At 44.4% G+C, this 57,671-nt stretch carries 44 protein-coding genes (2 of these 44 only partly in view); 25 read left to right on the top strand and 19 right to left on the bottom strand.

The features are described 5' to 3' along the window. Both ABDW02_RS17480 and ABDW02_RS17475 read right to left on the bottom strand, forming a co-directional pair. A protein-coding gene (locus tag ABDW02_RS17480; RefSeq protein ID WP_343636854.1) for a PorP/SprF family type IX secretion system membrane protein crosses the window boundary here: on the bottom strand, positions 1-1,289 show its 5' portion. Its footprint begins 130 nt before the window's first position; only the first 1,289 of its 1,419 coding nucleotides appear in the window; its start codon is at positions 1,287-1,289; the stop codon falls past the left edge of the window. Beyond that, positions 1,282-3,384 (bottom strand): gliding motility-associated C-terminal domain-containing protein, encoded by a 2,103-nt coding sequence (locus ABDW02_RS17475; protein WP_343636852.1) that lies wholly within the window; start codon positions 3,382-3,384, stop codon positions 1,282-1,284. Before ABDW02_RS17475 ends, ABDW02_RS17480 begins: the two co-directional genes overlap by 8 nt. A gap of 400 nt (positions 3,385-3,784) precedes the next feature. On the opposite strand from ABDW02_RS17475, the gene ABDW02_RS17470 reads away from it, so the two are divergent. Continuing rightward, positions 3,785-4,390, top strand: coding sequence for a rhodanese-like domain-containing protein (locus ABDW02_RS17470; protein ID WP_343636850.1), 606 nt, complete (start codon positions 3,785-3,787; stop codon positions 4,388-4,390). A 95-nt stretch (positions 4,391-4,485) separates the two neighbouring features. Here ABDW02_RS17470 and ABDW02_RS17465 read toward each other — a convergent pair whose 3' ends face one another. The 4 genes from ABDW02_RS17465 to ABDW02_RS17450 all read right to left on the bottom strand — a co-directional run bounded on the left by ABDW02_RS17465 (position 4,486) and on the right by ABDW02_RS17450 (position 9,834). Then, positions 4,486-5,049 (bottom strand): hypothetical protein, encoded by a 564-nt coding sequence (locus tag ABDW02_RS17465; protein WP_343636848.1) that lies wholly within the window; start codon positions 5,047-5,049, stop codon positions 4,486-4,488. A gap of 122 nt (positions 5,050-5,171) precedes the next feature. Continuing rightward, positions 5,172-6,521, bottom strand: a complete 1,350-nt coding sequence (ffh, locus tag ABDW02_RS17460) for a signal recognition particle protein (protein WP_343636846.1) — start codon at positions 6,519-6,521, stop codon at positions 5,172-5,174. A gap of 212 nt (positions 6,522-6,733) precedes the next feature. Beyond that, a complete protein-coding gene (locus ABDW02_RS17455) occupies positions 6,734-7,831 on the bottom strand; it encodes a hypothetical protein (protein WP_343636844.1) in 1,098 nt (365 codons plus the stop codon). A 71-nt stretch (positions 7,832-7,902) separates the two neighbouring features. Next, a complete protein-coding gene (locus tag ABDW02_RS17450) occupies positions 7,903-9,834 on the bottom strand; it encodes an amino acid permease (RefSeq protein WP_343636842.1) in 1,932 nt (643 codons plus the stop codon). A 158-nt stretch (positions 9,835-9,992) separates the two neighbouring features. On the opposite strand from ABDW02_RS17450, the gene ABDW02_RS17445 reads away from it, so the two are divergent. The 5 genes from ABDW02_RS17445 to ABDW02_RS17425 all read left to right on the top strand — a co-directional run bounded on the left by ABDW02_RS17445 (position 9,993) and on the right by ABDW02_RS17425 (position 22,692). Next, positions 9,993-12,197, top strand: coding sequence for a M48 family metallopeptidase (locus ABDW02_RS17445; protein ID WP_343636840.1), 2,205 nt, complete (start codon positions 9,993-9,995; stop codon positions 12,195-12,197). A 6-nt stretch (positions 12,198-12,203) separates the two neighbouring features. Continuing rightward, a complete protein-coding gene (locus tag ABDW02_RS17440) occupies positions 12,204-13,097 on the top strand; it encodes a hypothetical protein (protein WP_343636838.1) in 894 nt (297 codons plus the stop codon). Between the two features lie 218 nt (positions 13,098-13,315). Beyond that, a complete protein-coding gene (locus tag ABDW02_RS17435) occupies positions 13,316-14,344 on the top strand; it encodes a T9SS type A sorting domain-containing protein (protein WP_343636836.1) in 1,029 nt (342 codons plus the stop codon). A 338-nt stretch (positions 14,345-14,682) separates the two neighbouring features. Further along, on the top strand, positions 14,683-21,639 hold the full coding sequence (locus tag ABDW02_RS17430) for a PKD domain-containing protein (protein WP_343636834.1): 6,957 nt from the start codon (positions 14,683-14,685) through the stop codon (positions 21,637-21,639). 3 nt (positions 21,640-21,642) lie between these two features. Next, on the top strand, positions 21,643-22,692 hold the full coding sequence (locus tag ABDW02_RS17425) for a PorP/SprF family type IX secretion system membrane protein (protein ID WP_343636832.1): 1,050 nt from the start codon (positions 21,643-21,645) through the stop codon (positions 22,690-22,692). Between the two features lie 80 nt (positions 22,693-22,772). On the opposite strand, the gene ABDW02_RS17420 is transcribed toward ABDW02_RS17425, so the two are convergent. From ABDW02_RS17420 to ABDW02_RS17390, 7 genes are all read right to left on the bottom strand, one after another. Further along, positions 22,773-23,426: a response regulator transcription factor gene (locus ABDW02_RS17420; protein WP_343636830.1), complete on the bottom strand. Its 654-nt coding sequence runs from the start codon at positions 23,424-23,426 to the stop codon at positions 22,773-22,775. Between the two features lie 36 nt (positions 23,427-23,462). After that, complete coding sequence (locus ABDW02_RS17415; protein ID WP_343636828.1) at positions 23,463-25,361, bottom strand: sensor histidine kinase; 1,899 nt, start codon at positions 25,359-25,361, stop codon at positions 23,463-23,465. A 10-nt stretch (positions 25,362-25,371) separates the two neighbouring features. After that, a complete protein-coding gene (locus ABDW02_RS17410) occupies positions 25,372-27,501 on the bottom strand; it encodes a hypothetical protein (RefSeq protein ID WP_343636826.1) in 2,130 nt (709 codons plus the stop codon). Positions 27,502-27,560: 59 nt separating this feature from the next. Further along, positions 27,561-28,274 (bottom strand): RNA pseudouridine synthase, encoded by a 714-nt coding sequence (locus ABDW02_RS17405; RefSeq protein ID WP_343636824.1) that lies wholly within the window; start codon positions 28,272-28,274, stop codon positions 27,561-27,563. A gap of 3 nt (positions 28,275-28,277) precedes the next feature. After that, positions 28,278-29,093: a 3-methyl-2-oxobutanoate hydroxymethyltransferase gene (gene panB, locus ABDW02_RS17400; RefSeq protein ID WP_343636822.1), complete on the bottom strand. Its 816-nt coding sequence runs from the start codon at positions 29,091-29,093 to the stop codon at positions 28,278-28,280. 271 nt (positions 29,094-29,364) lie between these two features. Then, complete coding sequence (locus tag ABDW02_RS17395) at positions 29,365-29,676, bottom strand: DUF721 domain-containing protein (RefSeq protein WP_343636820.1); 312 nt, start codon at positions 29,674-29,676, stop codon at positions 29,365-29,367. Continuing rightward, entirely contained in the window at positions 29,673-30,767 is a 1,095-nt protein-coding gene (locus ABDW02_RS17390; protein ID WP_343636818.1) for a DNA replication/repair protein RecF, read from the bottom strand. The genes ABDW02_RS17395 and ABDW02_RS17390 overlap by 4 nt, the downstream gene beginning before the upstream one ends. 137 nt (positions 30,768-30,904) lie before the next feature. Between ABDW02_RS17390 and ABDW02_RS17385 the strand changes: the two genes are divergently transcribed. The 15 genes from ABDW02_RS17385 (at position 30,905) to ABDW02_RS17315 (ending at position 46,169) form a co-directional block, all read left to right on the top strand. Continuing rightward, positions 30,905-31,393 carry a nuclear transport factor 2 family protein gene (locus ABDW02_RS17385; RefSeq protein ID WP_343636817.1) on the top strand — a complete coding sequence of 163 codons (489 nt, stop codon included), beginning with the start codon at positions 30,905-30,907 and terminating at the stop codon, positions 31,391-31,393. A gap of 30 nt (positions 31,394-31,423) precedes the next feature. Next, positions 31,424-31,882, top strand: coding sequence for an SRPBCC domain-containing protein (locus ABDW02_RS17380; protein WP_343636815.1), 459 nt, complete (start codon positions 31,424-31,426; stop codon positions 31,880-31,882). Positions 31,883-31,977: 95 nt separating this feature from the next. Next, positions 31,978-32,622 (top strand): DUF4304 domain-containing protein, encoded by a 645-nt coding sequence (locus ABDW02_RS17375; RefSeq protein WP_343636813.1) that lies wholly within the window; start codon positions 31,978-31,980, stop codon positions 32,620-32,622. Positions 32,623-32,629: 7 nt separating this feature from the next. Next, positions 32,630-33,259: a hypothetical protein gene (locus ABDW02_RS17370; RefSeq protein ID WP_343636811.1), complete on the top strand. Its 630-nt coding sequence runs from the start codon at positions 32,630-32,632 to the stop codon at positions 33,257-33,259. A 26-nt stretch (positions 33,260-33,285) separates the two neighbouring features. After that, positions 33,286-33,849 (top strand): HD domain-containing protein, encoded by a 564-nt coding sequence (locus ABDW02_RS17365; RefSeq protein ID WP_343636809.1) that lies wholly within the window; start codon positions 33,286-33,288, stop codon positions 33,847-33,849. A gap of 62 nt (positions 33,850-33,911) precedes the next feature. After that, on the top strand, positions 33,912-34,376 hold the full coding sequence (locus ABDW02_RS17360; RefSeq protein WP_343636807.1) for a hypothetical protein: 465 nt from the start codon (positions 33,912-33,914) through the stop codon (positions 34,374-34,376). Between the two features lie 80 nt (positions 34,377-34,456). Beyond that, positions 34,457-35,584 (top strand): hypothetical protein, encoded by a 1,128-nt coding sequence (locus ABDW02_RS17355; protein ID WP_343636805.1) that lies wholly within the window; start codon positions 34,457-34,459, stop codon positions 35,582-35,584. A 170-nt stretch (positions 35,585-35,754) separates the two neighbouring features. Continuing rightward, positions 35,755-36,264, top strand: a complete 510-nt coding sequence (locus ABDW02_RS17350; protein ID WP_343636804.1) for a YdeI/OmpD-associated family protein — start codon at positions 35,755-35,757, stop codon at positions 36,262-36,264. A 45-nt stretch (positions 36,265-36,309) separates the two neighbouring features. Then, the gene (locus tag ABDW02_RS17345) at positions 36,310-37,449 is read left to right on the top strand and encodes a cysteine desulfurase family protein (RefSeq protein ID WP_343636802.1); all 1,140 of its coding nucleotides are present in this window, start codon (positions 36,310-36,312) and stop codon (positions 37,447-37,449) included. A gap of 51 nt (positions 37,450-37,500) precedes the next feature. Continuing rightward, the gene (locus tag ABDW02_RS17340; RefSeq protein WP_343636800.1) at positions 37,501-38,787 is read left to right on the top strand and encodes a serine hydrolase; all 1,287 of its coding nucleotides are present in this window, start codon (positions 37,501-37,503) and stop codon (positions 38,785-38,787) included. A 55-nt stretch (positions 38,788-38,842) separates the two neighbouring features. Beyond that, positions 38,843-39,952 (top strand): glycosyltransferase family 4 protein, encoded by a 1,110-nt coding sequence (locus ABDW02_RS17335; protein ID WP_343636798.1) that lies wholly within the window; start codon positions 38,843-38,845, stop codon positions 39,950-39,952. A gap of 94 nt (positions 39,953-40,046) precedes the next feature. Then, the gene (locus ABDW02_RS17330; protein ID WP_343636796.1) at positions 40,047-40,490 is read left to right on the top strand and encodes a hypothetical protein; all 444 of its coding nucleotides are present in this window, start codon (positions 40,047-40,049) and stop codon (positions 40,488-40,490) included. A 159-nt stretch (positions 40,491-40,649) separates the two neighbouring features. After that, on the top strand, positions 40,650-43,622 hold the full coding sequence (locus tag ABDW02_RS17325; protein WP_343636794.1) for a TonB-dependent receptor: 2,973 nt from the start codon (positions 40,650-40,652) through the stop codon (positions 43,620-43,622). 220 nt (positions 43,623-43,842) lie between these two features. Next, on the top strand, positions 43,843-45,459 hold the full coding sequence (locus ABDW02_RS17320; RefSeq protein ID WP_343636792.1) for a T9SS type A sorting domain-containing protein: 1,617 nt from the start codon (positions 43,843-43,845) through the stop codon (positions 45,457-45,459). Between the two features lie 173 nt (positions 45,460-45,632). Further along, complete coding sequence (locus ABDW02_RS17315; protein WP_343636790.1) at positions 45,633-46,169, top strand: NAD(P)H-dependent oxidoreductase; 537 nt, start codon at positions 45,633-45,635, stop codon at positions 46,167-46,169. On the opposite strand, the gene bshB1 is transcribed toward ABDW02_RS17315, so the two are convergent. The 5 genes from bshB1 to ABDW02_RS17290 form a co-directional block, all read right to left on the bottom strand. Beyond that, entirely contained in the window at positions 46,152-46,871 is a 720-nt protein-coding gene (gene bshB1, locus ABDW02_RS17310) for a bacillithiol biosynthesis deacetylase BshB1 (RefSeq protein WP_343636787.1), read from the bottom strand. The genes ABDW02_RS17315 and bshB1 overlap by 18 nt on opposite strands. After that, positions 46,858-47,331: a glutathione peroxidase gene (locus ABDW02_RS17305; protein WP_343636785.1), complete on the bottom strand. Its 474-nt coding sequence runs from the start codon at positions 47,329-47,331 to the stop codon at positions 46,858-46,860. Before ABDW02_RS17305 ends, bshB1 begins: the two co-directional genes overlap by 14 nt. Continuing rightward, positions 47,328-50,558 (bottom strand): cytochrome c biogenesis protein CcsA, encoded by a 3,231-nt coding sequence (ccsA, locus tag ABDW02_RS17300; protein WP_343636783.1) that lies wholly within the window; start codon positions 50,556-50,558, stop codon positions 47,328-47,330. The genes ABDW02_RS17305 and ccsA overlap by 4 nt, the downstream gene beginning before the upstream one ends. 327 nt (positions 50,559-50,885) lie before the next feature. Beyond that, positions 50,886-51,641 carry a C4-type zinc ribbon domain-containing protein gene (locus ABDW02_RS17295; protein ID WP_343636781.1) on the bottom strand — a complete coding sequence of 252 codons (756 nt, stop codon included), beginning with the start codon at positions 51,639-51,641 and terminating at the stop codon, positions 50,886-50,888. 3 nt (positions 51,642-51,644) lie between these two features. Continuing rightward, positions 51,645-52,739: a Nif3-like dinuclear metal center hexameric protein gene (locus ABDW02_RS17290; protein WP_343636779.1), complete on the bottom strand. Its 1,095-nt coding sequence runs from the start codon at positions 52,737-52,739 to the stop codon at positions 51,645-51,647. A gap of 106 nt (positions 52,740-52,845) precedes the next feature. Between ABDW02_RS17290 and ABDW02_RS17285 the strand changes: the two genes are divergently transcribed. Further along, entirely contained in the window at positions 52,846-53,262 is a 417-nt protein-coding gene (locus tag ABDW02_RS17285) for a hypothetical protein (RefSeq protein ID WP_343636777.1), read from the top strand. Between the two features lie 5 nt (positions 53,263-53,267). Here the strand turns inward: ABDW02_RS17285 and ABDW02_RS17280 are convergent, their stop codons facing one another. Next, positions 53,268-54,251 (bottom strand): glycosyltransferase family A protein, encoded by a 984-nt coding sequence (locus tag ABDW02_RS17280; protein WP_343636775.1) that lies wholly within the window; start codon positions 54,249-54,251, stop codon positions 53,268-53,270. 83 nt (positions 54,252-54,334) lie between these two features. Between ABDW02_RS17280 and lpxK the strand changes: the two genes are divergently transcribed. The 3 genes from lpxK to ABDW02_RS17265 all read left to right on the top strand — a co-directional run. Beyond that, positions 54,335-55,375, top strand: coding sequence for a tetraacyldisaccharide 4'-kinase (gene lpxK, locus ABDW02_RS17275; RefSeq protein ID WP_343636773.1), 1,041 nt, complete (start codon positions 54,335-54,337; stop codon positions 55,373-55,375). Then, positions 55,347-56,159 (top strand): purine-nucleoside phosphorylase, encoded by an 813-nt coding sequence (locus ABDW02_RS17270; protein WP_343636858.1) that lies wholly within the window; start codon positions 55,347-55,349, stop codon positions 56,157-56,159. Before lpxK ends, ABDW02_RS17270 begins: the two co-directional genes overlap by 29 nt. A gap of 203 nt (positions 56,160-56,362) precedes the next feature. Beyond that, positions 56,363-57,671, top strand: partial view of a DUF2157 domain-containing protein gene (locus ABDW02_RS17265; RefSeq protein WP_343636770.1) — the 5' portion only. 551 nt of this gene lie beyond the right edge of the window; only the first 1,309 of its 1,860 coding nucleotides appear in the window; it begins with the start codon at positions 56,363-56,365; the stop codon falls past the right edge of the window.

Genomic DNA, 57,671 nt, shown 5'->3' with positions numbered 1-57,671 from the left:
TTAATCACCAAATAGGATCCCGGGTATTCGCTCAGGTTTTTCGAAAGCATGAGATCCGCATTTTGCCTGTTCGAGAAAACTCCCGTAATCACGTAAAATCCATCCGGAGACTGGCTTTTATCCAGATTCACGAAACTATATCCTTTTGCTACCGGGATTACTTCCGGGGTGGTAACCCTTGGTTTCACAGTATCAACAGGAACAGGTTTTTCAACTTTAGCTAAATTTGCCAGGGAGTCTTTTTCTCTTTGTAAACGGTCTTTTTCAGCACGCTCTTCCAACAAACGTTTCAATTGAGCTTCCAGTTCATCTTTGAGTTTCTGAACAGAATCACGCTGTTTTGCCGCCAAATCATCCGGTACGCGAACTTCTTTCTCCACAATCTGAATTTCTTTCTCTCTTTTTCCTTTGAAAGAGAATCCTAAGAAAATCTCATGGTTCATTCCGGTATTGTACGTCTTCATGGAACCGATCAGCAATTCATAGCTATATCCTACTCTCAGGAAATCAAACACGCGAACACCTGCGTTGAACTGCACCGCATAATCGGATTTATAAGTAGCCGACGCCCAAACCATGTTGTTATAAAGCGCCATGGCAGTCACATCGTATTGAAGCGGAATATTCGGCATATATCTTAAAACAGCATTCGGGCGGATAATGAATTTTTCATTCACGTGAAAATCATACTCCAGGGACATCATGTAATGTCTTTCCAACTGGTAATATCCCCTGCTCTTTTCGCGGGCATACTTCACCTTTCCTCCGATAATCTGCGGAACTGAAATTCCGATTCTCAAATCTTTCCAATTATACAACAACCCCACGTTCATATCGAACGTCGGAGCTGTGGGTCTCAATCCGGTTAAATACGGATCATTGATATCCTGTGCATTGATCTGGTTGTAATCTATGCGATTATCCAAAACTCCGGCTGAAACACCAAACCGGATGTTGTGAGCCTCGTTGATCTTCAATTTGTAACTGTAATTCAAACTGGACATTAATTGCTGCTGAATTCCCTGGTTCTGGTGAGCAACGATTAATCCCAATCCCATATTCCCTTTTGCGATAGGACCGTCAACTGTCAGGTAGTTATTTACGGCGGTAGAACCAAAAGACGAATAACGCTGGTTCCGCACGAAACTAGCATTTACATAATCGCTTGCTCCTGTTGAAGCAGGATTATAGACAAACGGATTTATCAGGTAATGATTGTAGAAAGGAACTTGTTGCCCATATAGACTTCCTCCCCACACACAAAGACACAATAATAGTATTTTATTCATTTCCTAATAATGTAAGCGTTCCTTTAAATTCTTCCTCTGTTCCTCCCTTCTGAACAACATAGTAATACGTTCCGTTGGGCAATTTAGACCCTTTGTAATTACCATTCCAGTCATTCTTGTAATCCTCATTTTCATAAAGAACTTTCCCGTACTGATTAAACACCTTCACAGATGTCATAGGGAAAAATTCAACCCCGGTAATATTCCAGGTATCGTTGACATTATCGTTATTCATGGTAATGACATTGCGGATATTGAACTGGATCGGGTCCATTACTGTAATCAATACCGTATCTCCTCCGACACATCCGTTTCCATCAATTACGTAGTAAGCATAAGTTGTTGTGACAGATGGTGTTGCAACCGGGTTCGTACTGGTTGAATCAGAAAGTGTGGATCCCGGCATCCAGATACCGGTAATTCCGCCTGAGCCATTCAGAGTAACAGATTCTCCCAAATAGATCGAAGTATCAACTCCCGCATTGGCAATAGGCAATGGCAGCATGACAATCATAACCGCATTGGAAACAGCAGGCGGACAAACACCATTCAGTGCTGTTACCTGGAATTGCACATTTTCAGTAATCGGGAATGTGTTATAATCAATGGTATCCGAATCCGAGATGGTTTGCCAGGTTACCCCGTTGTCTGTAGAATACTCCCAAAATAAAGAGTCTGCTACCGAACCAACCACATGCAAATCTTCCGATCCGAACTCACAAATGGTTCCGCTTTGATTTAAAACACCTACAACCGGAGCATTGTCTAATTTAATGATCGCAGTATCGGTATAATAGTCGGGGCAAAAACCTCCGTCCAATTGTGCGCGGTAAAGCGTAGTCACACTTTGACCGGTATAATCGTATGATGTATTCGCACTATTTGCAATCGGTGTCCAGGTTGTTCCGCCATCGGTTGAAAAATCCCAGTTCAAAACAGGGGTCGTCATACCTGTCATATTTAAGATTCCTACTACCGAAGAAGCACAAACCGTATCTGAAGGCCCTATACTCGGCTGACCCGGTAATGGCTGCACATAAATAATTGCCGTATCTGAAATCACATCCGGACATTGACCACCTTCTGTAATTACCCGGTAAAAAGTCGTTTGGGTGATATTGGTATACCCCAAACTGGTAGGCGTAGTTCCTGTACCGGTCCAGGTTGCCCCGTTATCTATGGAATATTCCCAGTTCAATATTGTTCCGAAAGAACCGGTAGCAGTAACGAAACCTGTTGCATTGGTAATACACAATGAATCACTTCCGGTTAATAGTGTTTGCGGATAAACCGGATCCACATAAATCATTGCCGTATCCGAATAAGCATCCGCACAAATTGCTCCGTCTACCAGCACCCGGTAAATAGTTGTATTGGTCAGTCCGGTATAATTGTAGGTTGTAGAAGCGCTCGCCACCGTTGTCCAGGTACCTCCTCCGTTTGTGGAATATTCCCATTGGATAGGAGGCTGATTATTTCCTGAAAGTGTCAGTACGCCGGTTGCCATGTTCTCACACAAAGAATCTGCCCCCGCTATGGTTCCCGGAATTGCCGGAACCTGAACCGATACCGTGGCATAACCGGAAGTTGCATCCGGACAGTAACCACCGTCGATCACAACATGATATTGCGTATTCTGAGTAACATTTACATAAGCGTAAGACGGACTGGTTGTTCCTGTCAGAGGATTCCAAGTAGCCCCGGCATCCGTAGACGATTCCCAGTTTATAATTGTTCCGTAAGACCAGCCCGAAAGAGAGAGTGTCCCCGCGTTAGCTCCCTGGCAAACCGTGATATCTGAAGTAACGGTTCCCGGCACAACCGGGCAGTCGTTCTGAACAGTCCAAACCAGGGTATCGTTCAAATGATTGACGTCTCCCGGCCTCGAAACCCATACTTTCAGGATGTGTGCACCACAAGCGGACAAATCGGCTTTTTGGGAAAAACTGAAGTTCCAGGAAGCACCGGCTGTTAAATTAGACGATAGCGGTTGATTGATAATCGTACCTCCGTCAACCCGGTAATAAACCTGGATCGTATTGGATGGCATGATCACACCGGAATTATTATTTACCAAAACGGTAACTGTCTCCATGTTCGACAAGGCGCAACCTGAGTTTGGCGAAAAATGATTTTGTAACCAAACATCCTGCGCTCTTGTTATAGGAGAAAATGTGGTAAGTAAAATCAACAAAAATAGGTATCGGAGAAGCATAGAGTATACGTGTTGATAAGCTATCGAATATGAATTTTCTAACATTTACTAGATCGAAATTAACAGTTTTTTACATCTATTCCAAATGGGCATTGCTTACATTTACGCAGTAATGGGTGATTTGGTTTCCAAATGACGGATATTATCCAACAAAACCCCTGTTTAAATGTACATTGCAGACCTTTGACGATCAATGAGATATCTTAAATATTTAACAAAGCAACTTGCTTTATCCGTTTTCTTAACATTTTCATTTTACTCTTTTACGCAAAAAGAAACATTGGCTCCTAAAACCTTTTGGGATTCGATCCAAAACAAGCAAAACCAATTGCTGGATGTCCGCACTCCGGGCGAATATGGCCAGGGACATATTGCAGGTGCATTCCAGGCCGATTGGAACAATTTCGAGCAATTCAAAGAACGTACGGCTTCACTGGATAAGCACAAACCGCTTTATGTCTATTGCCTGGCAGGATCCAGAAGTGCCGCTGCTCAGAAATGGCTGAAGAAAGAAGGGTTTGAAACGGTTATTAACCTGCAGGGCGGAATGAATGCCTGGAACCTGGAAGAGCTTCCGGTTGAAGGAAAAAAGGAAGTCAAACTAATCACTTTCCAGGAGTTTGCAGCCTCACTTCCGAAAGACAAAACAGTGCTTGTGGATGTTGGTGCAGAATGGTGTCCGCCTTGTAAAAAAATGAGCCCCGTAGTTTCTGAAATTGCTAAAGAATATGAGGTGATTTATGTAGACGGAGGTTCTCAGACACAGTTGGCCAGGGATTTGAAGGCGGATTCGTTTCCAACGTTTATTGCTTTTAAAAACGGAGAAGAAGTGAAACGGATCAGTGGAGCTTGTTCGGAAGAAGCTCTCCGGAAAATACTGGAGTGAATCCTGGAAAATAATCTTATCAAGATATCGCCATATCATGATATCATGATTTCACGAATATGTAACACAGTGATGCTCGTTTGAGAAACCGGCCACTACCTACTCAATATTTCAATCGCCTCTTCCCTGTCCTTCCATAGTTCTTCCAAAGTCAATTGAAAAGACGGATTTCTCGTGAGCCAGCCCTGCAAATAGTGTTTGTGGATCATGATTTTCCAATCGGTCACCTGGTTCGGATCGATGCGCTGTTCGCGAACAATTTTCGGAGCAATGCGCTCCAAACCATTGGATGTATCTGTATAATCGAAACGCTCTCCCTGGAAACGCAGGTAGCAATGACATTCGGGAATATTCGAATAGCTTTTACCGGTGAAAAAAACGTTTAATTTCGCATGTGTTTCTTCATTCATCAGGAAAATACCGGCAATGAGTTCTACTTCCGGGTGTCCGTTTTCCAAAGCCAAAGAGGCCAGTAATGCATGTTTGGAGGAACAGGTTCCTTTTCCTTCCGAAAGCACCAGACCGAAATCTTCGCGGTTTGCATTCCTGCCGTATGGAAGTTGGGCAACAAACTCACATGCCTGAACAAACGAGTCAATTCCCGCTTCACGAAAACGTGCAGAGTAAGGTTCGCCGGAAGTCAGTTGGAAATCGATCATTTGAATTATGAATTGAGCAATTATCAATTATCAAGTAAACCCTCTTGATAATTACATGGAATTCAATTTTGCATTTTGACTTCATCATTTTGAAATTGGAATGCAAAGCATTGCGGTTCTTACTACATACCCGGCATTCCGCCACGCATTCCCTTCATCTGCTTCATCATGCCCATCATGTTCTTCGGATTGCTCATCATTTTCATCATTTTCTTCGTATCCTCGAACTGCTTGAGCAATTTATTCACTTCCTGGATATTTGTTCCGGAACCTGCAGCTATGCGGTTTTTGCGCTGGCCATTCATGATGGATGGATTTGCACGTTCTTTCGGAGTCATGGAGTAGATGATTGCTTCGATGTGCTTGAATGCGTCGTCCTGGATATCCACATCTTTAACCGCTTTTCCCATTCCCGGGATCATTCCCATCAAGTCTTTCACGTTCCCCATTTTCTTGATCTGCTGGATCTGACCCAGGAAGTCATTGAAATCGAACTGATCTTTCTGGATGCGTTTCTGAAGTTTGCGCGCTTCTTCTTCGTTGAATTGTTCCTGGGCACGTTCCACCAAGGAAACCACGTCACCCATTCCCAAAATACGGTCAGCCATACGTTTCGGATAAAACACATCCAATGCGTCCATCTTCTCTCCCGTACCCACAAACTTGATCGGTTTGTCTACAACTGTCTTGATCGATAACGCAGCTCCACCGCGTGTATCACCATCCAATTTCGTTAAAACAACTCCATCGAAATTGATGCGGTCGTTGAATGCTTTTGCAGTATTCACGGCATCCTGACCTGTCATGGAATCCACTACGAATAGTGTTTCCGTTGGTTTGATTGCTTCTTTTACACGTGCAATCTCATCCATCATCGCTTCATCGACAGCCAAACGGCCCGCAGTATCGACGATCACCACATTGAAGCCTTTGCTTCGGGCATGATTGATTGCTTCCGTTGCAATTTTAACCGGATCTTTTTCTTCTTTATTCGAATAAACCTCAATTCCAAGCTGCTCTCCAAGCACGTGCAACTGATCAATCGCCGCCGGACGGTAAACGTCACAGGCAACCAACAAAGGTTTCTTATTCTTTTTCGTTTTCAGGTAGTTCGCCAACTTACCGGAGAAAGTTGTTTTACCCGAACCCTGAAGTCCTGACATCAATACGATTCCCGGAGCTCCCTGGATCTGGATTTCACTTTCGTTTCCACCCATCAATTCCACCAACTCTTCGTGGCAGATCTTCACCATCAACTGGCTTGGGGAAATAGCTGTTAACACGTTTGCACCCATTGCCTTATCTTTCACGCGAACGGTGAAATCTTTGGCAGTTTTAAAGTTCACGTCGGCATCCAACAAAGCTCTGCGAACTTCTTTCAGTGTTTCAGCTACGTTAATTTCAGTAATTTGTCCTTGTCCTTTCAGAACTTTAAAGGCGCGTTCAAACTTATCGGTAAGATTATCAAACATGCTATTGAGCGATTTTTTTTCGAATACAAAAATACGACTAATTGAAAATGTAAAATTGAAAATTGATAAGGAATTACAGAATTTATCAAAAAGAGTACCCCGATTTCAGTCTTTTCCATTTACAAATAACCCAAAATCGCGATATTTCAACATTACAATATTTCAACATTGCAATATAGCCATGTTGAAATGTTGCAACCTTTGACTTCAACTTAGAATTTGACTAAGGCGCTGTATCCCGTCAGGCCTAAAGATTGGGTCATAACTCCGCCTATAAAGGTTGAATCATTGATAAAAGACAAGGAACCTGCCAACCGGTAACTGTTCACGCTTTGCGGATGATTTTTCTTATTCATGTAGGTCAACCGTTTTTTATTATTTCCATTTGCATCCATGATCCACCAATCTGCGCCCTGCAATTGTCCTGGAAAAATATCACAATCGGCGCCGGTCATATACACGATCTTTTGCCCGTTAGGCGTGTAAGTCGGTGCCTGCGAAAAGCTTTCGGTAGTCAGTTTCGTCGTGTTTCCGGTTGCCAAGTCGATGCGATAGATCGGAGTTGCCACCAAATTGTGTGATTCAAAGGTGCTGTAAACTAAAATATCTGTTTTGGAAGGACTGATGCTTTCCACTTCTCCACCTGCCGCTACATTTCCGGGTTGGTATGTGCGGATATTGGAGAAAACCGGGTCCGGATTCCAACTCACGTCGGCAACTTTAAACACGTATGCCCCGGCCGCTAAATTCAAGTCCAGGAAAACCGGTGCCTGAATGCGCTCTGTCCAGGTAAACATGGTTCCGTCCTGCGAAATGGCTCCGTGAATAATGCCGTGATCGTAGTCATTGGGGAAATTGGTCATTTGCCAGGCCTGACTGCCATCGCGTTTGATGATCCAAAGATCGGTGTAAGCTCCGTAACCCGGGATTGCGTCTTCCGGAGTGCGTGTATGGCCGCTTTCAGTTACATAATCCGTTTTTTCGACGTAGCAGTACAAATACTGCCCGCTCGGATCCCATTCTTCCGCCCACTGATGGCGGTTAGAAGCCCAGCCCGGATAAGTCAGCTGCACTTCGCCTGTTCCGTCGTAATTGGAAATATAGATCTTGTAAGTTCCGTCTGCATCCGGTTTGTTATATGCCACACTGTTTGTTGCCTGGTTATAGATTACGCCCATGGCATTCTCCTTGTAAACTTCCATGGAGGCATAGCCCGTTCCATTAGTATCGGGGTCAACGGGTTTCTTTTTGCAGGAACCGATCACAAAACCGGTCACCAAAAGGACAGAAAAAAACGCAGAAATTTTCATATACTGATTTTGAAATCAGACGAATGTATTCAAAAAATCAGTAGGGATGAAAAATTTTTAATCCCTATCTATTATGAATTTTTCAATCGCAATTTCGAATGTTTCCGGCTGTAAAGGAAATAGATTACCAAACCGATCACCAACCAAATAAAGAAGGCTATCCAGTTATCCAGTTTCAGCTGCGCCATCATGTACAAACACGACAATAAGCCCAGGAGCGGGATCAATGACAAGTTCTTAAATATGGTCACTATGGTGATTCCGATCGTAAACAACAAGAAAATCCACATCGGGATTTTGTGTGCAAATAAGGCGAATCCGAAGGAATACAAACTTCTTTCGCTTCTTCCCAATTCCTGCACATCGGCGTAGAACTGTTCGCTCTTCTCATCCTGTGAATAATAATTCTCCACGTCGTTCTCCGCTTTTTTGAAGCCTTCCGGATCTTTGGTATCTACTGTTCGTTTCAGTGTCAGGGTTTGTTCGGTTGTCAATTCTCCCAAAACCTCTTCTACGGATTTCAGTTGCTTTTCATTTTTAATGAATGCCATCGTTCCGGCCTTATATTCCGGTGTAAACAACAAAATCCCTGCACCAATCACCAAAACCGGCAGTACGAATTTTCCATTGATATAAGGCGTTTTGAATTTTCCGCGCGGAATATCCGTCTTGTTCTGAAGCACCAAAACTCCGCCGCAAACCAATACAAAAGCGAATAAGGTACCGATGCTGCATAAATCCGTAACGGTTGTCAGGTTCAGGAACAAAATAGGAATAGCGACCACAAAACCAACTATCACCGTGGAGAACGAAGGCGTTTTAAAACGTGGATGTACTTTAGCAAATTTGGGAGGAAGTAATCCATCGCGGCTCATTGCCATCCAGATGCGCGGCTGCCCCATCTGGAAAACTAGCAATACGGAAGCCATCGCTACCACTGCAGATACAGCAATGATTCCCGACATCCATTTTAAATCCAGTTTTTCAAAAACATAAGCCAGCGGGTCGCCGACAGCCAATTCTTTGTAACTAACCATTCCGGTTAAGATCAATGCGATAATGACATACAGGACCGTACAAATAATAATGGCCCACATCATTCCGCGTGGCAAATCGCGCTGCGGGTTCTCACATTCTTCCGCAGTAGTGGAAATGGCGTCAAACCCGATATAAGCAAAGAAAACCGCGGATACGCCTTTTAAGATTCCCGACACTCCATTCGGAGCGAAAGGACTCCAGTTTTCGGTATCCACATAGAAAATTCCAACAGCGATTACCAGCAAAATAATAGCCAGTTTTACCACCACCATCAGGTTACTGGCATTCCGGCTTTCTTTCATTCCGCGGTAAACCAGCCAGGTAATCAGTACGACAATCAGGATTGCGGGCAAGTCAAAAATGAGGTGAAAACCACCAATGGTCGGAGCAGTTTCCCAGGCATGGTGCGCAGCTTTCAGGCCCGTACTCAGGTTTTCAAATAATTTCCCGCCATTCATCAAAGAAACAGCTTCCTGGTGTCCGTTTGAAGCCGTCATGTAATCCGTTTGGATCCAGGCAGGCAGATCAATGCCTATTCCATGAAGCATTCCTGTAAAATAATCACTCCACGAAATGGCGACCGTCACATTTCCGATTGCGTACTCCATAATCAGCGACCAGCCGATTACCCATGCAATGATTTCTCCGAAAGCCACGTAAGAGTATGTGTAAGCAGATCCCGCAACCGGGACCATGGATGCAAATTCAGCATAGGCAAACGCGGCAAATCCGCAGGCAAGGGCCGTAAAGAGGAACAGGAAAATAACCGCCGGGCCACCATCGGCACTTGCAGTTCCGATCGTACTGAAAATTCCCGCACCGATAATTGCCGCAATTCCAAAAGCTGCCAGATCTCGCACTTTCAGGTGCTTTCCAAGGGCTTCATGTCCATCGGATTCGCCCTGTTGGGCAGATGCCAGGATGTCGCGGACATTTTTTTTACGGAAAAGGGAATTCTGTTTCATAGTATTTCGCAAGGGTGACAAACATACTAAGAAAAAACGAAGTTTTTGATAACTGAATCCGCCGCGGCGGATTAGTGCAGTTCAACAAATCTTCCCCAGGTTCCTCAATATTCTGCCGGATTCATTACTTTTATGCCCTGATACCTAAAAAACCGGTTATGTTAAAACAAACATTCTTGCTAACCTGCCTATTATCATGCGCTGTTTCAGGATCTTTATCTGCCCAGTCCAAAACAGATTTCAACCAATACAAAACGTTGCTTTCCGCCGGGTCCATTCCCGAAGATTTCAGTCTTTCCACTTACGAAAAAGTAGACCGCGACATTCAAATCAGCCGACCGGAACTGGATGCAGCCTCCAAAAAGAAATTCTACACCGGCATTCACTCGGCTATCGATGAAATCCTGCATTCCGAAGTTTGTGTGTTCGGAGATCCCGTTTCCTTGTATGTAAAAGACATCGCAAAGAATTTATTGAAGGACGACCGCGAAACATTCAGCCAATTGCGCTTTTACACCCTGAAATCCAATGAAACCAATGCGTTTTCTACCGACCAGGGAATTATTTTCGTGACCACCGGACTGATTTCACAAGTGAGTTCCGAAGCCCAGATTGCTTACGTACTTGCCCATGAGATTGCACACTACAAACGCAAACACGTATTGGAGCGTTTCAAGCAAAAAACGGTGTTGAGAAATGCCAATTACTACGAACTAAGTACTTACAGCAAAGAGCGCGAACTGGAAGCAGATGCAGATGCAATCGAACTTTACAAAAAAGCCGGGTATGACGAAGCATTGATCGAACCCACTTTCGATGTACTGATGTATTCCTACCTTCCTTTTGACGAATACAAAATCCCGGAAACCTTCTTTAATTCCCACGATTTTTATGTCCCGGAATTCAAATTCCCGAAAGAAACATTTGCTATTACTGCCGAAGAGAATTACAACGACAGCAAGAGTTCGCATCCGAACATTTCCAAGCGCAAAAAACAGGTGCTGGATGTGCTGGCAAAAGGAACCGGATGGAACGGAAGCCCGAACGTACTCGGCGCGGACCGTTTTAATGAGATCCGCACCATTGCCCGCTTCGAATCCGTAAGAAACAGCATTCTTTCGCTGGACCTGACGAACGCACTTTATTCCATCTACATCCTGGAAAAAGAGTTTCCGCAGTCGCAGTACCTGATTTCCATGAAAGCAAAAACGTGGCTGGCACTGGCGCAAACCAAATCTGCCGGTATGTCGAAACCTTATGAATCCCGTATCCATAAAGAAGGCGAAATAGCGGTACTTCACTCCATTCTAAAGAAAATGGACAAACTGGAGCTTTCAACGATTGCATTGCGACAGATTTACGACATCCGTGCGGCTAATCCTTCAAATACTGAAATCCAGGCTATCTACGACCGCATGGTGGAAACCGCTGCCAATACGAAACAATTCGCACTGGAATCATTCTCCAAATACGATTATCACCAGGCCGTTCAGCGAAATAAGAACTACAATGATTCGATTGCTAAAATCCCGGTTGACAGTTTGACAAAAGCCGAGCCGGTAAAAACAAACGAATCCAAATACGACAAGATCAAGAAAAAAAGATCTGCTGACGGCAACATCGAAGCACAGGTCTTTGATTCAACGGCATATTACCTCTATGGAATGAAAGACATCCTTTCTGACAGCAGTTTCGTAAAGGCATTCAAAGCGGCTCAGAACAATTCAGCGAGTACATCCAATAAGCAGGAAGCCAATTCGAAACTCATTCCTGCAATTCCTGATCTGAAGAGTAAAAGCATTGCATTGACGGAACCGAATGTGGAAATCCTGGAATCATCCAAAAAAACGGTGAACATGTCTGAATCTATCCGGGCAAATGCCACGGAACTGATCCTGGAGGAAGCTGCTGACAACGGGTATAACTTCAGTACGGACAATGCTCCGAACGAACTCACCATTGAAGGAATCCATGCATTTACCTTCCTGAAATCGGCATTGCGACAAACAGACGGCTATTCGAAAGTGAACTTTTTCCCGGTTGACTATACCGAATTGCAGAACATGACGAAGAAATACAGCTCCGACGTGATCCTGATTCCGCTATTTGCCTATATGGACGCCAAGAAAAGTGCTCCGATGACCGTAGCAAGACCAGTTATTGCAACGTGGTATGTTCCGCCGATGGCACTAATTCTTTTAACGGGTAAATTACTGGATTCTCAAAAAACAAAGATTCAATTTGTAGGGGTTGATTTGAAAAACGGCCATGCGGCTGTATCCAATGAATACCTGATCAGCGGAAGACCTTCCAAAGTAATGCTGGGATCCAAAATCTACGAAATTTTCAAATCAACTAACTAAAATCACATGTTACGAATAGTATCTCTAATCCTTGCAGTTTCTTTTATAAGCTCCGTTTCTCTTGCCCAGACAAACAAAACGGATGCAGCGAAGAAGAAAAACGAGCTCACCGGATTCTACGGAAAGCGCTTCACACTCCAATTGGGAGCAGGAGGACATCACAATACGCTTTTGAAACTGACCAGCTACAACGAATCCAAACTCCGCACGTATGCTTATTACAGCAGTTACCGGAACCAGATCAAAAGTGACCAGTTCAATTACAGCCTTTACGCAAACCTGGGGTTCCTGTTAAAAGAACGCCTGGCATTATCGGTTGATTTCAATTACTATGCTGGAAATATTTTCCTGCAAAACATGGGAACCAAAAACCTGTATGACGAATGGGGATATTACTATGGCACCACCGGGGGATACGATGCGCGCGTAAAATACAATACGATCCGGATCATGCCACGCATTGAAATTGCATCAAGAGGTTCAAACATGCCGACCGGTTTGGTGAATGTACTTGGACTTGGTGTGGAGCTTTCCAAATTAAAGTCCGGAAACTACAAAACCATTACCGCTTCAGATGCTATCGAGTACAATTACTACCCTACTGATTCCATTATGATCAGCAACCAGGACATTCGTTTTAAAGATGAATCTGTTGTGAACCTGACCGTGATGTATGGTTTGGAATACCGTTTGGCCATTTCGAAAAGTATTGCCTGGAATTTCGGCGGATATGTGCATGTGAACTTCCCTATCCAGGCAGCAATTGACGATTTTTTCGGTACGGTAAGTTACTATCCGTATAACGGAACGGACTACACGGAAGAATACAAAAATCAATTGTCGCGGTACCGTTTCCAGAATTTATTCAGTTTGAGAACCGGATTGGTGATTATGCTCTAAGATTTGTAAGGTTCAAGAGTTCAAAAAATAGTTCAATGAAGTTCCAAAGGTTAAGCAGTTCGATTTGAACATTTGAAAAAGAATATAAAATTTGTTCCTGTAGAATTTTCCAACCTTTTTGTTAAATAAGTATTCTTTCAAAAAACAAATGTTACCATTCAAATAAAAAGTTGAACCGGGAACCTTGTAAAATTGTAATTTTAGAAAAAAAATAAACTATGAAATTAAATTTACTCTTAGCTACTAGCTTAATTACGGGAGCTGCTTTCGGTCAGTTTACCCAATCAAACGAACCGGTAATGGGATCATCCGTTACGATGTATGTTTTGGATTCCAATGCAGTTGATTATGCAGCTGTTACAGGAACAGGAGTTACCTGGGATTACAGTACAACTCCGGGTATTGCCGGTGAAACGAAAGTTGTTTCTGTAGCTCTTCCTTCTGCAACTACAAACGGAAGCGATTACCCTTCTTCTACGTGGGCAATTGATATCGCAGGTTTCATGACTTCTTACTATACATCCAGCGCCAGCTCACGTATTTCTCAGGGATACGCTTTTGACGGTGGAAGTGGTGCAGGTACTGTTCGCGTTGTTTTCAGCGGTGGGGCAAACGATGCTTTGATCATGAACTACCCTTACGCAATCACGAATAACCTGACAGATGCATTTTCCGGAAACGCTAATACAGATAATTTCGGATCATTGGCAACATCCGGGAACATCGATACAAAATTTGATGGCCAGGGAACATTGAAATTGAATGCAGCGACTACTTTATCGAATGTATCCCGTTTTAAATTGCACGATCAGGCAACTGCTGTTATTCCGATCCCAGGATTTGGAAATGTAGTTATGGAAAGAACACAATACGAATATTACACGATGACAAGTCCTTACCTTCCGGTTTTGGTTCACTCCACATTGGTAATCACATTGGCAGGTACACCAACTACACAGCACATCGTTATGAGCAGCATGGCTCCGGACGAATATTTGAATGTAGCTGAAAACAACAAAATTGCATTTGAAGTATACCCGAACCCTGCAAACGAGTCAGTGGTTATTTCCGGATTGACAGGAAACGAAACAATTGCTATAGTTGACATGGCAGGAAGAACCGTTTTGACTACTCAAAACAACGGAACTTCCCAAACGTTGAACGTATCTGATTTCCAGGCTGGAATTTACAACGTAGTTGTATCCGCTAACGGAATTAAGTCTACAAAAAAACTGACTATCAACTAAGAAATAGTCTCAGGATACTTGAAAGCCCCGACGATAAATGTCGGGGCTTTTTTAGTTAATTACACTCTGACAGGACCGCCGGCACTGCTTCGCAAATTTGCCAATTTGCCTGTTTGCCATTTGGCAAACCATGATTCCCGTACGAAAACCAATAGTGAATAGAAATTCTCCTGCTCCCTGATCTGGGTTTTCTTTTTACAGGCAACACGTTTCCTTTTTTCCGTTTTATTCCATAAATTAGCTCACCAATAGCTTGAGTGGCAAGTGCTATTACTACAAATGACGTATTTCAGGTTTGAAATTTATTTTCATCCTTTGTACCGGCTAGAAAACTACGAATGAAGCAACTATTACTTCTTGTTACTGCTTTCCTTTTATTCCATGCGGCAACGTATGCGCAATGTACTGCAAATGCAGGCCCCGATTCGACGGTTTGCACGGGTGCTTCTATCCAGCTGGGAGGAACACCGGCAGGAACCGGACCAGGCACACTTTCTTATTCATGGTCACCGGCTGCAGGCCTTTCCTGCACCAATTGTCCGAACCCAGTACTTACAGCAAGCACCAGCCAAACCTATACGCTTACGGTCAGTTCATCGCTGGGCTGCACTACCACCGACCAGGTAACTGTTTCCATAGCACCTCCCCCAACAGCTGGATTCACTATTACAGGCAATAACAGCTGTGCCAGTGTTCCGATCCAATTCACCAATGCCTCATCCGGAAGCGGACTGACCTATTCCTGGAATTTCGGAGAACCGGGATCGGGAGCTCAAAACACCAGTAACCTTGTCAATCCGGTTCATCAATACAACGCTGTCGGTACCGGAACCCAAAGCTATACCGTCACACTGGTTGTTACCAATTCGAACGGGTGCACGGCAAGCGTGACACATACCGTAACGGTAAGCGCACTTCCGAACCCAGCCTTGATTGACCCGATAGCAGGAATGCGCAATTGCGACGGATCCAATTTTCCACTGACCGTTTTCGATGCTTCTTCCACCACAGCAGTTTCCAATTACACCATCCAGTGGGGCGACGGATCTCCCAACTTCAGTTCGGGTACTTTCCCCGGAGCGGGCGTTTCCCACACCTACACTACCGCAGAAATTTTCTCGCTGGTTTACACCATTACCGGAACCAACGGCTGTGTGCAATCCACCTCTTACAACATTGCAAACATCACCAACCCGGCAATCGGAGCGGCGAACCCGGGTGCAACAACCGGCTGCGGACCGATTACGCTTTGTTTCCCGCTGAGTAATTATTCATCCAATCACAGCACCACCTATTACGTAGTAGATTATGGCGACGGTTCGCCCAGAGATACGCTTTCGCATCCGCCTCCTGCTACCATTTGTCATACCTACACAACTTCTTCCTGCGGACGCCCGGGGAATCAATTTGTATTCCGTATGAAGGCAATCAATTTGTGCGACAGCAGTGAGGCCTCCATCTCGCCTATTCGCGTTTATACCGGTCCGGTAGCAAACTTCACTGTTGCGGCTCCCAACAATTGTGTGGGATCTCCTGTGCAGTTCCTGAACAGTACACAAACCGGGTTCAACAGTGCCTGCAGTTCCAGCACCCTATTCCAGTGGGATTTCGGTGACGGACAAACGCTGACTACTGCAACAGCTACCAATCCTACGCATGTTTATACCGCGCCGGGAACATATACCGTTACACTGAGTGCAACCAATAACTGTTCTTCCAACATTATTACCCGAACGGTTTGTATAGAGAACCCGCCGGTGCCGTCATTTACGGTTACACCTACTTCAGCGTGTATTCCGTTTACAGCGCAGGTAACCGATGCATCGAACCTGGCAAATACCTGTAATGTGACCCGCAACTGGATGGTGCTTTTCAACGGTAGCCCCTGCTTGCCTTCTTCGGGAGCTTTTGCCTTTACGGGAGGAACCAACGCTTCATCCGTCAACCCGCAAATCCAGTTTACGCAGCCCGGAAATTATACCATTCGCTTAACCTTAACGAATTCATGCGGTTCATTCATTTCCACCCAGGCAATTGTAGCGCAGAAACCGCCACAAGTCAGCATCAATGCCGTTCCAAGCGTCTGTGCAGGACTGAGCGTGAATCCGACCGCAGTTGTAAACGACTGCCTGGAACCTTCCGATACGTATAGCTGGACATTTACAGGAGGTACACCGGCCAGTTCAGGCACACTTGTTCCTGGAAGCGTTTCTTATCCCGCAGCCGGAACATTCCCTATTTCCCTGTCGGTAACCAATGCCTGCGGTACAACCACCGCAAACACTTCCGTAATCATCAAACCCATTCCTCCGGCATTGAATCCGCAGGTAAACACACCGCTTTGCGTGGGCGGAACAGCCAATTTCACCTCCAGTACTTCCGCTTCAACAACTTATTCGTGGTCAGGTCCCAATTCTTTTAACAGTACGCAGCAAAACTTCAACTTAACGAATGTTACCTTAGCCCAGGGCGGAACTTACACCGTAACCGGCACCATGAACGGCTGTAGCGGGCCAAGTGCTTCGGTTACTTTAGCGGTGAACCCGATTCCTGTCATTACGGTAACACCTCCGAATGCAACGATCTGTAACGGCCAATCAGTGTCTTTAACAGCTTCCGGCGCTACTAATTATACCTGGAGCCCTGCAACCGGCTTGTCAACGACCAATACCGCAACGGTTACTGCAAATCCAACAACAACTCAAACGTATACCATTACCGGATCGGACGGAACCTGTTCCGGCTCCACTACAGCCACGATTACAGTAAATCCTTTACCGGTTGTGAATGCCGGGCCGAACGTAACGCTTTGCAACCAGCCCATTCCATATACATTCACTCCAACTCCGGCAGGAGGAACCTGGACCGGACCGAATGTAACTTCCGGCGGAGTTTTCACCCCAGGCGGTACCGGAAGCTTCAACCTGGTTTATTCCTTTACAAACGGCAACGGATGTACCAATACCGACACCGTGGTTGTAACCGTCGTTAACCCGACGCCAGCCTTCGCCGGACCGGATTCTTCGAGGTGTTTCGGTGCAGGAGCTATTACCTTAAGCGGAACTCCTTCCGGCGGAACATGGAGCGGAACCAGCATTACCGCTGCCGGGGTCTTCACTCCTAACGTAGTCGGAACGCATACACTCGTTTACACTTTCGGAACAGGAACCTGCTTATCGCGAGATACCATGCTCATGACGGTAAATCCATTGCCGGTCGTAGACGCAGGCCCGAACTTCGCGGTTTGTATCGATGCAGGCATCCAAATACTGAACGGAACTCCAGCAGGAGGAACCTGGACAGGAACAGGGATTACCAATCCAACAGGAGAATTTACACCTGCTGTTGCCGGAACTGGAGCCAAAACAGTGATTTATTCATTCACCAATGGAAACGGATGTACCGCCACAGATAACCTGGTCATTACCGTAAACCCGCTACCGGTTGTCAATGCCGGACCGGACACTACCGCCTGTGACCAACCGAATCCTTTTCAATTAAGCTATTCACCGGCCGGAGGAACCTGGACAGGTCCCAACGTTAGTTCCGGCGGGCTTTTCACTCCAAACGGAACGGGAACTTTTACACTCACATATACCTTCACTAATGCAAACGGATGTACTAATTCTGATACGCGGGTTGTAACCATCATCAGCCCCACACAACCGGACGCAGGACCAGATTTTGCCGTTTGTATTGACGCTCCGAATGTGACCTTATCTCCCACACCGGCCGGAGGAGCCTGGAGCGGTTCATTTACTACTCCTGCGGGAATATTTAATCCTACCATTGCCGGAAGCTTCAACCTGGTTTACACCTTAGGTTCCGGAGCGTGTTTGCTACGGGATACGCTTGTAGCAATAGTGAATCCCTTACCCCTTGTCAATGCCGGTACTGATTACTCCATTTGTATCGATGCGGGAATTCAAACACTCAACGGCACTCCAGCCGGAGGAACCTGGTCGGGAACAGGAATTACCAACCCTGCGGGAACATTTACGCCCACTGTTGCAGGACCAGGGAATAAAACACTGACTTACTCTTTTACAGATGCGAACGGTTGTACGAATACAGACAACGTGCTCATTACCGTAAATCCGCTTCCGTTTGTGAATGCAGGAAACGATACGACATTGTGCAACCAGCCTTTCCCGATTCAATTTACTGCAACTCCTGCCGGGGGAAACTGGACAGGAACAGGAATTACCTCTTCGGGGCAGTTTACTCCAAGTTCAGTCGGCTCATTTAACCTCACTTATACATTTACGAATGGATCCGGCTGTACGAATTCAGATACGCGGGTTGTGACCGTTGTGAACCCGACACAGGCAAACGCCGGACCAGACCTGGAAGCTTGTATCGACGCACCGAATATTCAACTGAGCGGAACACCTGCTACAGGAACATGGACAGGAAGCTTCGTTACTTCCGGCGGGTTGTTTAATCCAACCAATGCAGGAACTTTCCCTTTGGTAATTTCCAACGGAGCCGGAAACTGTCTGACACGTGATACGATGCTCTTCACCGTGCATCCGCTGCCGGTTGTGAACGTTGGTGCAGACGAAGAATTCTGCCCGAGCGACAATGCGGTTAATTTCTCCGGAAATCCTGCAAACGGTGTCTGGAGCGGAAACGGAATTACGGATGCTACGCTGGGAACATTTGATCCGGGAATAGCTCCTGTGGGAACAAATACCATCGTTTACACTTTTACAAATCCGACCACGGGCTGCATTAACCGCGATACACTGCTGGCAATTGTTCACCCCATGCCGGTTGCAAACTTTACATTCAACCCCATTACCTGTATCGGAACGAATGAACTCTTTACGAATACCAGCACTTTAGCCAATCAAAACAACTGGAGTTTCGGCGACGGAAATACTTCTTCGCTGGTGAGCCCCATTCACGGATATGCTTCGGCAGGGTTTTTCGATACTAAGTTAGTTGTAACGACTACTTTCGGATGTTTGGATTCGATCACGCACCAAATCGAAGTACGCATTCCGCCGGTTGCGGATTTCAGTTTAACCCCGGACTCTTCCTGCGGACCTATGCTCGTCAATTTCACCGATCTGTCATTGGGACAAAGCCTGGCCTACAACTGGGATTACGGCAACGGGCAATCCAGTACCAACCCAACACCGGTTTCACAAACCTACCCGGCAAGTACTACCAGCGACACGAGTTACACCATTACGCTCAGTCTGACCAATTTCTGCGGCAGCAGCAGTCATTCAGAGCAAATTACCGTGATGCCTTCTCCAACAGCAGTTTTCGGTACGCTGACCGACATTGGCTGTACACCGCTCGTCCTGGATATGGTAAACAACAGTTTCGGGCTTCCGGATACGTATGACTGGAATTTCGGGGACGGTACGACTTCCAATACTTCTGCTTCGACCCTTCAGCACACGTTTTACACCGGAACGGAAGACACCACTTACACCATTCAATTGATTGTGAGCAATGAATGCGGTTCGGACACGATCCAACACCAGATCACTGTCCTTCCACCACAAGTCAATGCGTTTTTCAATATCGATGCACCTTCGGGCTGTGTTCCGCATACAATTAATCTGACACAATTCTCACAGGGGGCCAGTTTCTCTTCCTGGGATTTCGGAGACGGCAATTTATCGACGACCTACAATCCCACACATACATTTACTTCACCGGGAACATACGTGGTTTCGCTTTTTGCAGCAGGATGTGGATTCGACACCGCTACAACTATCGTAACAGTTCATCCTTTGCCGCAAATCGATTTTACATCCCTGGATTCTGTTTGTTTGAACCAGGGAATGACTTTTACGAACCTGAGTACGGGAGTTGCTTCCATGAACTGGGATTTCGGGGATGGAACGAGTTCTTCGCTGACCAATCCTGTGCACGCTTATTCGAGTCCGGGATTCTACACCGTCACCCTATCCGGAATCAGTCAAAGTTATGGCTGCACCACTCAGAAAACGAAAATAATCAAGGTAAATCCGGGTCCGACCTCCCAATTCTCACTTGGCCCGAATGCGGGTTGCATGGAACTGACTGTCCAGATGACCAATAACAGTGCGGGAATTGTGAGCCAGGTTTGGAACTTCGGCGACGGAAACTCATCTATCCTGAACAATCCAAGTCATACTTTTACGAGTGCAGGCTCCTATGCCGTTCAATTGATCGTGCTGGATAACATCGGATGTCCGGATACGGCCACGCAGGTTGTTACCGTTTACCCGCTTCCGGTGGTTGATTTCACCTTCACTCCTGTTGATCCGTGTGTGCAGCCAACCTTGGTCAATTTCACCGATCAAAGCACCGATGTTGTGGGGTATGCCTGGAATTTCGGGAATGGTTTGACTTCCACTCTAACGAACCCAGGTACTACCTATCAGCAAGTCGGAGATTACACTGTTACCTTGGTTGGGACAACTATTCACGGCTGTATCGACAGCATCCAAAAAACGGTATCGTCTTATCAAATGCCGGTTGCTTCGTTTACTTTACCAACGGATTCGTTGTGCGTGGGAGAAGCCATTTTATTGCAAGCCAATACGCAATTCGCGAATTCTGTTTCGTGGTTATTGGGGAACGGAACAGTTTTAACCCAAAACCCGGTTTCTACCTCTTTTTCAGCCAGCGGAACGTATCCGGTTACACTTGTCGCTTATGGAAACGGAGGCTGTAACGACACAGTTTCCGCAAGTACGTCGATTACGGTATTGCCGCAGCCGACTGCCGATTTCAGTTATACCAACGTGGAAGGTCCCGAACCTTTGAGCGGTATTGTTGATTTTACGAACCTGAGCAGCTTGGCGGATTATTACTCCTGGGAATTCGGGAACGGAACGACCTCTTCCGAAGAAAACCCGGTTATTCGCTACGAAACAGACGGGGAATTTACGGTAACCCTGATTGCATCAACGATCTATGGTTGCGCGGATACGGTTGTGAAACCGATTACGGTGGATTTCTTCTACGGATTGTTTATTCCGAATGCCATGAGCCCGGGGCACACGGATTTCGAGGTGGCGAATTTTGTTCCGAAAGGAGTCAACATGAAGGAATTCGAATTGCTGATCTACGATGATTGGGGGAACCTCATCTGGTCGACCACTGCTTTGGATGAAAACGGAAGGCCGACCGAACACTGGGACGGAACTTACCACGGGGAACCTGTGCAGCAGGATGCTTATGTCTGGAAAGCAAGTGCCACATTCAAAAATTCGAATGTCTGGGAAGGAAAAGAATATCCGAAAGGCAGGATCAAGCGATCGGGAACTGTAACTGTAATACGCTAAGTGATGAGGGGATTGATTTTATGTATCGTATTGGTTCTTGCTGCAGGTAGTGCTTACGCGCAGGACCCTAATTTTTCGCAGTTCTACAACAACCCGATCTATTACAATCCTTCCATGACGGCGGTAAACAACGGAATTGCCGTGAGGCTGAATGCACGTTCTTTGTGGGGCCCTATTCCCGGAAGGTTCAATACTTTTTCGTTCTCTGCGGAAGCGCAAACAATGTACAAAATGGGACTTGGGATCATGGCTTATTCGGATGTTGGTGGTGAAGCATTGCTGCGAACTGCCGGTGGCTACGTCAATTACTCCTATCGCCCTGTTGACACGAAGAATTTCATTTTACAGGCCGGTGTAAGCGGCGGGTTTATTACCAAGAATATCGATTGGTCGAAACTGACTTTTTCCGACCAGCTGGACGAAACGATGGGTAAGATCAAGGAAAGCAATTTCAACCGCCCGAATTACAACCATGTTTCGTATGCTGATTTCAGTGCGGGCCTGGTTGCGCGTTTTAACGGTTCTTCGCGCAAACAGCGCAATTCGTTCAAACGCTTCAATGCAACGCTTGGCGGGGCAATCCATCATTTATCGCAACCTAAAGATGCCTTCCTGGCGGATACGGATAAATTGCCTTTTAAACTGGTTTTCCATGCTTCTTCGAACCTGCTCTTTAATGAGTTTGTGGTTTCACCGGGAATTGTTTACGAGATGCAGAATGAGTTCCGTACGTTCAGTGTGGGAAGTAATTTCATCAGTCAGCCGTTTATTATAGGGATCTGGATGCGCAACCGGACTGCGGCAATGAGTTTCAAGCAATACGATTCGTTTATTTTTACGCTGGGACTGAACCTGCGAACGAAATACGAAACGCTGTGGCGTGTGACTTACAATTTCGACATGACGATTTCCCGTCTGAAAACAAGCAGTTACGGAAGTCACGAGATTTCCCTGTTTTTTGAAATGCCGAATAAGGTATTGTTCTCGAAGAATGTGAACAGTAAGAGTATGCGCAGAAGGTACCAGTGCCCGAAGGAGTTTAGCGGATTCTAATTACAATTATCAATATGTAAATTATCAATTATCAACATTAGAACTCTTGATAATTCCTTCATTCATCATTGATAATTCCTCTAAACCCATTTCTTTTGCATGGCCAGGCGAACGGCTTCTACTTTGGAGTTTACGTGAAGTTTTTCGTAGATATTGGTCATGTGTTTGCGCACGGTGTGCGGACTGATGAAGAGTTCGTCTGCGATGACTGTATAACTTTTTCCCAATGCCAGGCAGTTCAGGATATCCATTTCGCGGGAACTTAAAGGTGTTGTTTCCGGATCGGAAGTTGCTGCCGGCTGATTTTGAATGAAGTTGTATGCTTTTTTGGCTATTGCGGGTGCCAGTGGCGCTGCGCCGAATTCGAGTACGTTATCGATGGCGCGATGCAGGTTTGCAATGGATTCATCTTTCAGCAGGTAACCGCTTGCCCCTGCCTGTATGGCCGAGAAAATGCGTTCTTCATCGTCAAAAACGGTGATCATGATAAAATGGATCTGCGGAAAGAGTGCTTTGGCCTGTTTCACGGCTTCAATTCCATCCAGCAAGGGCATATCGATGTCCATGAAAACGATCTCCGGAAGTGGTTTCAGGGTTGGCAGGATGTGCAGGAACGCCTGGCCGTTAAACGCGGTCATGGTAATTTTCACTCCCGGCTTAGCTTCCAGCTTTTCAGTCAGGATTTGTACGTTGTACACTTTATCGTCTACTATTCCAATTGGACAGGTTCCCATAGTGACAAATGTGATGATTTATTCAGCAATTTCCAATTACGCAATTGTGCTATTTTTCTTCCAGCGAAGTGTTAATACCATTCCGCTGTGGGTTTCACTTTTTCGGATGGAATAAACTGCCCCGATCTTTTCGGCCCGTTGTTCGATGCTTTTTAATCCGTAATGGAATTCCGGTTTGATGGCCGGATCGAAGCCGATCCCGAAATCTTCCACGGATAGCACAAAATATTCTCCTTCTTCCTTCAGGTTGATTTCCACTTTTCGGGTGTTGGCATGTTTGTATATATTACTGATCCCTTCCTGGAAAATGCGCATCACGTGGAGGGAAACTCCCGGGTCCAATCCGATAGCTCCCGAATCCGAATCGGGTAACTGAGCGGTAAATTTCACCTGGATGGAATTGTCTTCCAACCACTTTTTGGCCACGTTTTTCATGCGGTCGACCAATACTTTGGAGGACATACTTTCCGAATGCAGCGCCCACACGGTATCGCGCAAAGAGCTCATCGCTTCCTGGCTCATCAGGAAGGTCTTATTGATGCGTTCGTTTGCTTTGTCGCCGAAAGAAAGCAATTCAAGATTATTGACTACAAAGCTCAACTGCGAACCGACCAGATCGTGCAGATCGTAAGAAATGCGCTTGCGTTCTTCATTCGTGGCCTGGAATACCAGCTGCTGGGATACCAATTCTTTTTGCAGGTTGCGTTTCCGGAAGTAAAAGATGATACTCAGGATTGCCAGGAACAATACGGAAACGAGGGCTATCCAGAATATATTTTCCGAACGGCGGGCTATCTGCTGTTCTTTCAGTTCGATGTCTTTTTTCTTCCGGTACAATTCCGTTTGCTGCTTTTCGGACTTGATCTCGTAGAGCGCATTGGTTTTTGAAATAGTCTTATCCTGGAGTTCTTTGGTGTATCTGGAATTGTACTTCATGAACATAGCCCAGTATTTTCCCGCTGCTTTGCTATCTCCTTTCCGGAGCGCTACAAATCCCAGGGCCTCACTTATTTTATAAAGCTGTTCAGGTGCATTTAGTTTTTCGGCTATCGGAAGTGCTTCCTGAAGCAATTTTTCCTGTTCTGCAAAACGCTTTTGTTTCCGGTAACAATTCGACCAATTGATGAGCGTACTCACGTAGGAATATTCATTTCCCAATTCTTTGGCAATGGCTGCACTTTCCCTGAAAGCACTTTCGGCCTTATCGTATTCTTTCTTATCCCCGAGGGCTGTTGCCAGGTTACTCAGGGAAATGGATAAACCGTATTTGTTCTTTGTTTTCCGATAGCCCTTGATCGCCAATTCGGAATAGTAGATACAGGAATCGTAACTTCCCATGTAGGTCCAGATATTTCCCATGTTTGAGTACACATCCAGGACCTGGTCGGCATTCTTCTCTTTCCGGTAGTTCGAAACACTTCTGCGGTACCAGTAAAGCGCCATTTTCTCCTGATCCAGTTCTTCATAGATCAATCCCAGGTTATTCATTACGGTAGCCACATTCAGGTTGTCTTCCATTTTCTCAAAAGCCAGTTTGGCCTCGTGGAATGAGTGGATGGCACGCTTCAGATCGTTCAGGCGCCAATAGATCAATCCCAGGTTGTTTTCGCAGGAAGCAATGCCTTTCAGGTAGTTGTTTTTTTGAGCAACCGTTCGCGCTTTCTGATAATAACTGATCGCCTGGTCGGGTTTGGAAAGCACGTCGTAACAAATTCCCATGCGGATCAATGCACGGACTTCTCCCGGATAAAACGCGCATTCCTGTGACTGAACAATGACTTTTTCACATGCTTTCAGGGCTTCTTTCGGTTTTTCGTAGCACAATTCCAGGATCCGATCGTTTTCCAGGTTGATCTTATTGGTATCACACTGCGAAAATCCATTCAAAGAAAGGAGGTTCAGAAGGAAAGCAAGTAGTAGTGTTTGTTTCATCATCTCTTCCGGATTACTTGTTAAGTTCGAGTTTTTTCAGGCGTTTCCTGCGCTTCAGGTACAACAGGCCGAAGAACCCGACTAAAATCCCGGCAATGAACCAAACCAGCGTGTCTTCCCACCAGGAAGCTTTGACCTTGAACAAGGTATTTTCCGGCTTGGAATATTGTCCCGTTCCCGGATCGAATAAACGCAGTTCCAATGAATAAGAACCGGCGCTCAGGTGTTCGAATGTGAGTTTTGTGAGACCCAGTGAAGTAGCGGACCAATGAATCTGGTCTTCGTCCCCGTTGCGGATCAACCGGTATTGCAGCTGGTATGGGTGGTTTCCCATCAGTTCCACCAACTCATACGGAATAGTGACTTCGGTATTTGCCGCTTCAAAGTTGCCGGTATTTTTTTGCTGATGATCACCGACCGGTTTCCCCAGGATGAATGAAGGAAATTCTGTTTTTACCTTTTCCCATTTAAATTCGAACAAACCGAATTGGGTGGCTACATACACTTTATTGTCCAATACCACAAAATCCCTCAGGAATAAATCGTTCATACGGGAAAGTTCTTCCAAACGCTCGAGATTTCCTGTCAGATCCTTTGTGCGGTAAAGTGTTTTATCGGAAAGAATGTAAAACAAGTCGTTGTAAATCTTCAGTTTCGACACCAGCAGGTTGCTGCCGTTTTCCCGGAAATTCACTTCGTGCGTTACTTTCCCGTTCTTAATGGTAAAGATCTTATTGGCGGAACTCAGCACATACCAGCACTTTTTGAAGTACAGGATGTCGGAAGGATCGATCGTTTCATTGAAATAGCGGATTGACCGGTATTCAAGGGTATTCAGGTCGAGTGTAAACAATCCGTCGAGGTTGGAGAACAGCACTTCATTCGTATCTGATTGCTGGAAGATTTTTACCGGGCTTTCCAAAATGACTTTCCGGGGTTTACCTTTCGCCAGTTTATCGCGCAGTTCTTTGGTGGATTTGGCTTCCATGCTGAATAATCCTTTGGAAGAAACAAGCAGGAAGTTCCCGTTTTGCAAGGGCAGGATCTCTTTTACGATTTCGTCTGCCAGCATCAGCGATAGTTGGATACCGGCCGGTTTTGCCCCGTTTTTTTGAAGTGCTGCACGCGCTTTTCTGCCAAATTTATTGAGCAGCATGGTTTCTCCCGAACTCATCCGTGCAATGATCTCATCGTTGTACAGGTCGAGAGCACTGAATTCGGTGGAGTTTAGCAATTTGTAAGATCCGGCTGGTATGCAGTACAATCCTTTCGATTTTGTTCCCAGCCAGATATTGCTGTTCTTATCTTTGAAAACGGCAGTAACGTGCAATCCCACTATAACAGACTTTACGCGCATATCGCCGGCTTTGAGAACAATCATACCGGTTTCCGAAAGCAGGTATACTTTTTCATCGATGGTTACTATTTTCCGGATGGAATGATTGAATGCACCGATCAGTTTGTTCCGGTTTTTGAAACGCTTATTGGTATACTGCAGCGAGATGTTCGAATTGGGTTTCGCGGGAAAAATAATCAGGTTATTCTTCTCCCCGACCATCCATCTTCCGGTCATTCCGGGCAATGTCCGTGCTACCTGGTCGTTCACATCGATCAATTCATTGCTGGAAAGCAGGGCAAAACGTCCTTTGTCGTTTTCTACATAATCGATCAGTTCCGATTTTCCCTTTTCGTAAAACGGAATCTCTGTTTTTGACATGAATTTAAACGCACTCGATTGAAACGTATAAACTGCATCGGGGCAAAGGACCCGGAGATTTCCGTCTGCTGTTTTGTCGAGTTTCAGGATCTGGTTTTTTATTTGCGGCAAGGGAACCAAAACAGCCTGATCGTCTTTGACCTCGAATAACTGGCCTGTTTTGGTCAAACCGATGAATTTCTTTTTCAGCTTCAGCAACTGAACAATGTCTTGCGAATACAACCGGGAGGAAGCGATCTGCTTCGTCTGGAAACCGTTGAAACTGAACAGGCCTTTATCGGTCCCGATGACCAATCGCCCGAATGCATCTTGTTCGATGGCCGTAATGTGGTGATCCGCCAAAGAGGCTTCAACCGGGTAATAGTAGGATTTGGTTTGTGCGAAAATGAGTGAAGTGAAGAGCAGAAAGACCGGAACTAATTTCATATAACTAAGTTAGTTTTTATCGTTAAATTTTTCTCTTTGTATGACTGCATTACCGCTTGTCATTTTTTCTTCCGCTGCGCGGATTCTTCCTTTTCAAACCATTGCCACAGGTTATCTTTCGGCACCGGTGCTGTTATTTTTACTGTTTCTTTTGTTGTGGGATGTTCGAATTCCAACTCCCTGGAATGCAAATATATAGAACCATCCGGATTTGAGCGCTTTGCCCCGTACTTCAGATCGCCCTTAATGATACACCCGATTGCAGCAAGCTGGGCACGGATCTGGTGATGCCTGCCTGTTTCCAATTCTACTTCCAATAAGGTATAATTATCGGAACTGAGCAGAAGCCGGTATTTCAATCGGGCTTCTTTGGAATCTTTACGGGCTTCGGTATAGGTGTAAGTTTTATTTTGCTTTTCGTTACGAACCAGGTGATGCACCAAATGGCCGGATTTCTCCTTCGGTGCTTTTTCCACCACCGCCCAATAGACTTTCCGCGGATGTTTCTCTGCAAAAAGTTTATTCATGCGGGTCAAGGCTTTGCTGGTACGTGCAAATGCAATAGCTCCTGAAACAGGCCGGTCCAGGCGATGGATCAGGCCACAAAAAACGTTTCCCGGCTTTTCGAATTTATGACGGATGTATTCGCGTACTTTTTCCACCAGCGGAAAGTCGCCCGAAATATCTCCCTGTACATTTTCACCTGCATGTTTGTTAACCACTATCAAGTGATTATCCTCATACAGCACATCTTCCGGGCGGATTTGCTCCATCTATTAATATTGTTCGTTTTGGTTCGGGAAATCGCCGCTGCGTACGTCGTCGATGTAGCTCTTAACGGCGTCTGTCATAATCTCGTACAGGTTTGCGTATTTACGCAGGAAACGCGGAGAAAACTCATTGTTGATCCCGAGCATGTCGTGAACCACCAGTACTTGTCCGTCAACGCCATTCCCTGCCCCGATACCGATAATCGGCACGGAAACCGATTTGGCCACTTTTTCTGCCAAAGCAGCAGGAATTTTTTCCAGAACAATGGCGAAACAACCGGCTTCTTCCAATGCTTTTGCGTCTTCGATCAACCGTTGTGCTTCAGCTTCTTCTTTAGCGCGAACAACGTAGGTGCCGAATTTATAAATGGACTGCGGAGTTAATCCCAGGTGGCCCATTACCGGAATTCCCGCTGTGAGAATGCGTTTAATGGATTCGATGATCTCAATTCCTCCCTCCAGTTTCACGGCATGTCCGCCGGATTCTTTCATAATACGGATCGCATTCGACAAGGCTTCCTTGGAATTTCCCTGGTAAGAACCGAAAGGCATATCGACAACCACCAAAGCTCTTTCCACTGCTCGAACAACGGATCCCGCGTGATAGATCATCTGGTCCAGAGTAATGGGAAGCGTTGTTTCATGTCCGGCCATGACATTGGAGGCGGAATCTCCTACAAGAATAACATCAATTCCGGCGGAATCAATGATCCGGGCCATGGAAAAATCGTAACCGGTCAACATCGAAATCTTTGTTCCGGAATTCTTCATTTCTTGTAAAACATTCGTAGTGATACGTTTTACATTTTTATGCACTGACATGAGCGATCTATTTATCTAACAAAGTTAGTTAATTCCGAATTACGAATGCCTAATTACGAATGTTTAGATTATTGGTTAGTAGCGGTGTTCCTTACATGCAGGATTCGCCCTCACCGGACCTATGCCAATTTGCCAGTTTGCCAAATGGCAAACCGGGAAACGCTGTTTTCGTGTCAACCGATTGGAAACCGTTGATATTACTGACCAAATAGACACATGTCTATCCGTATTTTATCACTTGAGGAAACATTCGTAATTCGGGCATTCGCAATTATTCAAACCACACATCGTGGATGATCTGCTTGCCCGCAGTTTGGTTCACGCGCTCGATGATGATTTGTTTTCCATGCAGCAACTCATCCCGCATCACAGAAGAATTCAGTGCAACGATCAAAACTCCGTGACGGATCTGCAGGTTGGTTGTTCGCACTGCTACTGCTTTTCCCATCATTTCTTCCCACTTATTCAGCACATCGATCTCGGTGAGTTTTCCCTGCAACTGGTAAGCGCTCATGAGTTTATCCACCAACTCCTTCATGGGTTGTGCATTCCCGGATCTTTTACGTTCGTCCCACTCGCTCATACCCATTCGGAATTAAAAATGATCATATTCGGTTTTACCTGTATGGTATCAAAGATTGATGAAACACGGTTTTCGTCGGTATCTGTGACCAGAACCTGGCCGAAAGTATTTTTGGAAACCAATTCCATCAATTGCGCTACGCGCAGGTTGTCGAGTTTATCGAAAATATCGTCGAGTAAGAGGATAGGCGTTTGCTTCAGGCGTTCTTTCAACCAGTCGAACTGAGCCAGACGCAGAGCGATCAGGAAGCTTTTTTGCTGTCCCTGGGAACCGAAACGCTTGATTGGCAATCCTTCCAGCAGAAAAGTAATATCGTCTTTGTGAACTCCAACTGATGTATAATGCACGCGCATGTCTTTCGGGTAGGCTTGTTGCAGCAATAACCTGAAATCCGTTTCGGTCAGTTTGGATTCGTAGTTCAGTGAAACGGATTCCTGTTCCTGCGAAATCCATTTGTAATAATGCTGGAACAAGGGAATAAACGCTTCTATAAAAGCCACCCGTTTATTGTGGATAGCCGTTCCGTAACGGATGAGTTGTTCATCCCAGATCTCGATGGATTCCCGTTCAAAGAACCCGTTTTCAAATTGGAGTTTCAACAAGGCATTTCGCTGATCCAGCACCTTGTTGTAGCGCTGCAAATCGTTCAAATATTCGTGGTCGAACTGGGAAATAATCCCGTCCATCCATTTCCGGCGCACTTCACTGCCTTCCGAGATTAAGTCGGTATCGTAAGGGGAAATCATCACTACCGGGAAATGCCCGATGTGATCTGCCAGCCGGTCGTATTCCTTTTTATTCTTTTTGAACACCTTTTTCGAGCCCGATTTTACCCCGCAATACAGGTTGAAAGGCTGTTCATCCTTCATCCAGCATCCCTGGATCACAAAAAACTGCTCGTTGAAGCGGATATTTTGACGGTCGATAGGGTTTAAATAAGAACGGCACATGCTCAGGTAATGAACCGCGTCGAGCACATTCGTTTTCCCCGAACCGTTTTTTCCCACGATGCAATTCACGCCGGATTCGAACTGGAATTCAGCTTCACTGTGATTGCGGAAATTGACTAATGAAAGGGATTCGACGAACATGCTGCAAAGTTACAAATTCCGAATGACGAATTCCGAATTGCAGATCGCGAATTGTCTTGGTAGGGATGAAAAAATTTTCGTCTCTACCAAATTCGGAATTAATCCCGTATTTTTCAGTTATGAAATTCAAATTCCCTATGACAAAGCCCCTGCTTGTTCTTTTATTAACGACACTTTCGTTATCCGCTTCCGCGCAGGAAGGCAAAGAATCTGTTTTATATAAAATCATTCTTTCAAAAGACAGTTTGTTATTCAACATCGGTTTCAATACCTGTGATATTTCTCAATTTGAAAAACTAGTGAGTGAAAATTTCGAGTTTTTCCATGATAAATCGGGTGTTTCAGACCGGAAGAAATTCCTGAGCGACCTGAAAAGCGGTTTGTGCAAATCTCCGGAAACCTATCAATCGAGGAGAGAACTGGTCCCGGGAAGTTCGCAGGTTTTTCCTCTTTATACGAACGGGGAATTGTACGGAGCCATCCAACACGGGGAACACCGCTTCTATGAAAAAATGGAAGGAAAACCGGAACAGTATGCAAGTACCGCCAGGTTTACGCACGTTTGGATCATTGAGGACGGGAAATGGAAACTTAAGTCGGGATTGAGTTATGATCACCACAAATAATTTCGAATTTCGAATGCCGAATTGCGAATTATGAACTTCCCGCAACAGATCGAAAAGCACATCTTGATTCAAGCATCACCTGAAAAGATTTGGAGCTATTTAACCAATCCGGAGTTGATGCAGCAATGGATGGGCGATCCGGAAATGAGGATAGAAATTCTTTCCGATTGGAAAGTCGGAGGTCCGTTTGTGATCAAAGGTTTCCATCATGCACCATTTGAGAACCGCGGAACGATCCTGCAATTCGAACCGGGAAAAGCATTTCAATACGAATACCTGAGTTCCCTATCGAACCTGGAAGACGAACCCGAAAATTACACTGTGATCTCGTTTTACCTGGCTCCGAAAGAAGACGGAACTGAATTATGCGTCGAGGCGAGTAACTTTCCGACGGTTGAGATATACAAGCATTGGGAGTTTTACTGGAACGGGACTTTGCAAATTATTAAATGGAGAATTGAAAATTTTTTGAAAAGGAATCGCGAATAATTATTTCTGCGCTCTTCAAAAACAAGTCACGACTCACAACTATTTTGCACTTTTAGGTCGGAATAAAATAAGAAGAAACAATTAACTAACTCTTAATGGAAAACTGTCTCATATTTTTTGCTGATTTTCTTAAAACGGAATTAAAACCTTTCATGAAATCATACGGTTTTAAGACTTCAGGTCAGCATTTTTATCTAGAAACCGACCGGATGATTCAATTTATTTCAATAGAGAAGTCATCCTGGAATATGCCAGATAGTGTTTCATTTTGGTTTAATTGCACCATTTTCGATCAATTAACTCATCACTATTTTCTCAAACATTTTCCGGAATATTCCAAAATTCCTAAAATACCTCACAATACTTCTTTTTCGATTATACAACCGAATGTCAGTGCTTTAAAAGAAGGAACTCCTTACTATTACTCGATAGTTCCGGATACAAATCCTTCTGATTTTAAATCATTGATAATGGATCATCTGGAAAATATATTGATCCCGTTTATTAAGACACTGAAGAGTAATTATGATTTACTGGAAATATACAGAAACCCTCCCGATCAATTCATGGGGCGTACAATTTTTATGACGTTAGCTGAAGGATTTCATGAGATAGAGTTTGGAGATAGAAATGTTGGACTAAAATTAATTCAAGAGTGGATTGATACGGAACGTAAAAGAGGCTATTGGGATGAACTTGTCAAGTTAGTGGAAGAAAAACTAACTACCAATCAATTTTGAATTTGTTATGAAATTAATCTATAGCATTTTATGTATACTTATCTTATTAACTTCGTGTAAAAGCGAGAACACTCCTCTCAACGAAGATTTCCGGGCTATTTGCTTTGTAAGTAATGGCGATGAAATTGAATTGGGAAATGGGATTTATATGAATCCGCCTGTTATCCACTATGTTTTATTCCTCTATCACGATACCATTTTCCAGGTTCAGATCCGTGATAAAAAAAGTACCTGCTCCTATTTAAAATGCCGCAGAAACGGAAAAGACAGTTTGGAGTCCTTATTCAAAGAATACGATGAGACTTCACTGAATGAGCAATTGAAAGTCATGAAGAAAAACGGATATCTCGGAACTTGTTCTCCAGATGGTTATTTTCTTACCCGGAAGAATGAGATACTGAATTTCGGGTTATTCATTTATATGGATTATAATCAGTGGTCGAAACATTATTACTGGAAAGAAATCAAACTGGATCCCGGCCAATTCCCCAAAATCTATCCAACCATTTATCACACACTGAACTCCAAACAATGGGATTATTTTATGAGTGATGATTATTATTACAAGAGCGTTCGAACTATCGGCCGGGGTATCGAATTTATTGCTGACACAAGCCTTAACGGAAAAATGTACTAATTTTTCATCCATAACATTAGAAATGCATGAATAACAAATCAGCTATAGAAAAACTACAGGAAGCCTGGCAACTTGCGACTCTTTTGCACAGCGGGCAAACTTATGGTTCTCCGAATAAAGGGGAACGGATCGAATACATCAACCACATCGGAAGCGTGGTTTTTGAAGTGAGCCATGCATTCAAACACGAAAGCATGCCACAGGAAGAACTGGGAATTTTGTGTGCCGTTCTTCACGATACGATTGAAGATACCGAAGCCACTTTTGAATCCATTCGCGATCAATTCGGCAACGAGGTGGCAGCAGGAGTTTTGGCCCTGACAAAAAATGAGGAGCTTGAAACCAAAGAACTGCAAATGATGGACAGCCTGGAACGCATCAAAAAACAACCCCAGGAAGTTTGGGTCGTTAAAATGGCCGACCGGATCTGCAACCTGTATGCTCCACCTCATTATTGGAACAATGAAAAGAAAGAAAAATACATCGATGAAGCATTGTTGATACATTCGCACCTGAAAGACGGAAATGCTTATTTAGCTCAACGATTATTGGAAAAGATTGAGCGTTACAACGAATTCATTGTTCGCTAAAACACCTCTTTTTTATAAATATCCTGGCAAAATTCTTGCTACCTTCACGTAAAATTTGAGTCATGAAAATCTTTCTTTTTGTTGCCCTTTCGGCTTCTATCTTATTTGGATGTAATACCAGCAAACCGGTTGCTTCCAATGACCAGGTCATCAGTGTGATGCACGGCACCAATTTCGGGCATTGCCGCGGATACTGCAGAAAAGAACTCATTTTCACCGAAAAACAGGTCAACTATGTTGAATCCAGCGTCGACTCAGATAGAAATCCCGCAAAGAAAGAATCGTTCGATATTTCAGCTGCCAGGTGGAAAAGCATTTTGGATAAAATCGATTGGAACAGCTTTAAAGGATTGGAAGAAAGTTATGGTTGCCCCGATTGCGCGGACGGTGGTTCGGAGTACATCGAAATCACGACTTCCAACGGGACTAAACGTGTAACGATCGAATTCAATAAAGAAGCATCTCAATTGGAGCCTTTGCTTTCCGAATTGCGTGCACAACGAAAGGAATTGCTAAAATCAGAATAAATAGTAGGGGCGTAAAATTTTACGCCCCTACTATTTTGAACCGATTTCAAACCTGGTTGTATTCCTTGAAAACCAGCATTATGAAATCAATCCTTATTACAATTGTGAGCCTCGCTGCGGGAATTCAGTTCTCACAAGCACAACCGCTTCACCCGAGTGATGAAGCACGTAAAATCCAAATTGCAATCCTTTTTGATACTTCCGGAAGTATGGACGGTTTGATCGAACAAGCCAAATCCACTATCTGGAAAATTGTCAACATGGCTTCCAAAATGTCTGCCAAAGGAAAATCTCCCCAATTGGAAATCGCGTTATACGATTATGGAAACGACGAGATCAAAACTCCCAACTGGATCCGTAAACGAACAGACCTCATCTCTGACCTGGATTCTATTTCCGGGCAGCTTTTCTCCCTGAAAACCAACGGAGGAACAGAATATTGCGCAGCAGTGATCGAATCGTCCATCAATGACCTGAAATGGTCTGCCAACGATGGCGACCTGCGCCTGATCTATATTGCAGGGAATGAACCTTTCAACCAGGGCCCGATCGATTACAAGAAAATCCTGAAAATTGCAGCAACGAAAGACATTATTGTGAATACTATTTACTGCGGAAATTACGAACAGGGAGTCAAAGAATTCTGGTACGACGGAGCTCAGCAAACGCAGGGTTCGTATTTCAATATCAATTCCAACGATGAGATCCGACACATTGATACTCCATACGACAAAGAAATTATTTCGGTCAATGACTCCTTAAACAAAACCTACATCGGTTACGGAAAAGAGGGAAAATATCGCGCAAACAAACAAGCAAATGAAGACATGAATGCTTCATCCAAAGGATATGCAGTTATGAGCGAACGTGCCGAAGCCAAATCCAAATCGAACTACAAAAATGCCAGCTGGGATTTAGTGGATGGTGTGGACCAGGGCCAAGTGAAGCTCGACAGCATCCGTCCGGAAGATCTTCCGGCTGAATTGAAGGGAAAATCCAAAGAGGAACAAAAGAAGTATATAGACGATAAGAAAGCGGAACGGGTCAAGTACCAAAACAAGATCGGCGAGCTTTCGAAGAAACGGGAAGAATACATCGCAGAGGAAACGAAGAAGATCAACGAATCCAACGCGCAGAAAGACCTTGGATCGGCAATCATTGAATCGTTAGTTGCTACCGCTCAAAAAACAGGATTCACGGTTGAATAAGAGGAAAGTCCCCTGAGTAACACCGGGGGATTTTTTGTTAACCACATACAAACATAGGTCACATAGGTTTTAAATTGTACAAAGTGAGTATAGCAAAATATTTTCTATGTGTGCTATGTAACTATGTGGTTCAATGATCTTCTTTATCTTTATGCTTCCAAGAATACGCCATGATTGAATTCGAAACTGACATCAAAGCACTTGACTACCTGAACTACTGGTTCGTGGAAATCACGCCGGATATACTGGCACAGCTTCCGGGCAGAAAAGAAAAAGGAGATTTCAATCAGCGGCTGCTTGTCACCCTGGATTCCAAAGTGCGTTGGCAGGCCGGAATTTTGGCACTCGGAGAAGGAAGCGGCCTGATTACCGTTCAAAAAGACCGGCTTAAAAAGCTTGGAAAGACTTTGGGCGATTTCGTAACGGTTCAGTTGGAAAAAGACGAATCGGAATTCGGTGTTCCGCTTCCGGAAGAGATCAAAGAATACTGGATCCAGGTGCCGGAATCAAAAGACCGGTTTGATGCACTTACTCCCGGCATGAAACGATACATCCTGAACCATATTTCGACTGCAAAATCGATCGAAAAGCGATTGGAACGGACCCATTCCCTGATGACAAACCTGCTTTTAGCTCCCCAAGGAAAAGAAACATTTCGGTTTCTTCTGGGCAAAGATTAGTTCGCTACTTCTGCTGAATCTATTACATTTGTAATAAAAAAATCGATGCGAGTATATTTAGACAATGCAGCAACTACTCCCCTTGCAAAAGAAGTTGCCGAAGCAATGATCCCCGTTTTACAACATGAATTTGGAAATCCTTCTTCTACGCATTTCTACGGTCGACAGACCAAGGCATTGATTGAAACTTCCCGCCGGTCGATCGCCAAACTACTGAACTGCTCTCCAAACGAATTGATTTTCACTTCAGGAGGAACAGAGGCAGATAACATCGCATTGAATACTGCCGTTTACCAATTGGGAGTCAAACGCATTATCTCAACAACCATTGAGCACCATGCCGTTTGTCATACGATTGAACATCTGGCTGAACGCGAAAATATCGAAGCCTGTTGGCTGAAAGTGGATTCGAAAGGAAATATCGACTTAAACGAACTGGAAACCTATTTGCAGGATGAAAAACCGACTTTGGTTTCTTTGATGCATGCCAATAACGAGATCGGAACATTGACACCGATTGAAAAAGTAAGCGCGCTTTGCAAAAAATACAACGCTTATTTTCATACCGACACCGTTCAGACCATGGGCCATTACGCGTTCGACCTGAATGCATTGGGAATTGACTTCGTGACTTGCGCAGCACACAAATTCCACGGACCGAAAGGAATCGGGTTCCTGTATGCCAACAAACGCATCAAAACGGATATTCTGATCCACGGAGGCGCCCAGGAAAGAGGCTTACGCGGAGGAACCGAAAACGTTTACGGAATTGTGGGACTTGCAAAAGCCATCGAATTGGCTTACAGCGACCTGGAAGAACACCAAACACACGTACAGGGATTGAAAACTTACATGATCGAGCGGTTGAAAGCAACCCTTTCCGATGTGAGTTTCCACGGAGAAATCAGTCCGGAGAAAAGCCTGTACACGGTTTTGAATGTGTGCCTGCCCCCTACTGAAAAATCCGGCATGTTATTGTTCACACTGGATTTGAAAGGTGTGGCTTGTTCAGGCGGATCCGCGTGTTCTTCCGGAGCAGCAAAAGGTTCTCACGTACTGGAAGGTATTCAGGCAGATAACTCCCGTCCGAATGCACGCTTCTCTTTCTCCAGGTATACAACCAAAGAAGAAATTGATTTTGCCATCGAACAACTGGAGGCTATCTACGAGAAAGTACTGGTTTAAACCTTTTTCAAAAAGTGTTATCTTAACAACGAAATTCTCTTTTTGAATGTTATGAAACACTCCTTACTCCTACTGGCCTTGCTGCTCGGTTTTTCAACCCTGAAAGCACAAACTTATTTTCCTCCTTTAACAGGAAACACCTGGTCTACGACAGACCCGGCAACACTAGGCTGGTGCCAGGATTCCATCAATAAAATGTATGACTGGCTCGAAAATTCCGATTCCAAAGCATTTATTGTATTGAAAGACGGGAAGATTGTGCTGGAAAAGTATTTCGGAACATTCACCGCGGATAGTTTTTATGTCTGGAATTCAGCAGGAAAAACCCTGACGGCTTATGCTGTGGGAATTGCGCAACAGCAAGGATTCCTGGATATCGACGACGCAACCAGTGATTATCTGGGAACGGGCTGGACCAGTTTGACTCCCGGGCAAGAAAGCGCCATTACGATCAAACACCAGTTAACGATGACCACCGGTTTGGATGATGGTGTGGCAGATCCCAATTGTACGAATCCTTCCTGTTTGGTTTATGAAGCGGCTCCGGGAACACGCTGGGCGTATCACAACGGTCCTTATACGTTATTGGATTCCGTGATTGAATCTGCAACCGGAATGACTTTAAATGCCTGGGTGAATCAAAAAATTTCCTCCAAAATCGGATTAGTCGGTTTGTACCTGCAAAACGGCTATAACAATGTGTTTGCTTCCAAAGCACGTGGAATGGCACGTTTCGGACTCCTTCTTTCACAAGATGGTTACTGGAATACTACCGCCGTTCTTCCGGATATCACTTACCTGAATGAAATGCGCAACAGCAGTCAGACCTTGAATAATTCCTACGGTTACCTGACCTGGCTAAACGGAAAAGCTTCTTTTATGATTCCGCAGTCGCAATTTGTATTTCCCGGATCACTGTGCCCGAATGCTCCTTCAGACATGTATGCTGCCGAAGGGAAGAACGGCCAGATCATCAATGTAGTTCCGTCGCAGGGATTAGTTTTGGTACGAATGGGAAGCACGATGGGAAACAGCCTGGTGGGAACACAGTATAACGACACGATTTGGCAATACATGAATCATTTAAATTGTGTGGCAGGTGTTGCCGATCAGCAACTGGAAAGCATTCAACTTGCTCCCAATCCGACGAACGGAATCATCTCTGTTTCCGAACTTTCGGGGAATGAAGTATTTGAACTAAAAAACCAGCAGGGACAAGCTGTTCCTTTCCAGCAAACCGGGAATGAAATCTCTTTGAAAAATTTACAGCCGGGAGTTTATTTCCTCACAATCCGTAAAGAAAACCACACAAAAACTTTCCGAGTCCTGCGCAATTAGTGAAAAATGCACTAAATTTAGCCCTATGCCCGGCACGAAAAGACATATTCTTATTATGAGTTCGTGGTTTCCTACACGCGTTGACCCCTACGCTGGAAATTTCGTAGAACGCTTTGCGCACTTGCTTTCCGACACTTACGAAGTGACGGTATTGCATACCATGGGCGACAAAAATTGCAGTTCCATTGAAGTGGATGATCAGCAAACCGACAACTTGCGCATCATCCGGATTTATCACCATATTTCAAAAAACCGGTTTATTCATTGGTGGCTTCAACGAAAAGCCCTGCGAAAAGGTCTTTTGATGCTCGATCACATAGATTTGATCTTTGCACACGTATTTCTCCCGAGAGCGATGCAGTTTGCGCGCGTCCAGCGATACTTTCACGCACCTTTGATCGTGATGGAACACGGTTCCTATTACCGCAAGAAACTGGTGAAAAGCTTTATTTCACTTCACCAGCAACTGATCAAGCGAGGCAGCAGGCATGTGAAAGAAATTGTAGCCGTTTCCAACGTATTGCGAACGGATATGAAACCGCTCTTCCCTACTACCAAAATACAGGTGATTCCCAATTTTGTAGATGAGGAAATCTTTACATTAAGAGAAACGAATCCGGTTCAGCGCAGTAAATTTATTCATATCTCCACACTGGATAAGAATACCAAAAACCCGAACTTTTTATTTGATGGTTTCCTGAATGCCTGGCTCGAATCCGGGAAGAAGATCACTTTGACGGTTGTTTCCGACCAGGATACCGATGAATGGGAAAGATGGGCGAAACTAAACAGCTGCCGCGAAGCAATCCATTTTACCGGTCCGAAGGAATGGGACGAAATCAGCCAGTTATTAAAAGAACACGATGCGCTGATCCTCACATCCGAGTACGAAACATTCAGTATCGTTCTGGCTGAGGCGTGGCTGACCGGAACTCCGGTCATTTCAACTCCTGTGGGAATTGCCGCCAATATGACCGAAGCACTGGGAATTAAAATCGAACACAACAACATTGCAGACCTGAAACACGCCATTCTGGATATGATGAACGGAAAATTCGAATTCGATAAAGAATTTATGCGCTCTTTCGGGATGCAGTTTTCCAAAGAAAGCGTCAAAAAGCAATTGATGGAGTTGTTTAACAAGCACTTTATTATTTATGAATAGTTCAAAAAGTTCCAATGTTCAAAAAGTTTAATTGTTTAAATTATCTTGAAATTTTGAACTATTTTCCCTTTGAACTATTTGAACATTTTTCTCCATGGACAAAAAAGCCCTCTTCGAACAACTTTCGCTTAACATTTCCGGAAAAATAGCCAGCTTGCAGGCAGATATTGCCGATTTGCAGCAAGGCATGACCGATGATAGCAAAAGTTCGGCGGGAGACAAATTCGAAACTGCCCGTGAAATGGCACAGCAGGAATTGGGGAAGCTGAATGTGCAGTTAAGTGAACAGCAACTTCTGAAAAGTTTAATAGACAATCAATCTGTTGAAACGGTTACACAAGTTCAGTTGGGGGCGGTCGTTCAAACCAACAAAGGCCTGTTCCTGGTCGGGATACCAATCGGTAACAGTATGTTTGAAGGAAAACCCATTATCGGGATCGGATTGGGGGCACCGCTTGGTCAGTTACTGCTTCATAAGAAAAAATCAGAGCAGGTTACTTTCAATAATCAGCCGTTTATTATCGAAGCCATTTATTGAAATTAAGCGTACATTTGACCTGCAACAAAATCCTTTTAGCCGGTATTAACCCAATGTTAACTGGCTTCATAATTTGTTTACATAAGCCTCACAATCCAATAATTTTACACTTAATTTAGAATAACGTTATAGCAGTTCCTTTGTGGCAAAATTAAAGCTATGAAGATATTTCTTTCCGTTGTTACATTGTTGATTGCAGGTTTTGCATTTTCGCAGGATAAAAACACCGGAGTAATTCAGGGAAAAGTAATCGATTCCGAAACCGGAGAAGGGCTTCCTTCCGCACAAGTGGAATTGGTTGAGCAAACAAAACGAATTCTGTCTGACATCGAAGGTATTTACAATTTCGACAAACTGGAAAAAGGGACATACTCTATTAAGATTGTGTACGCCGGAATGCCGACCCAAATTGTAAATGGTATCCAGGTTAAGCCGGGAGAAGTTACCAATATTGACGTGGTGATGTCGCCTCCTGCAGAAGACAGTACTTCCATCGGTGAAGTTGTTGTTTCTGCAAAGAGAATTACAGATACGGACCAGGGAGTTGTTTTGGCACAGAAAAACGCGGTGAGCGTTGGCGACGTGATGTCGAGCCAGTCTATCCAGCGTTCTACGGCGAGCAACACCAGTGATGTATTGAAAATGGTGAGCGGTGCCAGTATTCAGGATAATAAATTTGCGGTAATCCGCGGTTTGAACGACCGTTACAACGCTGCGTTCCTGAACGGTTCCCCGCTTCCAAGTTCGGAAAGCGACAGAAAAGCATTCTCTTTTGACATGTTCCCGTCCAACATGCTGGACAACTTAACGATTACCAAATCTGCAACACCGGATCAACCGGCGGAATTTGCAGGTGGTTTGATCCAGATCAACACCAAGAGCATTCCTGAAAAGAACTTCTTCTCTTTCCAGGTAGGAACAGGATATAACACCATTACAACCTTCAAAGACCGCACTTCCTATAAAGGAGGAAAAATGGACTGGTTGGGAATTGACGACGGAACACGCAAAATGCCGGCTGCTATTCCTGCATTCGGAGAATACCCGGGGAACATCCACGAAGAAGCAAAATTGGCAAAAGAAGTATCCGGAAACTGGGGAACGACCGAAAGCAAATTCCTTCCGAATTTAAGCCTTCAGGCTTCCGGCGGACTAAACAAGAAGTTCGGGAAAAGAGAATTCGGTATGATTGCAGCATTGACATACAGCAGAAGCTTCAGCTACAACGAGACTGTACGTAATAGCTACCTGAACAGCAGCGACCCGAATTCAATCCAGGGAACGATCATGGAAAACGATTACCTGGACAAGAATAACGTAACGAATCTATTGGCAGGAGCATTGGCAAATTTCGCTTTCAAGATCAACGAACGGAATACCATCAACTTCAAAAATATCTACAGCATCAACTCATCGGATAAACTGATCAACAGAACGGGAATCAAAGATGCATCCGAGTCTAACCCGATCATGATCCGTTCCAATGCACGTTGGTTCACTTCTGACCGCGTATATTCAGGACAGTTGGAAGGACAGCACGGATTAAGAGCAAAAGGATTCAAATTAAACTGGTTGACAGGATACAGCAACGTAAACCGTTCTATTCCGAACCTGAGCCGTTCGCTTTATTCCCGCAACAGGGACTTTATCGATCCGTCAAACCCGGATTCAAGAGATACAACCTGGACTGCAAACATTTCCCAGTCAAGTGTAGGACCTGGTTACGGTGGTGGTATGTTCTTCTCAGAGAACAAAGAAAGTTCCATTAACGAACGGGTGGATTTCGCTTATTCTACAGACCTGTTCGGGAAATACAAGAGCGAATTCAAGATCGGTGTTTACAACCAGATCCGTAACCGTGAGTTTGCAGCACGCCAGTTGGGATATACGCAATACGGTGTAAGCGGTGGAAATATCCAGTTTGACCAAAGCTTGTTGTACTTGCCGGAAGACCAGATCTTCGCTCCTCAAAACATGGGATTGATTGAAGAAGGTGCAAATGGTAACCCGGGGAAAGGTGGTTTCAAACTGACAGACGGAACAAAACCATCCGACCAGTACACGGCAAGATCCGTATTAAATGCAGCTTACCTGCAATTGGATAACCGTTTCGGACGTTTCCGTTTCATCTACGGACTTCGCGTAGAACACTTCCAGCAAGGATTGACTGCATTGAGAGACAATCTTTCCGAGATTAAAATCAATACGAAAAAACTGGACTTCCTTCCTTCATTGAATGCTGTTTTTGAGGCCAACAAACGAACAAACATCCGTTTGAGCTACTCGCAGACATTGAACAGACCGGAATACCGTGAGCTTGCTCCGTTTGCATTCTACGATTTCACAACCAACTTCGTAGTTTCCGGGAACGATACCTTACAGCGCGCATTGATCCACAATCTGGATTTGAGATACGAAACATTCCCGGGAAGAGGCCAGTTATTCTCTGCAACGATTTTCTACAAGAACTTCATCAACCCGATCGAGCAAAAATCACGTGCTGACGTAACCGGAGAGATCACCTTCCAGAATGTTCCTTCCGCAACGAATTACGGATTGGAATTGGAAGCACGTTCATTGGTATCTACGATCTTCGGTTTGGACACTTCTTCCTTCTTTGACAATCTGACGGTATACTCTAACCTGTCTATTATCCGTTCACAAGTCGACGTTTCAACAGTAGTTGGTAGTATGTCTAGCTCCAGACCGCTTCAGGGACAGTCTCCATACGTTTTCAATGCGGGAATCCGTTACGACAACACACGTAACCAGTGGGGAGTATCGTTGAACATTAACCGAGTGGGACAACGTATCTACATCGTAGGAAACGTAAACGAACCGGATCTATGGGAACAGGCAAGAACTTTCCTGGACCTTCAGATCACGAAAACATTCTGGAAAGGCCGCGCACAATTCAAATTAAACATTCAGAATATCCTTGCACAAAACCAGGTATTCTACCAAAACAATCAAATTGAAAGATCTACTGCAAAAGGAGCAAACGGATTCTTCAACACGATTTTTGTGGGAGATAAAAACAACAACAACGGTTTTGATAAAAACATTGATCAGCAGGTTTGGAAAACAAACTTCGGAAGAACATTCAGTGCTTCTATCAGCTTCAGATTGTAAAAAATATGTAATGATGCCTGAGAGGCCACCCGTGATGCGGGTGGCTTTTCTTTTATATATAAACCCATAGGCGCGCGATTAATCGCGTGTCTACGCCAATGTTAAATTATTGCTACATCACTTAAAATGACCTTAACATTTATTTACGCGAATCGTAACTTAAAAAACAGGATAGAACAAGATTAGTAAATCAATTTTGTACCAAGAAAAAAAACGAAAAATGAAAAAAATTTACTTAAGTGCATTGTTCGCAGGTTTAGGAACTTTCGCAGCATTCGGACAGTTATTCGAAGAAACAACTTATCGTGGTGCGTTTGCTCCGGCTCCAACTCCAATGTGGACTGACGAATGGACAAACTGGAATCCGCAAAACACCGATTACGGAACACCAAACCAAATCATTACTGCAAACATTACATCAAACACTACCTGGACTGCAGGAAATGTTTACTTGTTGCAGGGTCAGATTTACGTGAAGAACAACGCAACGTTGACTATTGAGCCGGGAACGATCATCATGGGTGACAAAGCGGTTCTTGGTTCAGGATTGTTCATTACCAAAGGAGCTAAATTAATGGCTGCAGGTACCAGACAAAATCCAATCGTTTTCACTTCCAACCAACCTGCAGGTTCCCGTGCATTAGGTGACTGGGGAGGAATTATCCTTTTAGGAAAAGGTGCCAACAACCAACCAAATGGTGTAGCAAATATCGAAGGTCTTGCTCCAACTTCAGATACTGAATTCGGTGGTGGAACAACTCCTGACAATGCAGACAACTCAGGTGTATTGACATTCGTACGTATCGAATTCCCAGGATATGCTTACCAAACAGATAAAGAGATCAACGGTTTGACTTTCGGTTCCGTAGGTTCCGGTACAGAAGTTAACTTCGTACAGGTTTCTTTCTCTAATGACGATGCTTTCGAATGGTTCGGTGGAGCTGTAAACGCTAAGCACTTGGTATCTTACAGAAACCTGGATGACGATTTCGATACAGATTTCGGATACTCCGGAAACGTACAGTACGGTTTGATCGTTCGTGACCCGAACATCGCTGACAACCCTGCCATTTCAACTTCTGAAGGTTTCGAATCAGATAACGATGCTACAGGTTCTACAAACATGCCTCAAACAAACGCTACATTCTCTAACGTAACTGCAATCGGACCATTCAGAGGAAACACCGGAAACACAGTTGCTGCTGGTTACCGTCGTGGTGCTCGTATCCGTCGTAACTCTGCTTTGGATATCCGTAACTCTATCTTCATGGATTTCCGTACAGGAGTTCACATTGACGGAACTGCATGTGAGGATAACGCTACAAACGGTTTGATCAAGTACAAAAACAACATCGTTGCAGGAAACACAGCTGGTAAAGTAACTGAGAAAAACGCAGGAAGTACTTTTGATGCTGCTGCATGGTTCGCTGCAAACGATAACGATTCAATCGCTTCTACGGCAGGAATCCTGACTACTCCATATAACTTCCTGTCTCCAGACTACCGTCCGGCTGCAAGTTCTCCACTTTTGAGCGGATCTGACTTCACAGGAATTTTGGGAATCAAAGAAGTTTCAGCTATCGCAGGTGTTGCGTTATACCCTAACCCAACAAACGACAACACGAAATTATTTGTTGACGTAGCTCAAAGCAGCACTATCGAAGTAACTGTATTGAACGCAAACGGACAAGTAATGCAAACAGTAGCTGCCAAGTATGCTGAAGTTGGAACTCACGAGTTCACAATCAACGCTGCTGATTTCGCTCAGGGATTGTACTACGCAGTAGTAAGAACCGGTGACGCAGTTAAGACTGTTAAATTGAGCGTAGTGGAATAAGTTTTCTCTGTTAGTTTAGTTTTATAGCAAGTTAAGGGTTCGTTTCGGCGAGCCCTTTTTCGTTTGAACAAGTTCAACAGATCCAGGTGTTCAAAAAGTTGAAACCCTTGAACTTTTAATCTTTTTAAACTTTTAGACTACCAAATATGGCTATCTTCGTAAAAACAATCGTCATGAAAATATTAGCATTCGGAGCAAGTACCAGTAAATCTTCAATTAACCAGCAATTTGCGCATTTTGCGGCACACCAGTTTGATGGAGAAGTCAATATGATCGATCTGAATGACTTTGAAATGCCTGTATTTTCAGTGGACAAGGAGAAAGAAGACGGGTATCCCGTTCAGGCTCACGAATTACATGATATCATCGAAAATTCGGACTTCCTGGTGATTTCCATGACCGAGCACAACGGAAGTTATTCGGCGGCATTCAAAAATACGCTGGATTGGTGTTCCCGTTTAAACAACAGCGTATTCCACGACAAACCGATGTTATTGATTTCAACTTCACCGGGAAAACTGGGAGCAAAATTCTCTTTGGAAGCTGCACTTAGCCGTTTTCCGCGTCATACGGCAAATATCCTGGGACATTTCAGCCTGCCGAGCTTCCAGGAAAATTTCCACGATGGAAAGATCAGCAATGAAGAACTGGCAAAAGAGTTCAACGACCTGATTGAAAACGTAAAAGAAACGTTATCTAAGCTGAAATAAAGAATCTACCCCGATTATACGTTCTACGGTATATCCTTCCGCGTAGCGGGCTCCGATTGAACGACCGAATTCGGCCATTCTTCCGCGAAGGAATTCAAAAAACTCTTCTCCGGAAATCGGTGTTTTCGGTTCGGAAGAAGCCGGGTCCCAGAATTGTGTTTTATATGCTTTGATCGAATCGAACTTTTGTTCTACGAAATCCGTCACATCAATCACAAAATCCGGTTGCAGGTAACGGTCCTGGATGTAATGGTAAACAAACTTCGGGCGATGTGCTTCCTGTGCTTCACCGTTCCAGGTGGTTTCAATTCTGCGCAATCCGGCCAGGAAACACGCTTCAGAAGCCAATTTACTTCCTTTGCCGTGATCCGGGTGACGATCCGAAACAGCGTTCATCAAAACAATCTCCGGTTTGAACCGGCGAATTTGCTCGATAATCAGGCGCAGGTTTTCTTCGGAATGTTCGAAAAAGCCATCCGCCATTTGCAGATTAACGCGTTCTGTCAGCCCCAAAATCCGGGCTGCTGCTGCTGCTTCTTCCTTGCGGGTTTCTTTCGTACCGCGTGATCCCAATTCACCTTGTGTCAGGTCAATAATCCCGGTAGAATAACCCATTGCGCGGTGTTTCAACAACGTTCCGGCAGCGGAAAGTTCCACATCGTCCGGATGGGCACCGATTGCTAGTATATCAATTTGACTCATGATTTCGGATCCAATCTAAAATATGCTGTTCGGAAGGTTCTGTTTGAGGTGAAAAATAACCGGCAATTTTGCCTTCCTCGTCAATGAGGTATTTTTGAAAATTCCAGCTTACTTCCGTACCCGTTTGTTCTTTCAGCCATTCATAAATCGGGTGAATCTCCTCACCGATGGTATGTACTTTCTCCGAAAGCGGGAAACTTACTCCGTAATTGGTTGAACAAAAAGTAGCAATCTCTTCCGCTGTTCCCGGTTCCTGTCCTCCGAAATCATTACAGGGAACTCCAAGAATGGTAAATGAGTCACCGCCGAATTCTTCATTCAACTCCTGTAATTGCGTATACTGGGGAGTTAAACCACATTGCGATGCAACATTCACCAAAAGTATTTTTTTGCCTTTAAAAGCGCTCCAATCGATGGGTTTACCATCCAGGTAATTCAATGAAAAATCGTATAAATTCATAATAGTTCTCTTTGACTTTGAAGGTACTTTTTATTTCGAACTCCTGCAACTACTGTCAGCACCAGGAAGATCAGGATCGTAAGCCACACGTATCCCGGTAAATTCACCGATCCGTCTCCGTTGGCATAGGAATGCAGTCCGACCAAAATAAAGTTCACTCCGAAGAAAGTAAATAAAATAGCTGCATATCCCCACATCGCTGCTGCGTTGAAGGCAAATTTCCCTTTCAATCCCGGAATATATCGGAAGTGCAGGATAATGGCGTAAACCAACACGGAAACCAAAGCCCATGTTTCTTTCGGGTCCCAGCCCCAATATCTTCCCCAGGACTCATTCGCCCAGATTCCACCCAGGAAGGTTCCGATGGTGAGCATAAACAAGCCGATGGTAATTGTCATTTCGCTGACAGCAGTAAGCACGGCGATATTTTTCGTTGCTTCTTTGCCGTTTTTGGTACTTCTTGTCAGGTACAGGATAATGTTCACGAAACTGATGATAAATCCAAGCCCCAGGAATCCGTAACTGCTGGTAATAATTGCTACGTGGATCATCAACCAGTAACTTTTCAGAACCGGTTGCAACGGAGTAATTTCAGGATCCAACAAGTTCAACTGGGAAACGAAGATAAAGAACCACGCCAGTAAAGCGGCGGCGGCTAAAATTACAATGCTTGTACGCGAGAACAGGAATCCTGCCAATACAATGACCCACGCAATGAAAACCATCGCTTCATACCCGTCACTCCATGGAGCGTGGCCGGAAATCATGCTTCGCATCACCAATCCGGCTCCGTGATACAGGAAGATAATCGCCATCAAAACAAAAATAACCTTGCTGACGATGGAATAACGGCGATCCGATTTATCCGAAGGATTGAAGAATACGCGAATGAAGAAGATGATCAGCAATACCAGTGCAAACAGGATGTAAGAATTTCCGGCATTCTTGAAAATTCCCATTTTGTTGTAAGAAACTTCCATTTTCACGTGAGATTCCGACGGCAAAATTGACGCAGGAGCAATGGAACGCTGCAATTTCTTCAGGTCGTTCAATAATTTCGTTGATTTGGAGAAGTCATTATTGGATTTCGCTGCATCGTTCAAAGAACTGATGTATGTTAAAGCCAGGCGGCTTGAAACACTGTCGCGCTCCATCAATTCCTGGTTGAAAGGCATGAACCAGCGATTGCCCTTGTCTCCTTTCAGCGGAATGATCTTCATGTAATTCCAGTTGATTACTCCCAATAAAACCTGGTACTTCTCCCCCAGTTTGATCAGTTTCTTCTGCACTTCAGATTGCTGTCCTTCCGGTTTTTGCAAAGCTGCATTGTAATCATTGATCCATTTGAAATTGCCGGTTTCATCCGTCAATTCACGGAAAGAAACGTATTTCGTCAGGTTGTATTTGTCAAACAGCGCCGAAGGAACCAGGATTACCTTTTGATTCAACCAATAATCCGGGTACATGTGCATGCTGATAACAGTCTGAACCGCATTACGTCCTTCGTATTTGTTCGCACGGTACAATTTGCTCAATAACTGGTCACACAGTGTATGCATCGGGATGATACGCCCGCGGTTGTCCTGAACCAGCAAAGTTGCCAACTCGTCACTTTGGTCTTCCGACATGAAGTAAACGACCGGATTTACCGGAGCAGCCGGCATAGTTTGTTCGTGCTGATGCGTGTGTTCGTGTGTATCTTGATGTTCATCTTGCTCAACCGTATCTACTTGCGTAACCGCACCCTGTGAAAATGCGGATGCCGAAAGAATCGTAAATAAGATTGCAACCACCGATTTTGCATTCGATTTTTTCAATACTCCGATCAATTCTCTGAAACGGGAAGACGGAGCAAACAAACTAAAAACCATACCGATAAACATCATTAAATAACCGAAATACGTGATATTCGTTCCCCAAAAATCGTGGTTTACGCTCAAAATGGTTCCTTTTTCGTCCGGATCATAGGAAGACTGGAAGAAACGGTAACCACCGTAATCCAATACGTGGTTCATAAATACGCGTTTCGTTCCGAATTCATTATTGGCGGTATCCAATACCTGCAAATCGCTCGCATACGAAGAAGGCATGTCGGATCCCGGATAACGGTCCAGGATAAAGTCATTACATTTCATATAGAATGGAATCTTGATGCGTTTCATCCCGTATTCCAGGCGGTAATTCAAGCCATTCATTTCAAAATAAGCCGATTCACCGATTTCTTTGGCACCGCCTCTCAAACGCACAATTTTCGAGTGAGAGCCGTCGGTTACTTTCACCGTCAGGTAATCCGAACCGACATCCCTTCTTCCGGAAGGCATCAATTTCTTCCCGACATTCGGAATTTCCTGCTTGAATACGAATTGTTGTCCGGCGATCTGGTAAAGGGTGGTAGTTGCAAAAACCACTTCCTGTCCGGGAGCTACTTTCACGAAAACAGAATCAGGCGGAGCAATCCCACTTTGACGTGCTTTCTGCATCTCTTTCATCGGAATGTATTGCAGCGGCATATTCGGTTTCAGGCGTAAAGTATCGTTTCTGCGGTAAATATTTACCCCGTTTACCAGGTTTGGCGAAAACGCAACCGGCACACCGTTCAGGTTGAAAATCTCATTATCGATCACGTAATTGGATTTCATTCCATCCGTAACGATATCCAAAGCGCTTGTTTTGTATTTCGGGCTGATCTCTATCGTATCGATCTGCTTGGATTTAAAGTCAACGTATTCGATGGAAACCGGTGTTTTGTGCTTCGGGAACTCGATGTCCAGGGAAGCGGAATTAAACGGGTACGATTCGGCCAGGAAAGTCTTCACATCATGCGTCAGCTGGAATTCTTTCCCGTCGTTGATATTCACCCACAGATACGGGTCCGACGTATAGACAATATTCGAAGAAGCTCCCTCGCGAATCATCATCATTCCTTCGTAGCTGATGTAGCGCGTAACCCACGCACCAATGATAATGACGATGAATGAGATATGAAAAAGGAAAACTGCAATCTTTTCGCGCTTCCACATTTCGTAGCGGAAAATATTCGCTACCAGGTTCACGCACAAATAAGCCAACAGGATCTCAAACCATTTCGCATTATAGATCCAAAGCTTTGCAGCCTGTGTATTTTCGTAAGATTCTATAAAAGTTGCGATTGCGATTGCGGAAAGGAAGATGAATAATCCCATTGCCATTGCTCTCATTGAGAAAAGAGCTTTTGCTAGTTTTTCCATGTAAAAACGGATTGATAATTTTCAGGTACAAAAGTAACTATTCGTTTGAGTTTATCGCTCAAAATGTTGAGCGAATTACGAATACCGGATGTCCTATTCCGAATTAGATTTTGGCTATTAGCTAATGATCAATCAACTATGTAAGAAATAGAGAACACTGGTTTCCAAGCTTCTCTGCCGGAAAGATATGCCGCAGGTGTAGATCTTTGCGCACAAACTACCGCATAAGTATTGCGGTTTAATGATCTATCTGCTGGATTTGCGTAAATCCACGGAAAACAAAAAAGGGTTCACTTTCGCAAACCCTTTCAAAAACTCATTATTATCTTATCCTTGTTCTACTACTTCAGCAGGAACCAGGATTCTTCCGCAATGTTCGCAAACGATTACTTTTCTGCGTGTATCGATATCCAATTGACGTTGAGGCGGGATTTTGTTGAAACATCCACCGCAAGAATCGCGGTCAACACCCACAACTGCCAATCCGTTTTTCGCATTGGAGCGTAAACGGTCGTAAGCTGCGATCAAACGGGAATCAATGGATGCTTTAGCCTTTTCAGACTGAGCGATCAATGCTTCCTCTTCTTTTTGTGTTTCACCGACAATCTCGTTCAACTCGTCTTGTTTCACTTTCAAATCGCCTTTACGCAATTCCAAACGCTCTTTCGCTTCGTCAAGCACTTCTTTTTTAGCAGTAATCTTGATCTTAGCTTCTTTCATGCGCTTGTCGTGCAATTTGATCTCCAACTCCTGGTATTCGATCTCTTTCGCCAACGATTCAAACTCACGATTGTTTCGTACATTATTTTGTTGATCCTTGAACTTCACGATAGCAGCTTCTGCATCTTTCATTGCAATCTTGCGATCTGCAACTTCAGTATCCAACTCTTTCGCTTCGTCCTGAAGGTTCTTGATTCTAGTCTCTAACCCTTCGATCTCGTCCTCTAAATCCTGAACTTCCAACGGCAATTCACCACGTACGGTTCTAATTTTATCGATTTGAGAATCAATCTTTTGCAACGCATACAATGCGTCCAACTTTTCAGCAACTGTTGTTTCTTTTGTACTTGCTTTTGCAGCCATACTTTAGAGATAATTTATCGGATTCGTATTTACACTCGTTAAACGAACCGCAAAATTAGTAAATTTTTTCTTCATTTGTGCTACTAACCACTCAGAAGTATATTGTTCCGATTCAAAATGACCGATATCGGCAATCATCAGGTGATCTTCGGCATCGAAAAATTCGTGGTATTTAAAGTCTCCCGTGATAAAAACGTCTGCTTTTGCCCGGATCGCATCTTTCAGTAAAAAACTTCCGGAGCCACCGCAGACAGCTACTGTTTTGATCTGCGATTTGGTAGGATTGGTATAACGCACTGTACCGCAATGGAATGTTTTCTTTACAAAATTCAAAAATTCCATCGCTTCCATTCCGTTTTCCAGCGTACCGATCATACCGCTTCCGATGTATTCGTTCGTGTTTGTAAGCCCGATCACGTCGTAAGCAACTTCTTCATAAGGATGTGTTGCTTTCATGGTGTGTAAAACAGCGTGCAATGCGTGTTCCGAAACAATAACTTCGATCTTCACTTCCTTCACCACTTCCAGTTCACCGGCTTTTCCCAGAAACGGGTTCGCATTTTCATCCGGCCTGAAACGTCCTTCCCCTTCCGAAGTAAAACTGCAGGAATCGTACGAACCGATGTATCCCGCGCCGGCCTTTGCCATAGCTTCACGCAACAGATCGGCATGTGTCTGGGGAGCAAAAACAGCCAGTTTAAAATTTGTAGCAGCTTTCGGACTCAGGATTTTACAGTTCGTCAATCCCAATTTTTCTGAAATGATGTGATTCACTCCGAAATGCACATTGTCGAGGTTCGTATGGATTGCAATAAGGCTGATATCGTTCTTAATGGCTTTCAAAACGGTGCGTTCCACGTAATTTGCCCCGGTAATGCGTCGCAACCCCTTAAAAATAATCGGATGATGCGTCACAATTACATTTGCTCCATGCAAAATGGCTTCGTCCACAACCGATTCGATACAATCCAAAGCAACCAGCACTCCTTTGATTTCGCTATTCGGATCACCGACCAGCAAACCGGAATTATCATACGATTCCTGGTAGGTAAAAGGTGCGATCTGATTTAAAAAGGAAACGAGTTCTTTGACTTGCATGTGACTGATTTTATCTTTCAAAATTACGAATTCCGGGCGACGAATTTCGAATTAATTTGATACGAAACTGATCATTTTGGATTAATTTGCACAAAACTTCCTACACATGAAAAAATCACTCTTGCCCTATTCGATCATCTTTCTGACGTTGTTGATCCTGTTGGGATTTGCAAATACATATCTTTACATGGAATTAGATCTGCTGCTCAAAGAATTTCCGGAGGTTGGATTTTGGTCCATCGGAAAAAACCTGGTTTGTATTCCTATTTATATAACACTCTTTCTCATGTTGGTAACCCTGGTTCAAATGAACCGGATCAAAAACTTTCATTTTGAACGTTTTGTTCCTATGATCAAGCGCCATCGGATGCAAAAGACTTTCCGTATCCGGGTTTTGGGAATGCTTCTTTGCCTGGCTATCTCGATCCGGCTTTTATACATGATTATGTATACCGTCAACGCTCCATTGAACGAACCGGGAAACCCGGGTAATTTCCTGCAAACTTTTTTCCTGGGGTTTTAAAAAACCTACAGATTATAAAATCGAAGTTTTGGGATGTTTTTCAGGTAGATTTCACGCAACTGAGGTTCGGAAAGCAAAGTAGTGTTTAAAATCTGTGCCTGTCCGGAGGATGGAATCTCATGAATTCCAAGGACCGGATGACCAAAAATAACACGCTGGAATTTCTCCGGCTCGTGTGAAACCCAGATAAAAGGAACTTTACGATCAATCAGAACCTTTGCCGTCAAACGTCCCTTCTGCCCCGTTCCGTTGACGATCAAGTGTTGGTCTGAATCCCAATTCAGGTCAATAAAACGATTGATTTTCAAGGAAAAAAAAGCTTTTTGCTGATAATGGACGCTTGTTTTTGAAGTTCTGGTATCGTGATCGCGCCACAGATGAGTTACCAGGTCCAATCCTTTTACCTCAAAACCGGCGTCATACCAGCGAAACAACAAATCGTAATCTTCCGGGTAGTTTAAACCTTCGAAACCTCCGCATTTTTTCAGATCAGCTTTGCGCATCATCCAGTTTCCGGATGCCAGGGAACATTCCCGGTAAATATGGGTGTAAAAATCCTGCTGATCCACGCGGCCATTCAACCACTTTTCATAGGCCAGATAACCCGGAGAAATGGAACCTGTAGCTGAAAAGTAGTTTACTTTCCCGGTAACGATGTGAGCTTCTTTCGTTTGTAATTCCTTCAGAAAGCACTCCAGTTTGAAGTCCGGCATTACATCATCCGCATCCATGCGGGTCACGTATTCTCCGTCCGATTTGGTAAATGCCGTGCAAAGTGCATCGACAATTCCTCTTCCTTCGTTTTCAAGCAAAATGATTCGCGAATCGTTCAACAGGTCAGCAATGGCATCCAATTCATTTTCGGTGCTGTGATCGTTGACCAAAATCCATTGCCAATTTTCGTGTGTCTGACCGATAATGGACAAAGCTGTTTCCCGAATGTATTTTTCGGCATTGCGGTACGGAGTAAGAATGGATATCAATGACACGGCCTCAAAATTACGAATTCCAGGATTGCAGTAGGACTGAAAAATTTTTCGGCCCTACTGACATTATTAATTACTTTTATTGCATGGAAAAATTCCGTTTGTTACTTCTTCCCTTTTCCTGGCTCTACGCATTGATCGTAAGCTTACGAAATTGGATGTTTGATGCCGGAATCAAAAAATCACAACCCATTCCGGGAGCTTCTATTTGCATCGGGAACATTACAGTTGGGGGAACGGGGAAATCTCCGCTCACGGCTTACATCGCCAAACTTTTCGAAACGGATAAACCCGTTATTCTATCCCGTGGCTACGGACGGAAAACGCAGGGTTTACATAGTGCCAACTCAATGAGTACGGCCAGTGAGATCGGTGACGAACCCATGATGTACTGGACGGGCTTCAACCACCAAATTCCGGTAGTTGTGGCTGAGAAGCGCCAGGTTGGTGTCGACTGGATCCGTGAACACCATTCCGATTCGGTAATCTTATTGGATGATGCTTTCCAGCACCGGGCCGTAAAAGCAGGATTGAATCTTTTGCTGATGACTTATGACCGGCCGGTTTTCAAAGATTTTGTATTTCCTGCCGGAAACCTTCGGGAACCACGAGCGGGGATGAAGCGTGCCGACATTGCTTTGGTCACTAAATGCCCGAAGAACCTTTCAGAAGCTGATAAAAAACCTTTCCGGGATAAAATTCCCTTGAAAAAGGAACATATTTTCTTCAGCGAAGTCATTTACGGGGAGTTGAAAGGACTTTTTGGAGCCGTTTGGGAAAATTTTGATCAATTAATTTTAGTAACCGGCATTGCACAGCCCGAACCACTATATCGTTTTTTAGCTGAGAACCATCGCGTTGAGGCCATTCAATTCCCCGATCATCACGCTTTTACTGCGGAAGATATTCAACAAATCCAACAAAAAGTTGCTACTTTTGCCGACCGGCGATGTGCGGTAGTTACAACCGAAAAAGATGCGGTGCGTTTTGCAGCATGGAAAGAAATCCTGGAAGCGACCAAAATCCCGTTTTTCGTACAAAGCATTTCGTTGAAGATAGATAGAGAAGAAGATTTTAAAGCGTTACTTAAAAATTATGTTGTTAGAGCAAATGAAAGAGGCTGCTGAGTACATCAACAGCAAAACACAAGTTAAACCGAGTATCGGAATCATTTTAGGAACCGGATTGGGTGGATTGGTAAAGGAAATCGAGATCATCGATGAAATTCCTTACGAGCAGATTCCTCACTTCCCTGTTTCAACGGTAGAAAGCCATTCCGGGAAATTGATTTTCGGGAATTTGGGCGGAAAACAAGTGGTTGCCATGCAAGGCCGCTTCCATTATTACGAAGGCTACAACATGCAGCAGGTAACATTCCCGGTTCGCGTAATGAAATTACTGGGAATTGAACGCCTTTTCGTAAGTAATGCATCAGGAGGTGTAAATCCGGATTTTGAAGTAGGTGAAATCATGATCCTCGACGATCATATCAACTTGTTCCCTGCTCATCCGCTGATCGGGAAAAACATCGATGAACTGGGGCCTCGCTTCCCGGATATGAGTGAGCCTTACGACCATTCCATGATTGAAGTTGCCAAAAACATTGCAGCAGAAAACAACATCAAAGTTTCTGTAGGAACTTATGCCGCTTTGACCGGGCCAACATTGGAAACGCCGGCTGAATACGGATACGTTCGCGCAATCGGTGCGGATGCAGTTGGAATGTCAACAATTCCGGAAGTAATCGTTGCACGCCACATGGAAATTCCTTGTTTCGCAATCTCTATCATTACCGATTTGGGTGTACCGGGGAAAATCCAGAAAGTAAGCTTACAGGATGTTATTGACGTAGCAAGCAGACAAGAACCGAAAATGACCTTGATCATGAGCCAGTTGATCGCTCGTTTATAAGTTCTTCGAAACAGATAATTGAAAGTCCCGGGATATATCGTCGGGACTTTTTTATTTCATACCGGTCACTATTCCCGATTCCCGAATGATTTCGTGATATAACAAAAACATGATATCATGTTTTCCTTTTTTTTCATGGACACATTTTGGGTCAGAATGGTGGTCTGTACCGGAAGTTCGTTACATTAGTAAAAAAATAGGCTATGAACCTCAAAGACTTTTTGGAGGATTGTAAACAAGAGAACATCATCGACCAGACTACTATGGATCGCATGTATGCCCATTTTTTGAAGCGCAATGAACAGCGCGCCGTAAATGTGCAGAACCAATCTCAGATCAATCAAAACAAACAGAATAACGGATTAATCATCACCGTGAGTATCATCGGGGTATTCCTGATCGGTTTCGGGGTTATTTACCTCTTTGCCCACAACTGGGATGACCTTTCCCGCCCGACTAAAACCATTCTCAGCATCCTGCCGGTTTTTCTTTCCGTACTGGCGAATATTTTTACCGTTACCCGGCGAAAAGACAATGTGATCTGGCAGGAGTCTACAGCCATTTCCACCTTCCTGGCTGTGGGAAGTATGCTCGGGCTGATCCTGCAGATTTACCAGCTTCCCGGAATTGAGAATTATTTCTTTACCTATTGGTGCTTGCTTTGCCTGCCGGTAGTTTATTTGCTGAAATCGCACAGTGCCGTTTTTTGCGCCATGGCCCTGATGCTTTTGAACTTATTCAGTTACCCCATGGACCAAAGTGCGATCTACCAGGTTCCCTGGTTCGGAAGCCTGATGATGTTCTTTGCGCTGGTTCCTTACCTGAAACGCTTGTTTACACTGCGTCAGCCGGAATCGTTGTATGTGACGCATCAAATCGTTGTTCCATTACTGATTTGTTTCAGTGCAATTATCAGCATGAGCGGATCCGATGCATCCATCTGGCTGATCCTGTTCCTGTTGCTGGCTAATTTCCATTTGTTCGGATCAAGCCGTTTTCTGCGCAACGCGAATCATCAGCCGACTGCTATGAGCATCCTGAGTTATACCGGGGTCAGTTTGAGCTTAACTTACCTCCTGTTCTACAATAAATGGGGATTTGACCGGATACTGCAAGCCGAAAACGATGATCACCGCCTGATTTTTATCCCGATCCTGTTTGCTTTGGGATTGGTTCAATTGTTCCTGTATTTTTCCAAAGAGAAAATGACCACGCAGAACCTGTATAAGTGGCTGCTTCTTCTACCTGTTCCGTTCATCCTGATGGATTATTACGGAGTAAATGCTTTCCGTTATTACCAGGTCACTATTTTGATCGGGGCGGCTATTGTGATCCATTTTGCGCAGGAGCGAAAAGACGGATGGCAGATTTACCCGGCATTGGGCCTGGTTGCCATGCTCGTTTTCAGTCTTTCATATATTAACGGTGGTGCCATGGGCTTTTTCCTGATAGCGCTTATTCCGAGTATGTATTACCTGGTACCGGCTGCACTCCTCGATGAAAAAACCAAAA

It is taken from the genome of Fluviicola sp., from assembly GCF_039596395.1.
In the GTDB taxonomy this organism is placed as follows: domain Bacteria; phylum Bacteroidota; class Bacteroidia; order Flavobacteriales_D; family Crocinitomicaceae; genus Fluviicola.
This window is presented reverse-complemented; position numbering and strand designations above follow the sequence as displayed.

Bases quoted from the DNA above. Each gene is read 5' to 3' on its own strand.
- ABDW02_RS17475 (WP_343636852.1), bottom strand. From the start codon at position 3,384: ATGGAGACAGTTACCGTTTTGGTAAATAATAATTCCGGTGTGATCATG.
- ABDW02_RS17465 (WP_343636848.1), bottom strand. From the start codon at position 5,049: ATGATCGATTTCCAACTGACTTCCGGCGAACCTTACTCTGCACGTTTT.
- ffh (WP_343636846.1), bottom strand. From the start codon at position 6,521: ATGTTTGATAATCTTACCGATAAGTTTGAACGCGCCTTTAAAGTTCTG.
- ABDW02_RS17455 (WP_343636844.1), bottom strand. From the start codon at position 7,831: ATGAAAATTTCTGCGTTTTTTTCTGTCCTTTTGGTGACCGGTTTTGTG.
- ABDW02_RS17450 (WP_343636842.1), bottom strand. From the start codon at position 9,834: ATGAAACAGAATTCCCTTTTCCGTAAAAAAAATGTCCGCGACATCCTG.
- ABDW02_RS17445 (WP_343636840.1), top strand. From the start codon at position 9,993: ATGTTAAAACAAACATTCTTGCTAACCTGCCTATTATCATGCGCTGTT.
- ABDW02_RS17440 (WP_343636838.1), top strand. From the start codon at position 12,204: ATGTTACGAATAGTATCTCTAATCCTTGCAGTTTCTTTTATAAGCTCC.
- ABDW02_RS17435 (WP_343636836.1), top strand. From the start codon at position 13,316: ATGAAATTAAATTTACTCTTAGCTACTAGCTTAATTACGGGAGCTGCT.
- ABDW02_RS17430 (WP_343636834.1), top strand. From the start codon at position 14,683: ATGAAGCAACTATTACTTCTTGTTACTGCTTTCCTTTTATTCCATGCG.
- ABDW02_RS17425 (WP_343636832.1), top strand. From the start codon at position 21,643: ATGAGGGGATTGATTTTATGTATCGTATTGGTTCTTGCTGCAGGTAGT.
- ABDW02_RS17420 (WP_343636830.1), bottom strand. From the start codon at position 23,426: ATGGGAACCTGTCCAATTGGAATAGTAGACGATAAAGTGTACAACGTA.
- ABDW02_RS17415 (WP_343636828.1), bottom strand. From the start codon at position 25,361: ATGATGAAACAAACACTACTACTTGCTTTCCTTCTGAACCTCCTTTCT.
- ABDW02_RS17410 (WP_343636826.1), bottom strand. From the start codon at position 27,501: ATGAAATTAGTTCCGGTCTTTCTGCTCTTCACTTCACTCATTTTCGCA.
- ABDW02_RS17405 (WP_343636824.1), bottom strand. From the start codon at position 28,274: ATGGAGCAAATCCGCCCGGAAGATGTGCTGTATGAGGATAATCACTTG.
- panB (WP_343636822.1), bottom strand. From the start codon at position 29,093: ATGTCAGTGCATAAAAATGTAAAACGTATCACTACGAATGTTTTACAA.
- ABDW02_RS17395 (WP_343636820.1), bottom strand. From the start codon at position 29,676: ATGAGCGAGTGGGACGAACGTAAAAGATCCGGGAATGCACAACCCATG.
- ABDW02_RS17390 (WP_343636818.1), bottom strand. From the start codon at position 30,767: ATGTTCGTCGAATCCCTTTCATTAGTCAATTTCCGCAATCACAGTGAA.
- ABDW02_RS17385 (WP_343636817.1), top strand. From the start codon at position 30,905: ATGACAAAGCCCCTGCTTGTTCTTTTATTAACGACACTTTCGTTATCC.
- ABDW02_RS17380 (WP_343636815.1), top strand. From the start codon at position 31,424: ATGAACTTCCCGCAACAGATCGAAAAGCACATCTTGATTCAAGCATCA.
- ABDW02_RS17375 (WP_343636813.1), top strand. From the start codon at position 31,978: ATGGAAAACTGTCTCATATTTTTTGCTGATTTTCTTAAAACGGAATTA.
- ABDW02_RS17370 (WP_343636811.1), top strand. From the start codon at position 32,630: ATGAAATTAATCTATAGCATTTTATGTATACTTATCTTATTAACTTCG.
- ABDW02_RS17365 (WP_343636809.1), top strand. From the start codon at position 33,286: ATGAATAACAAATCAGCTATAGAAAAACTACAGGAAGCCTGGCAACTT.
- ABDW02_RS17360 (WP_343636807.1), top strand. From the start codon at position 33,912: ATGAAAATCTTTCTTTTTGTTGCCCTTTCGGCTTCTATCTTATTTGGA.
- ABDW02_RS17355 (WP_343636805.1), top strand. From the start codon at position 34,457: ATGAAATCAATCCTTATTACAATTGTGAGCCTCGCTGCGGGAATTCAG.
- ABDW02_RS17350 (WP_343636804.1), top strand. From the start codon at position 35,755: ATGATTGAATTCGAAACTGACATCAAAGCACTTGACTACCTGAACTAC.
- ABDW02_RS17345 (WP_343636802.1), top strand. From the start codon at position 36,310: ATGCGAGTATATTTAGACAATGCAGCAACTACTCCCCTTGCAAAAGAA.
- ABDW02_RS17340 (WP_343636800.1), top strand. From the start codon at position 37,501: ATGAAACACTCCTTACTCCTACTGGCCTTGCTGCTCGGTTTTTCAACC.
- ABDW02_RS17335 (WP_343636798.1), top strand. From the start codon at position 38,843: ATGAGTTCGTGGTTTCCTACACGCGTTGACCCCTACGCTGGAAATTTC.
- ABDW02_RS17330 (WP_343636796.1), top strand. From the start codon at position 40,047: ATGGACAAAAAAGCCCTCTTCGAACAACTTTCGCTTAACATTTCCGGA.
- ABDW02_RS17325 (WP_343636794.1), top strand. From the start codon at position 40,650: ATGAAGATATTTCTTTCCGTTGTTACATTGTTGATTGCAGGTTTTGCA.
- ABDW02_RS17320 (WP_343636792.1), top strand. From the start codon at position 43,843: ATGAAAAAAATTTACTTAAGTGCATTGTTCGCAGGTTTAGGAACTTTC.
- ABDW02_RS17315 (WP_343636790.1), top strand. From the start codon at position 45,633: ATGAAAATATTAGCATTCGGAGCAAGTACCAGTAAATCTTCAATTAAC.
- bshB1 (WP_343636787.1), bottom strand. From the start codon at position 46,871: ATGAGTCAAATTGATATACTAGCAATCGGTGCCCATCCGGACGATGTG.
- ABDW02_RS17305 (WP_343636785.1), bottom strand. From the start codon at position 47,331: ATGAATTTATACGATTTTTCATTGAATTACCTGGATGGTAAACCCATC.
- ccsA (WP_343636783.1), bottom strand. From the start codon at position 50,558: ATGGAAAAACTAGCAAAAGCTCTTTTCTCAATGAGAGCAATGGCAATG.
- ABDW02_RS17295 (WP_343636781.1), bottom strand. From the start codon at position 51,641: ATGGCTGCAAAAGCAAGTACAAAAGAAACAACAGTTGCTGAAAAGTTG.
- ABDW02_RS17290 (WP_343636779.1), bottom strand. From the start codon at position 52,739: ATGCAAGTCAAAGAACTCGTTTCCTTTTTAAATCAGATCGCACCTTTT.
- ABDW02_RS17285 (WP_343636777.1), top strand. From the start codon at position 52,846: ATGAAAAAATCACTCTTGCCCTATTCGATCATCTTTCTGACGTTGTTG.
- lpxK (WP_343636773.1), top strand. From the start codon at position 54,335: ATGGAAAAATTCCGTTTGTTACTTCTTCCCTTTTCCTGGCTCTACGCA.